We start from the raw sequence: 55,103 nt of genomic DNA on the forward strand, positions 1-55,103 counted from the left end.
GTATGTGTTTTAGCAGGAGTGAAGCAGGATGCATCGCATGAAACTGGCCGGATTGCTGCTGGCCGCCTTCCTCGCCGGCTGCGCGCAAGTCTCGCAGCTCACGAATGGCGGCAGCGCCGGCATACCGCAGGCAGACGCGCAATCGCGCTATGAACAGGGCCTGAAGCACTATCGCGAGAATCGCTACGATGCCGCCCTCGCTGATCTGAACGCAGCAATCGCGGCGGGTCAGCTGTCCGGGGCGGCGCTGGCAACCGCGCGCAAGCACCTGGCATTCATCCATTGCATCAGCGGCCGCGAACTGCAGTGCCGCGAGCAGTTCCAGGCCCTGCTGAAAGAAGACCCGGATTTCGATCTTGCCGCCAACGAGGCCGGGCACCCGCAGTGGGGACCGGTCTGGCGCTCCGCAAAAGGCGCGTCCGAGCAGCAGCGCGCGGTGTCGCGCGCCGGCAGCTTCCTGGCGACGGCGGGCCAGCAGAAGCTGGCGGAAGGCATCAAGGAATATGAAGCCGGTCGCTACAAGGAATCGCTGGCCGCGCTGCAGGCGGCACTCCACGCCGGCCTCCCGGACAAGGCGGACGAAGTGCTGGCACACAAGTATTCCGCTTTCGTCTACTGCCTGACCAGCCGTTCGCGCCAGTGCCGGGCGGAGTTCAGGCAGCTGCTTGCCAAGGACGCCGCATTCGCGTTGCTGCCGTCGGAGGCCGGCCATCCTGCCTGGGCAGGCGTCTACAGGAGCGAGATGGCCAACTCCAGGAAGAAGGCCGCGGGCGCCAACGGCACGGCGCGGCCGGCGCAGGCAAAGAAGTAAGGGTCGCGCCAGCCAGAAAAAAAGCCGCTCGTCCTTCCGGAGAGCGGCTTTTGTCCTTGCATCGCCGGTTCAGCGTTCCGCCACCGCATCCATCACGCACAGCGCGGTCATGTTGACGATGCGGCGCACGGTCGCCGACGGCGTCAGCACATGCACCGGCCGCGAGCAGCCGAGCAGGATCGGCCCGATGGCGATGCCGTTGCCGGCAGCGGTCTTGAGCAGGTTGTAGGAAATGTTGGCGGCATCGATGTTCGGCAGCACCAGCAGGTTGGCTTCCCCCTTGAGGGTCGAGTCCGGCATGATGGATTTCAGCAGGCCGGGATCGAGCGCGGCGTCGCCATGCATTTCGCCGTCAATCTCCAGGTCCGGGGCACGCTCGCGCACGATCTCCAGCGCGGCCCGCACCTTGCGCGCGGAATCGCTGTTGCTGGTGCCGAAATTGGAGTGCGACAGCAGGGCGGCGCGCGGCTGCAGACCGAAGCGGCGCATTTCCTCCGCGGCGAGAATGGTGATCTCGGCCAGCTGCTCCGCCGTCGGGTTCTCGTTCACGTGGGTGTCGACAAGGACCACCTGGCGATCGGGCAGGATCAGGGTGTTCATCGCCGCGTAGACGTTGACCCCTTCGCGCTTGCCCAGTACCTGGTCGATGTAATGCAGGTGCAGCGGCACGGTGCCGAAGGTGCCGCAGATCATGCCGTCGGCGTTGCCCTTGTGGATCATCATCGCGCCGATCAGCGTGTGCCGGCGGCGCATCTCCAGCTTCGCCCACTGCTCGGTGACGCCCTTGCGGCGGGTCATGTTCAGGTATTCCTGCCAGTACTCGCGGTAGCGCTCGTCGTATTCCGGGTTGATGGTTTCGAAGTCGACTTCCGGCCGCATGCGCAGGCCGAATTTCTCGATGCGCTGCGCAAGCACCGCCGGCCGGCCGACCAGGATCGGCTTGGCCAGCTTCTCGTCGATCACGACCTGCACCGCGCGCAGGACGCGCTCTTCTTCGCCCTCGGCGAAGACGATGCGCTTGCGGCTGGCAGGCGCCTTCTTGGCGATCTGGAAGATCGGCTTCATGAAGGTGCCGCTGTGGTAGACGAATTGCTGGAGGCTGGCCGCATAGGCCTGCATGTCGGCGATCGGCCGCGACGCCACGCCGGAGGTCTCCGCCGCGCGCGCGACGGCCGGCGCGATCTTGATCATCAGGCGCGGGTCGAATGGCTTCGGGATCACGTACTCCGGGCCGAAGGACAGGTTGCTGATGCCGTACGCGGTCGCGACGATATCGGACTGTTCGGCCTGCGCCAGGTCGGCAATGGCATGGACCGCCGCGATCTCCATCTCGCGGGTGATCGTGGTGGCGCCGGAATCGAGCGCGCCGCGGAAGATATAGGGGAAGCAGAGCACGTTGTTGACCTGGTTCGGATAGTCCGAACGGCCGGTCGCGATCACCGCGTCGCCACGCACCGCCTTCACGTCCTCGGGCAGGATCTCCGGAGTCGGGTTGGCCAGTGCCAGGATCAGCGGCTTGGCCCGCATCTGCTTGACCATCTCCGGCTTGAGCACGCCGCCGGCGGACAGGCCGAGGAAGATGTCGGCATCGGGGATGACTTCGGCCAGGGTGCGCGCCGGGGTGTCCTGCGCGAAGCGCTCCTTGTCCGGGTCCATCAGCTCGGCGCGCCCCTTGTAGACGACGCCGGCGAGGTCGGTCACGTAGATGTTCTTGATCGGGAAGCCGAGGTCGACGATCAGGTCGAGGCAGGCCAGCGCGGCGGCGCCGGCGCCGGACACCACGAGCTTGCACTCGTCGATCTTCTTGCCGACCACCTTCAGGCCATTGAGGATCGCGGCGCCGACGATGATCGCGGTGCCGTGCTGATCGTCATGGAAGACCGGGATCTTCATCCGCTCGCGCAGCTTGCGCTCGATATAGAAGCACTCGGGCGCCTTGATGTCTTCCAGGTTGACGCCGCCGAAGGTCGGCTCGAGCGCGGCGATGATGTCGCACAGCTTGTCGGGGTCGGTCTCGTTGACTTCGATGTCGAACACGTCGATGCCGGCGAACTTCTTGAATAGCACGCCCTTCCCTTCCATCACCGGCTTGGCGGCGAGGGGCCCGATCGGGCCGAGACCGAGCACGGCGGTGCCATTGGTGATGACCGCCACCAGGTTGCCGCGAGCGGTGTAGCGGAAGGCGTTGGCGGGATCGGCCACGATCTCTTCGCAGGCCGCGGCGACCCCGGGCGAGTACGCCAGCGCCAGGTCGCGCTGGTTGGTCAGCTGCTTGGTGGGGGTGACGCTGATCTTTCCGGGCGTGGGGAACTCATGGTACTCGAGCGCGGCCTGCCGCAACTGCTGGCGAAGTTCTTCTTTAGGATCGTTCTTCGATTCCATGATGTGGCCTTCCTTTTTATCACGCGGAAAACTGGCGATTTTATCAGACGAAACGCACCGAATTGATACGTGATTTATGCAGTTTAGGTCAAACTTAATATGACTTCCGCTGCGGAAAATCCGAATAAACGCGTGCTCGTCCGTTCGCCCGCAGAATCCTGTTGAACATGCCGGATGACGGGTGCCCGCAACCCTTCTGTACAATCCCGCCATGTTGTCCGAATTTGACCTGATCGCACGCTATTTCACCCGCCCGCCGCGCGACGCCGGCGCTGTTCCCCTCGGCGTGGGCGACGACTGCGCGCTGCTCGCGCCACCGCCGGGGATGCAGATCGCGATCTCCTCGGACATGCTGGTCGAGGGCCGGCATTTCTTTCCCGGCGCGGATCCCTCCCAGCTCGGCCACAAATCGCTGGCCGTCAACCTGTCGGACCTGGCGGCGATGGGCGCCCGCCCCCTCGCCTTCACCCTTGCCTTCGCATTGCCTTCTGCCAGACCCGACTGGCTCGAGGCGTTTTCGGCAGGGATGCTGGCGCTTGCGGACGCCCACGGGTGCGCGCTGATTGGCGGCGACACGACGAAAGGCCCGCTGAATATCTGCATCACCGTCTTCGGCGCGGTGGCGCCCGGGCTGGCGCTGCGGCGGGATGCTGCGCAGCCGGGAGACGACATCTGGATCTCGGGCACGCTGGGCGACGCCCGCCTGGCGCTGGCCGGCTACCGAGGCGAAGTGACGCTGAGCGACGATGCGCTGGCAAACGCCGCGTCGCGCATGCACTCGCCCACGCCACGGGTGGCGCTCGGGCAGGCACTGGCAGGCCTGGCACACGCGGCCATCGACGTGTCCGACGGCCTGGCCGGCGACCTCGGCCATATCCTGGCGCGATCGCGCGTCGGCGCGCTGCTCGAGGTGGACGCGCTGCCGGCCGGCCCGGTCCTGGCCGGCCACGACCTCGCACTGCGCCGGAATTTCACGCTGGCCGGAGGCGACGACTATGAACTCTGCTTTACTGCACCGCCGGCGCGGCGCGAGGAAGTCCTGCAAGCGGCGCGGGACGCCGGCACCGTGGTGACACGGGCCGGGACCATTACGCCCGAACCCGGGCTGCGCCTGCTGGATGCCAACGGCCGCTCGCTCGACCTGCAACCCGCCTCCTTCGACCACTTCACCGCACCATGACCCCAGCAGATGCCGGCGACGCCGGCGCCATCAGGCCAAACGCACGCTTCATGCTGTCCGACCCCGCCCATCTGGTCGCCCAGGGTTTCGGCAGCGGCCTCGCGCCCATCATGCCCGGCACCTTCGGCACGCTCTTCGCCTGGCTGACATTCCATGTCCTGAGCACGCGCTGGCCGGCGTTCTTCACGCCGGGAACCTGGACGATGGTGATCGCGGCAGGCTTCCTCGCAGGCGTCTGGGCCTGCGGACGCACCGCGCGGAACATGGGGGTCGCCGACCACGGGAGCATGGTGTGGGACGAGGTGATCGGATTCTGGGCAGTGCTGCTGTTCGTGACGCCGTCCGGCTTCGGCACCCAGCTCTGGGCATTTTTCTGGTTCCGGGTCTTCGACATGCTGAAACCGCCGCCCATCCGGCAAATCGACCGCCATGTGAGCGGCGGACTGGGCGTGATGTGGGACGATCTCGCCGCTGCCTTCTATACGCTGCTGCTGTTCGCGGTCTGGCGTTCCCTGTAAAAAAAAAGTCGCGGCCGGCAGGCCGCGACAAGCTCGAAGAAAAACACCCCTTGGCCGCGTCGCACAACGCATCCAGCCTGATTTTGCGCGTGGTCGGGAAGATCATGCTTGCGCCATGTCAGTCGTCGTTCCGGGGCGGATGCCGGGCAGCGCAAACAGGCGCCGCGATGGTACATTCGAACACTTGGGGCCGCCCGTGGCGGTGCGCCCGGCGACCCGCACTCCGGGTAGACCAAACCGGCAAAGGAGTACAAGGGAAATGAAAGAGATCGTCGACCTGGCGGCGCGCGCCGGCCGTGCCTTGCAGGAAAAAGGCTGGCTGCTGGCGACGGCGGAGTCATGCACCGGCGGCGGGGTGGCCCAGGCCGTCACCGAGGTCGCCGGCTCGTCCGCATGGTTCGACTGCGGCTTCGTCACCTATTCCAATGCATCCAAGACCGGGCTGCTGAACGTTCCCCCCGCGCTGATTGCGCAATTCGGCGCGGTGAGCGAGGAAGTGGCGGGCGCGATGGCCGAGGGTGCCGTGGCCGGCAGCAATGCACACATCGGCGTGTCGACGACCGGCATTGCCGGACCGGGAGGGGCTGTGCCGGGCAAGCCCGTCGGCACGGTCTGCTTCGGCTGGGCCATCGCAGACCGGACCTTCACCGAGCGCCGGATCTTTGCCGGTGACCGCCAGGCGGTGCGGGAGCAGGCCGTCGCCCATGCGCTGCAAGGGCTGCTGCGCTTCCTCGACCAGGCCTGATACCGGTCAGGCGCGGAAGCGGTTGATCGCGTCGCGCGTCTCCTGTGCGACGCGCCGGGACGCCGCCGCGAAATCCTCGCCCTTCTGCGCATCCGGCTGCGCGTACAGGATGGCGCGCGACGAGTTGATCATCATCCCGGCGCCCGCTGCGCTCTTTCCCGCCTTTACGGTGGCGGCAATGTCGCCTCCCTGGGCGCCGATGCCGGGCACCAGCAAGGGCATGTCGCCGACGACCGCGCGTACCTCGGCCAGCTCGTCCGGGAAGGTGGCGCCGACCACTAGCGCGCACTGGCCGCCGGCGTTCCATTTCTCCGCCACCATCTGCGCCACATGCCGGTACAGCGGCTGGCCGCCGACATCGAGGAACTGCAGGTCCGAGCCGCCGGGGTTGGAGGTGCGGCAGAGGATGATCACGCCGCGGTCGGTCCACTCCAGGTAGGGCGCGACCGAATCGAAACCCATGTACGGATTCACCGTCACCGCGTCCGCGCGGTAGCGCTCGAAGGCTTCGCGCGCGTACTGCTCTGCCGTCGCGCCGATGTCGCCGCGCTTGGCGTCCAGCACCACGGGGATGTGCGGATAGGCGCTGCGCAGGTAAGCGCACAGCGCCTCCAGCTGGTCTTCGGCCCGCAATGCGGCGAAGTAGGCGATCTGCGGCTTGAAGGCGCAGGCGGTGTCCGCCGTGGCGTCGGCGACTGCCTTGCAGAAGGCATAGACGGCATCCGGCTGGGCCTGGAATTCCGCGGGCATTTTTGCGATGTCGGGGTCGAGCCCCACGCACAGGAGGGAGTTGTTTGCCGTCCAGGCGGCGGCGAGTTTTTCGGTGAAAGTCACGAGAAGGCCAGTCTTGATTCGAACAGAACGCATTGTAACTTGCCGTGCTATCGTTTCGGCCATGACAAGTCTTTCACGAAAGCACTGGATTCTTCTCGTTCTCCTGACGCTGTGCTGGGGCGTGAACTGGCCGGTCATGAAGATCGGCGTCAGCGATTTCCCGCCGCTCAGCTTCCGTCTGCTGAGCATGCTTGGCGGCCTGCCCGCCATCTGGCTGGCCGCCAGGCTGCAAGATGTTCCGCTGACGATTCCGCGCGGCGGCGCAGCCGCGCTGCTGCGACTGGCCATTCCCAATATGCTGCTGTGGCATGTGTTCATGATTCTCGGGGTCAAGATGCTCTCATCCGGCCGCGCGGCCATCCTCGGCTACACCATGCCGGTATGGGCGGCGCTGTTCGGCGTGCTGGTGTTCCGCGAGAAGCTCGGCCGCGCCGCCTGGTTCGGCATCGCCTGCGCACTCGGCGGCGCCTTGCTGCTGCTGTCGAGCGAGTTCGGCAAGCTGGCGGGCAATCCGATGGGCAGCATCTTCGCGCTGATTGCCGCCGCCGGCTGGGGGTACGGCACGGTCATGATGCGGCGCTCGACGCTGGCCATGCCCACCATCGCGATCACTTTCTGGATGCTCGTCATGGCGACGGCCGGGCTTGCTGTCGCCGCGGTGGCGCTGGAACACGCACAGTGGCGGATGCCGGGGGCGGCGGCATGGGCGGCGATCGGGTACAACGCAGTCGTCATCTTCGGCTTCGCCCACGTGGTCTGGTTCATGCTTGCACGCAGTCTGCCGCCGGTCGCTTCCAGCCTGTCGGTCATGATGATCCCGGTGCTCGGTGTGTTTTCCGGTGCCTGGATCCTCGGCGAGACGCCGCACTGGCAGGACTACGCCGCGATGCTGCTGATCCTGGCGGCCATGAGTGCCGTCCTGTTGAAACGCGGCGGCAACGCCCATAAGTAAGCGACGGGCGGAAGTTTTCAAATTGACAGCAAAAAAGGAAAAACCCGATGAAAACCTGGTTCAGATGGCTGGCCGTCGGCTTGATCGCATCGCTGCTCAGCGCCTGCGGCTACAACGAATTCCAGAACAAGGATGAGCAGGTCAAGGCCGCCTGGGGCGAGGTCGTCAACCAGTACCAGCGCCGCGCCGACCTGATCCCCAACCTCGTCAACACCGTCAAGGGCTACGCTTCGCACGAGAAGGAAACGCTGGAGTCGGTGACCCGGGCGCGGGCGGCGGCCACCAGTTTCCAGATCACTCCGGAAGTGCTCAACGATCCGCAGGCTTTCCAGAAATTCCAGGCGATCCAGGGCGAACTGTCCAGCGCCCTGTCGCGGCTGATGGCGGTCTCCGAGAACTACCCGAACCTGAAGGCGGACACGAGCTTCCGCGACCTGCAGTCTCAGCTCGAAGGCACGGAGAACCGGATCACCGTCGCCCGCCAGCGGTACATACAGTCGGTGCGCGAGTATAACGTGCTGGCGCGCAGCTTCCCGACCAACCTGACGGCAATGGCGTTCAACTACGAGGTCAAGCCCTCGTTCACGGTCGAGAACGAGCGCGCGATCTCCAACGCGCCCGCCGTCAATTTCGGCAAGTAGGGCTGCGCGCATGACAGTCCTCCGCGCCTGCCTTGCCCTGTTGCTCGGACTGCTGCTGTTCGGCCAGGCCGCGGCGCAGGGCTTCGTTCCCGTGCCGCCGCTGCAGACCCGGGTCACCGACACCATCGGCATGCTGAGCCAGGAGCAGCGCGCGACGCTGGAGAGCGTGCTCAAGGAATACGAGACCCGTACCGGCAGCCAGATCGCGGTCCTGCTGATCGCGAAGACCGAGCCGGAGTCGATCGAGCAGTACAGCATCCGCGTGCTGGACGAATGGAAGCTCGGACGCAAGGGCGTGGACGACGGCGTGTTGCTGGTGGTCGCGCGGGACAACCCGCCTGCGCTGCGGCGCCTGCGGATAGAGGCCGGCCGCGGGGTGCAGGGTTCACTCACCGATGCGCAGTCGAAGCGCATCCTGCAGGACGTGATCGCACCGCATTTCCGGCAGAACGATTACTACGGCGGCCTCGCAGCCGGACTGTCGTCGATCACCAGCCTGCTCGACAAGGAGCAGCTGCCGGCGCCTGCACAGCGGGAGCCAGCCGCGGAGGACGGCTTTGATCCCTCGTTCGGTCTGTTCCTGTTTTTCATGTTCCTTTTCCTGATGCTGTCGCGCCGGCGCTCGGCTCGCTATGCGCGTCACCGTCGCGGCTGGGGCGGAACGGTGCCGGGCGTGATCCTGGGTGGCGGACTCGGAAGCGGCGGCTTTGGCGGCGGCGGCTTCGGCGGGGGATTTGGCGGTAGCGGTGGTTTTGGCGGCGGCTTCTCCGGTGGTGGCGGCACCGGCGACGGCGGCGGCGCCTCGGGGAACTGGTAATGTCGACGCTTGCACGCATGTGGCGCCACCTGTGGATGACCAGCGCGGCCGGCCGCCGCGCATTTCCGGAGGAGACGCTGAAGGCCATCGAAGCCGCGATCGCCGAGGGCGAGACCCGGCACCGCGCGGAGCTGCGACTCGTGATCGAGCCCGGCCTCGACCTGCAGGCGGTCCTCAATGGCATGACCGCCCGGGACCGCGCGCGCGAGCTCTTCGCGCAGTACGGCGTCTGGGATACCGAGGAAAACTGCGGGGTGCTGGTCTACATCAACCTGGCCGACCACCAGGTGGAGATCGTGGCCGACCGCGGCGTCGGCAAGACGGTTCCGGCCGCAGACTGGCAGCACGCCTGCCGCACCATGACGCAGGGCTTCGCACGCGGCGACTACCACCACAGCACCCTGGCGGCGCTGGCCGAGCTCAACGCGCTGCTGCAGCGGCACTACCCCGACGACGGGTCGCTGCGCAACCAGCTGTCCGACCGGCCGGTCATGCTCTGAACCTGCCGCTTTTCAGCGACCACGGTCCGCCGCGCGGAAGCGGGCGATACGCTCGGCGTCGGCCGGATGAGAACTGAGGTAGGCAAGGTCTTCATCGCTCGCTCCGTCGCCTGCCTCGTCCCCCCCCAGCCGCTCGAACAAGTCGGCCATCGGCGACAGCGGCAGGCGGTTCGCCTGCATCATGGCGATTGCATACAGGTCGGCCTCGCGCTCGAAGTCGCGCGAATATTTCTGGTCGAGCAGGAACGTCGGCGCCGCCGCCAGCGCGGTCGAAACATCCCCGACCAGCAGGTTGATCACCACACCGAGCCCAAGGGTTTGCAGCAGCCCGCGCAAGGAGTGCCGGCGCTCGATATGACCAAGTTCATGCGCAAGCACCCCCAGCACCGCTTCGTCGTTCGCCGCCTCGGCAACCAGCTGGTCGGTCATCACGATCACGCCATTCGGCAAGGCGAATGCATTCGGTCCCAGCTTGCTGGACCGGAATTCGACGCGGAAAGGCGCGTTGCCGCCCGCCGGGCGTTTCATCGCGGCGAAGCGTTCCAGCAGGCGTGCACGGTGTTTCTCGCCCAGGCGGGACGGCTCCATGTACATGCCGTCGATCAGCTCCAGCTGCTCATCGCCGATCTTCGTTGCCAGCGAGGCCGGCAAGCCGCGGGCAATCTTGTCGGCCGCCGCGGGAAGGCCCCACTGGTAGCCCGCGACCAGCAATGCCAGCAGCGAGACCAGCGCCAGCAGCGATAACGGCCAGTTGCGCTGCCAGCGCACGATGCGCGGCTCGCGATAGCCGTTCTTTCGCAACAAACGCGGCAGGCCCGGGTCGGCGCACTCGATGCGGGCGCCGCCGGGCAGCGCCAGCAGTCGCGGCGCATGGTCGAGCGGCTCGGACACGGCGACCTGGGACAGCCGGACCGAGCGGCGCACGCCATCGCCGTCCACCGCCATCACGCCGCGGTGGAAAAGCAGGTGCACCGCGCTGCGGCGGCTGGTTTCTCCATCATAGTAGTGGGCAGCGATCATAGGCCGATGTCGAGGTCGAACAAGTCCCCTGCCTCCTGGCCGGCTGCGCCGGCGCGGTCGACGCCGTGGTCGGACTGGAAGTCGTCCAGGCTTTCCGCCGCGACCAGCGCCATGCTGCCCACCCGGTAGCGCAGCAGGCGGATCGTCGCGAACGGCTTGTAGAGCCCGAAGCTCAGGGTGATGAATACGAGGTTGCTGGCGTGGATCCAGAACAGCCGGCGAGCGCTGGCATTGCTTTCAAAACGGTGCAGGCCCAGCTCGGTGTTGTTCCAGACCAGGTTCTGGATCCGCGCTTCCAGGTAGGGGCGCACGAAAAGGTAGAACGCGTACGCGCTCAGCAGGCCGTATAGCAGGGCAAACAGCCAGCCGAGCGCGGTCGTCAGCAGCAATGCATAGACTTTCCCGGTGAGCAGGCCGAATATGCCGGCCGGGATCGCCCCGAGGAAGAAGCAGCCGACGGCTTTCCCGTAGATGGCAAAGAAGCTGGCCGCCCTGGCATGAAAGAAGAACGCGGTCTGACCGAAATCCGACTGCTCGTGCTGGTAGCGCTTCAGCGAGTAGTGAGCGAGCGGGACGGTCCCTGCCAGCACCGCCAACGGCAGGATGCCGGCCAGCAGGATCACGCCGACGCCCGGATTCGACTGGAAGGAGGCAATCAGGCTCCATGCGAGCAGGCCCGTCACCGCCAGGATCACCGGGAACAGGATGAGACGCGCGTAGGCCTGGCCGGCGGTACCCCGGAAACGGAAGCGCACCCCGCGATAGCTGGAGTTGGCCAGCCGGAAGCGAAAGGCGCGCGCAAGGAGCCAGGGCGTGACCGCCGCCAGCAGCAGCGCGACCACCACCGCGGCGGGCATGGAAATGTCATAGGCGATCTTGTAGGCGGCGACCAGCGCCAGCGCCAGGATGCGACCGCGCAGGATGGCCCCCGGGCTGCCATGGAAGTCGAAGACGGCGCCGTCGAGCCGGGTATTGCGGTAGAAATACTGCAACCGCCGCACCTTGGCCCAGGCCGAATAGACGCCGAAGGTCAGCAGCGTCAGCAGCAGGTTGACCACCCAGATCCGGAAGTACTCGCTGCCGCTGCCGGTGAATTCGAAGCGCAGCGTGCGGGGGCCGGCCTCCGGGTCCTCGACAGCCGGCGCGGGTACGCGCACGCCCGCCGGCAATGCCCTGCCCTTCGGGGCCGCGGCTGCCTGCTCGGCCGCTTCCGCCACCACGTCTGCCATTTCGCCCCCTGCTTTTGTTTTGCGCCGGAACCCGACTTGCACGAAGGATACAACAACCGGTGACGGCACGGAGGACCGAAGGCGGGAAAAACGGCTTCGCCACAGTGTGAGGCTTGCTGCAGTCGCGTGCGCGAGCAAGGCTGCACGGGGCCCCACGGGCGGCGCAGGAAGCGGGTCCTACCTGCGCCTGCCCGCGCTCCTGCCTAGCCCTGTTCGTACACCCACTGCAGCAGCGCGTCCTGTGCCTCGCTCCCCCGCGGCGCATTGGCATGATTGATCATGAAGACAACCAGGTAGCGGCGTCCGGACGCGGCCAGCACATAGCCGGCAATATTGCGCGCATCGGCCAGCAGCCCGGTCTTCACATGCGCCCGTCCCGCCACCGTGTGGTTGGTCAGCCGCTTGCGCATGGTGCCGTCGGTGCCGGCCAGCGGCAGCGACGCGATGAACTCGGGCATGGTCGGCCCATGGAAAGCCGCATTCAGCATCTCCGCCATGCTGAGGGCGGAGATGCGTTCGGTGCGCGACAGCCCGGAGCCGTTCTCGATGCTGAGTTCCGGCGCCGCGACGCCGCGTGCAGTGAGCCAGTTGCGGACCGCGGCTGCACCCGCAGCGGTATTGGCAGGCAGCCCGGTGCTGGCCTGGCCAAGCGTCAGCAGCACCTGCCGGGCCATGACGTTGTTGGAGAACTTGTTGATGTCGCGGACGATCTCGGCAAGGGTGGGAGACTCCCATTCGGCGAGCAGGCGCGCGTCCGGCGGCAGCGGCGCAAGCTTTGCCCCGCCCCGCAAGGTGCCGCCGAGATCCGTCCACAGGCGGCGGAACGCGAGATGAAAATACTCGGGATGACTGAGCGGGTAGGGATGCAGGTACCAGTTCCGTTCGCCGCAACTCAATGGATAGCTGCCGCTGAACCAGGCGCCGAGCAGGCCGATCGTCGGCTGCAGGCTCGCGCGCCAGTCGTTGCATTCGCCCCCGTCGAGCCGCGGCGCGACGGCCGGGTAGCCCGCGAGCGGCGGATCGACGACGACATTCACGGTTCCTGCAGCCGGATCGGGCACGAAGCGGAAGTTGAGTGCCTTATAGTTGAGCAGCAGCGCATCCGGCCCCACGTTGTACGGCTTGAGCGGATCGCCGTCGAACAGCGCGGCATCGAAAGCGACTTCCTCGAATGCGGTGCGGTCGAGCACGAGATCGCCCTGGATCTCCCGGATGCCCCGTTCGCGGATGCGGCGCAGGAACATCCACAGGTCTTCATAGCGCAATTTGGGATCGCCGCTGCCCTTGATGACGAGGTCCCCGCCCAGTACGTCGCCCTCCTGCGTGCCGGTTGCATAGGCGCGGGTCTTCCAGGTGTAGGCGGGGCCCAGGGTCTCCAGTGCCGCATTGGTCGTGACGAGCTTCATCGTCGACGCCGGATTGAACGGCACGGTTTCGTTCGATGCGAGCATGGCACGTGGACTGCCGAGCTGTTGCACGTAGACCGCGGTCGCTTCCCGCGGAATCTGGGCGCGCCGGAGCGCATCGGCGACAGACGGCGGCAGGAGCGCCTGCGCGGACGCGAAGCCGCATGCAGCCGCCACGGCGCAGGCGGCGAGAAGGTTCTTCAGCATTCGGGATATAGCGAATAATATGTGGGGTGCAACCGATTATCCCATGATCCCCAGCGCGGCCAGACCACCATGTCCAAACCCAATTCCCCCGACAACGCCGGCGCCTTCGATCCGCTGGCGCTCGAGAACCAGTTCTGTTTCGCGCTGTATTCGGCATCGCTGGCGATGACCAAGACATACAAGCCCTTCCTCGATCAGCTCGGCCTGACCTATCCGCAGTACCTGGTGATGCTGGTCCTCTGGCAGCAGGACGATGTGCTGGTCAAGTCGATCGGCGAAAAACTGTTCCTCGATTCCGGCACCCTCACGCCGCTGCTCAAGCGGCTCGAAACATCGGGCCTTGTCGCCCGCAACCGGGACGAGGCGGACGAACGCCAGGTACGCATCACGCTGACCCGCGAAGGCCGCGCGCTGAAAAGGAAGGCACAGGCCATACCGCACCAGGTGCTATGCGCCAGCGGCCAGCCCGCCGAGTCACTGGGCGCACTTCGCGAGCAGCTGACCCGTATCCGCGCCGATCTCGCCAGGTCATTCTCCTGAAAGCCGTGCGCCGAGCGCCTTACATCCGCTGCGTTTTTAAATTGCACACAATTTAATTGGATGCTATATTCTTGTCCCATGCGGTGGCTGCACCGCTGATCACCGAAACTTCAGAGGAGAATTCCATGCAGATCCTGTACACCGCGCAATCCGCCGCAACCGGCGGCCGTGACGGCCGCGCCGCCAGCAACGACGGCAAGCTCGATGTCAAACTCAGCACGCCGAAGGAACTGGGTGGCGCGGGCGGGGAAGGCACCAATCCCGAGCAGCTCTTTGCCGCCGGGTATTCCGCCTGCTTCCTGTCCGCCCTGAAGTTTGTCGCAATGCATGCGAAAACCGCCCTGCCGGCCGATGCCGCGGTAACGGCCGAGGTAGGCATCGGCCCGAACGGCGAAGGCGGCTTCGCGCTTGCCGCGAGCCTCACGGTCGCCCTTCCCGGCCTGCCGCGCGACGCGGCCCAGGCGCTGGTCGACAAGGCCCACCAGGTCTGCCCGTATTCGAACGCCACGCGCGGCAACATCGAGGTCAAGGTCGCACTGGCCTGATCGCTTCATCCGGCGCGCAGAAGGTTCCCGCCAACGCGGGAGCCTTCCCGCCGGCGATCCTGCGTTCCGCCTTCCTCTCGCCCATACCCTGCCCGCGTCCTGCCCCCTTCTGCGCACTTTCCTTCCCGGCTGCCGAATCCGGCCGTTCTTCCCCGATTCGCATTTGCCGCGGTCGGCCTTCTTGAAAAAACAAAATGCCGCCCATATACTTAGCACTCGCCAGGGGAGAGTGCTAACAATTTCCTCTGGTCACCAATTTTCCCGATGCGGACAAGCGCGGCGGCGGAAAACCGGATTGCAGCGCGTGCGCCGCAAAAACTACTATAACTTATTGTATTTAAAGGAGTTTGTATGAACCTTCGTCCATTGCACGATCGCGTCATCGTCAAGCGCCTCGACCAGGAAACCAAGACTGCGTCCGGCATCGTTCTCCCGGATGCGGCCGCTGAAAAGCCGGACCAGGGCAAGATCCTGGCCGTCGGCAACGGCAAGATCCTGGAAGACGGCAAGGTCCGTCAGCTTGAAGTGAAGGTCGGCGACACCGTGCTGTTTGGCAAGTACTCCGGCCAGACCGTCAAGGTCGACGGCGAAGAGCTGCTCGTGATGCGCGAAGAAGACATCATGGCAGTGGTGCAGAAGTAATACGAATATCCATCGAACAGACAAGGAGTATCGAACATGGCAGCTAAAGAAGTCGTATTCGGCGACGCCGCCCGGGCCAAGATGGTCGAAGGCGTGAACATCCTCGCCAACGCAGTCAAGGTTACCCTGGGCCCGAAAGGCCGCAATGTCGTGCTGGAGCGTTCCTTCGGCGCCCCGACCGTCACCAAGGACGGCGTTTCCGTGGCCAAGGAAATCGAACTGAAAGACAAGCTCATGAACATGGGCGCGCAGATGGTGAAGGAAGTCGCTTCCAAGACCTCCGACAACGCCGGTGACGGCACCACCACCGCGACCGTGCTGGCCCAGGCCATCGTCCGCGAAGGCATGAAGTTCGTTGCCGCCGGCATGAACCCGATGGACCTGAAGCGCGGCATCGACAAGGCTGTCGCCACCACTGTCGAAGAGCTGAAGAAGATCGCCAAGCCCTGCACCACCTCCAAGGAAATCGCCCAGGTCGGCTCGATCTCCGCAAACTCCGACACCTCGATCGGCGAGCGCATCGCCGAGGCAATGGAAAAAGTCGGCAAGGAAGGCGTGATCACCGTTGAAGACGGCAAGTCCCTGAACGACGAACTCGACATCGTCGAAGGCATGCAGTTCGACCGTGGCTACCTGTCGCCCTACTTCATCAACAACCCGGACAAGCAAGTCGCGGTTCTCGAGAACCCGTTCGTGCTGCTGTTCGACAAGAAGATCTCCAACATCCGCGACCTGCTGCCGGTGCTCGAGCAAGTTGCCAAGGCCGGCCGTCCGCTGCTGATCATTGCTGAAGACATCGAAGGCGAAGCGCTGGCTACCCTGGTGGTCAACAACATCCGCGGCATCCTGAAGACCTGCGCCGTCAAGGCACCGGGCTTCGGCGACCGTCGCAAGGCCATGCTGGAAGACATCGCCATCCTGACCGGTGGCCAGGTGATCGCCGAGGAAGTCGGCCTGACCCTCGAGAAGGCAACCCTGAACGACCTCGGCCAGGCAAAGCGCGTCGAGATCGGCAAGGAAAACACCACGCTGATCGACGGCGCCGGCCAGGCAGCTGCGATCGAGGCACGCGTCAAGCAGATCCGTGTCCAGATCGAGGAAGCCACCTCCGACTACGACCGCGAGAAGCTGCAGGAGCGCGTTGCCAAGCTGGCAGGCGGCGTTGCAGTGATCAAGGTTGGCGCAGCCACCGAAGTCGAGATGAAAGAGAAGAAGGCACGTGTCGAAGACGCGCTGCACGCCACCCGTGCCGCCGTTGAAGAAGGCATCGTTCCCGGCGGCGGCGTCGCACTGCTGCGTGCTCGCGCCAACGTGAAGAACCTGAAGGGCGACAACGCCGACCAGGACGCAGGCATCAAGATCGTCCTGCGCGCAATGGAAGAGCCGCTGCGCATGATCGTGACCAACGCCGGCGAAGAAGCGTCCGTCGTCGTCAACAAGGTCATCGAAGGTTCCGGCAACTACGGCTACAACGCCGCCAACGGCACCTACGGCGACATGGTCGAGATGGGCGTGCTGGATCCGGCCAAGGTCACCCGCTCGGCACTGCAGAACGCAGCGTCGATCGCCGGCCTGATGCTGACCACCGACTGCACCGTTGCCGAGCTGGTCGAAGACAAGCCGGCTGCTGCTCCGGCAGGCATGGGCGGCATGGGTGGCATGGGCGGCATGGACATGATGTAAGTCCGGCCGCCGGAAGGCAGCAATGCCTTCCGCTGCCCTGCAAGCAGAAAGCCCGCTTCGGCGGGCTTTCTGCTTTCTGCTTTCTGCGTCCGCGGGGGTTATTTATACGGTGTCAGCACGTCGGCCTTCAGCCGGTATCCGGCGGCGCCGAACTCGGTCTCGCTGCGTACCGTTTCCAGCGTGCCGCTCACCCACACCGCCGACATCACCTGCTCCGCCTTGAGCGGCCTGGTGGCAACCGCATGGATGATCTGGTTTGCCGGCGGCGGCGGCGTATGGATGCAGGCGCCGAAGTACGGCACCAGCAAGAATTCCTTCACCTGGCCGCGCTCGGCGTCGAGCGGCACCAGAAATCCGGCGATGCGCACTTTCGCGCCATTCAGCCCGGGATCGACGGGCGCTTCGCTCCATGCCTTGCGCATCTTCTGCAGCGCCTCCATCGCGCGCGGATCGTTGTCGCTCATCTGACCCAGGTCGATACCCTTCATCAGGACGGAAGGATCCCAGTTTTTGGGCACCAGGGCATCCCAGCCGACCTCGCGGTAGGCCTGGCTCGCGGCGCCCGGCTTCGACTGCGGAAGGCGCTCTCCCAGCTTGTAGTCGGACTTGCCCTGCTGGGCGTGCAGCAGCGGCGCGGCGGCGAGCGCGGCGACGAGGGCGATGGCGTGCATGGATTTCATGGTGATTCCTCCTCAGAGACGTGGCGTGAGCCCGTCGGCAAGCGACAGGCGATAGGCGCGGTAACCCGGCACCAGGCTGGCCAGGACGGCGGTGGCCAGAACCGCGGCGAGCAACGGCAGTTCCTGCGCTGACAGCAGGGCCAGCGGCAGCGACAGACCGAAGTGCGCTTCTGCGAACGGCGCGATTGCAGCGCCGCCCAGCGACAGCAGCAACAGGCCGAGAGCGCATCCGGCGCAAGCCAGGGCGAAACCCTCGATCACCAGCATCAGGAAGATGTCTGCCGGCTGCGCGCCCACCGAGCGCAGGATGGCAAGCTCGCGTCGCCGTTCATTGAGGCCGGCCAGCACGACCGCCACCAGTCCGCACAGTCCGACCAGCACCACCAGCGCCGACACCAGGAGCAGGCTTTGCTCGACCACGCCGACAACCTGCCACAGCTGCCCGAGCGCGACGCCGGGCAGGATCGCAAGCAGGGCCTCCCCTTCGTATTCGATCACATGCCGCTGCATCCGGAATACCGCCGCGCGCGACTTCAGTCCGACCAGCATGCCGCTGATCTGCTTGGGCGAGAGGTCGAACTTGCGCACGAATTCCGACGGAATCTGCATCCCCGGCAGGCGCGCGCCGCCCTGCCAGTCGAGGTGAATGGCCTCGATCGCCTCCAGGCTGACATGCACGGTGCGGTCGACCGGCGTACCGGTGCGCTTGAGCACGCCGGCGACGGTGAATGGCTTGTCGTCATGCGCGGTCAATGCGCCTTCCTGCATGCCGTGGCTGAGTGAAATCCGGTCGCCGGCACGATAGCCGAGCCGTTCGGCCACCTCGGCGCCGAGCACGGCCTCGAAAAGCCGCGTGAAGGGACGGCCGGAGGAGAATTCCAGCGCCCGGGCGTCGCCATGGCGGTAGTGCAGGAAATAGTCGCCGTTGGTGCCCAGCACGGGATAGCCGCGGTGGGAGTCGCCGAGCGACAACGGTATGGTCCAGGCAACCGCAGGATGGGCGGCGATGTGCATGGCGCTGTCCCACCGCATGCTGCCGGTCGGCTCGCCGACATGGAACACCGAGAACAGGAGCAGCTGCACCGGGCTGCTCCGCGCGCCGACGATCAGGTCGGTGCCGGCCACGGATTGCGCGAACCCCTCCTGCGCATGATGACGCAGGCGCTCGACGCCGAGCAGCATGGTCACGCTCAACGCGATGGTCAGCACCACCAGTCCCAGCGTGAGGCGCCGGTTCCAGGCACTGCGCAGGGCGAGAAGGACGAGATGGCTCATGCCCGGTCCTCCGTTTCCGTTGCCCGGTTGATCGCGGCAAGTCCGATCTCCCGCGTAAAGTGGCCGGCGAGCCGATGATCATGGCTGACGAACAGGACGGCGGTGCCGGCAGCGACCGCTTCCTGCAGCAGCAAGCGCAGGAAGGCGGCCTGCCGGTCGGCGTCGAGCGCCGAGGTCGGTTCGTCGGCCACCAGGAGTTCCGGACAACCGATCAGCGCACGCGCCGCCGCCGCGCGCTGCTGCTGGCCGACGCTCAGCGTGGCGACCGGCCGCGCCGCCAGCGCGGCATCGATGCCCAGCGCGGACAGCAGGCGCCCGGCCTCCTCGCGCAGGCTGTTGCCCGACGCGCAGGCACGCGCGCGGCGCCGTGCGGAGAATCGGCACGGCAGCAGCACGTTGTCGACCACCGGCAGGTGCGGGATCAGATTGAACTGCTGAAAGATGAAGCCGATATGGTCGGCCCGGAAGCGGTCGCGCGCCCGGCCCTTGAGCGCCGCGAGATCCTGGCCGAGCACCCGCACGGTGCCGCGCTGTGGCAGCAGCACGCCGCCCAGCAGGCCGAGCAGCGTGCTCTTGCCGCTGCCGCTCGGACCGTGCAGAAAGACGCGCTCGCCGACGCCCAGGCTGAAATCGGCCAGGTCCAGGCAGGGCGCTGCGGCGTCCCGCCACGCGAACAGCAGGTCCTCGACTGCGACGACTGGCCCTGCGTTCATGGCGACGCCTGCCAGGTGATCCTGCGCCGCTGCCGGTCCAGCCGGGCCGCCGACTGCCGACCAGGCACGGCGATTTCGGCATCCAGCCGTCGCAGCCGGGGGAAGGCATCGAACAGGCCGACTTCGATGTCCTGCAATGCCCGTGGCTGCAGGCATTGAAACACGATCAGCGCACGCAGCTCGGCATGCCCGCCCGCCGACGACTGCTGCACTTCCGCCGGCCCGGGGCTGCAACCGGCGGCCGCCGTCGGCGTGAGCAGGTCCGCCGGGTTGCGGAAGCGGGCCTGCACCGCCTCCAGCGCCTTGCGCTCCTTCTCGTTGCGCGGCGCATGTTCGAAACCGACGAGGCTGTCGAGCGGGGCCACCAGCTCGGCCTCCAGGTTTTTGCCGTCCACCGCCACCAGCAGGCGAGCCCCGCCATGATGATGATGGCCGCCGGCCGCACCGGCGGCGTGGGCGGCCGACGGTGCCGCGACGGCCAGCGCGAGCGCCAGCATGGGAATCATCCTTGTCATCGTCTCTCCTTCAAAATGCGGTGCGCACGCCGACCACCAGGCTGCGCCCGGGCAGCGGCGCGCTGTCCTTGAGCAGCGAGGTCGACAGGCGGATATCCTCGTCGAGCAGGTTCTTCAGCAGCGCAAACCAGGTCAACTGCATCGGACCGCTGCGCTGCGTCCAGGACAGGCTGGCATCGACGCGCGTATAGCCGGGCGTCGCCGTCTCGTTGGCCGCGAGCCGTTCCTGGCGCTGTGCGCGGATAACGCTGGCGCCGGCGCGCCACGCACCCTGGCGGTAGCCGACTTCGGCGCCGACCCGGGTCGCGGGCTGCAGCGGCAGCCAGCCGCCGCTGCCGTCGAGCCTGCCGCGCGAGGTGTCGGCGAAGGCGCGCAGCGACAAGCCCTGCCCGCGCAGGTTATGGCTGATCTCGGCCTCCGCGCCGCGCAGCTTCGCGCCGGCCTGGCGGTAGACCCGTTCATCCAGTTCGTCGCCCGGGTTGCCCTCATGGTCGAGCGTCACGCCGGTCAGCTGGCCATAGACAAAATTGCGGATGCGGTTCTGGAACAGATTGACGCGCCAGCGCAGCAGTCCTTCCGTCTTCTGCAGCGTCAGTTCGAGGTTGCGCGAGGTCTCCTTGTCGAGCGTGCTGTCGCCGCGGTCGAACGTTTCGGTCGCATGGTGCGGACCGCCCGAGTAAAGCTCTTCCGCGGATGGCGCCCGTTGTGCAACGGAGAACGTCGGCCCGAAGCTGTAGCCGGGAATGCCGGTCCACGCGACGCCGGCCGACCAGGATGCGAGATCGAAGGATCGGCGCTGCCCGCCTTCCGGGTCGCGCACGGCGTTCTCGATGCGGGCGCCGGCATTGACACGGGCGGGGCCGAAATCGCGCTCCTCCACGAGGAAGGCCGCATAGGCGCGCGAACGGGTCTCCGGAACCGTGGACGGGTGGCCCGGCTCGCGCGACACGGCCGCGAAGTCCGCGCTTTCCGCGTGCAATCCGAACACCCCGCGCCAGCCGGCGACCGGCTTGTGTGCGAGTTCCCAGCGCATCTCCAGGGTGTCGTTGGAAAAGTCCGTTCTTTCCTCTGCTTCGCTGCCGGATTCCCCTTCCTCTTCCGACGCGATCTCCGTATGGGCGTAGTCGGTGTACCCCAGCCTGAACCGCATCTGCTCCGCCCCCGCGAATGGCTGCTTCAGCAAGGCGTCGATGTCATAGCGACGCTTCTCGAGGTCGATGGTGGCCTGCTCGTCCGTCGGAATACCGTAGCGGTTGTCCAGCACGGCGACCGAGGCGCCGATGTGGCCCCAGCTGTCGACGATCGAGGCGCCAAACCCGAGACTGTGCGCACGCGTGGCCGACGACGGCAGGCGGCCGGCAGGGGACTCGGGATCGTCGCGCACTGCCCTGCTCGCCAGGCGGTAGTCGTTCGTGTCGCGAAAGCTGCCGTCGACGTGCAGCCCGATACGGCCCGCGGCGCCGTCGGCCGACAGGGACAGCGCCCTGCCGTTGTCGGCGGTGCCGTAGCGGACTTCGAGTTCGCCGGTCGGCTGTGCTTCCAGCGTTTCGGGGATGCGCCCGTTGACCAGGTTCACCAGGCCGCCGGCGGCGCCCGACCCGTACAGCAGGGCTGCCGGACCGCGCAGGATTTCGATCCTGCGCGCGCTGTAGGGATCGACCCCAGCGGCGTGATCCTCGGAAATGGCCGAGACGTCCGCGCTTCCCATCCCGTTCTGCATCACCCGTACCCGCGGCCCGCCGAGGCCGCGTATCACCGGCCGCGAGGCGCCAGCGCCGAATGCAGAGGCGCTGATACCCGGTTCATTGGCCAGCGTATCGCCGATGCTGCCTTCCAGCTTGTTGCGCAACGCGTCGCCCGCGAGCACGCGCGCCGGGACCAGTATCTGGGCGCTTTCACCCGCGTTGAACGGTGTGGCGGTCACGACGACTTCGGGGAGCGCTGGCAGCGCTTCCTGGGCATGGGCGGCGGACGCCGCGGCAAGGATGGCGATGGCGGCGCGCGTGGAATGGCTCGCGGCCTTCGCCAGGAAACGATGGTCCTGCATGGGATATTCCTTCGACTGAAATGCAATGCGGACCGGCGGCGTCAGCGGACGCGGCCGGCATGATGTGCGGTGCAGGTCAGGCGAAAGGGGGTGCGCGCGGGGAGAAATGGGCAAGGAAGCGCGGTCGCCAGGACGGGCGCTGCTCCATATCCCCTGCCCGCGCCGCCGCCGGCGCCGGCGGCAGTGAGACGATGGCCGCATGCAGACCCGTGCCAAGGGCGGCGGCGTCGAGCAGCAGGCAGGAGTGGTCGCCGTGGGCGAGCGTGTCGTCAGGCGCGGCATCGGGCGTGCCGATCGCCGCGAAGGCATGCGCCGCGACCTGGGCGCGTTCGAAGCCGGCGTGCGCAATGCGGTGTTGCCACCCGGTCCACTGTGCCGCCAGCAGCGCCAGCAGCAGCAACGCGGCAAGCGCGCAGTCGGCAAGGCGACGGTGGGTGCGGAGACGGTGCATGACGCGGGAGCGGGCTAGATGCAACAAAGTTGCAGAATAATAGCATGACGGCGGTACGGGCCGGGAAGCGCAGCGCGTCGCTGGCAGGTCGACGGCACCTGGCGGTCCGCCGGCGTCAGGGTTTCCAGCCGGGGGCGCGCTTTTCGATGAATGCCTGCACGCCTTCGAGCGCGTCGGCGTCCATCATGTTGCAGGCCATGGTCTGCCCGGCCAGCTGGTAGGCTGCGCCGATTCCCATGTCGAGCTGCCGGTAGAACAACTGCTTGCCCATGGCGATAGCGACCGCTGGCTTGGCGAGAATGCTTGCGGCAAGACGGCCGATCTCCTCGTCCAGTTGCGCCGGCGGAACGACCCGATTGACCAGGCCGCGCTCGCGGGCGGTCTCGGCGTCGATGAATTCGCCGGTCAGCAGCATTTCCATTGCCTGCTTGCGCGAAACGTTGCGGCTGAGCGCCACCGATGGTGTCGAGCAGAACAGGCCGTAGTTGACCCCCGAGACGGCAAACGTCGCTTCGGTGGAGGCGACGGCAAGGTCGCACATGGCGACCAGCTGGCAACCGGCGGCGGTGGCCAGCCCCTGCACCCTTGCCACCACCGGCTGCGGCAGCTGCTGCACCGACAGCATCAGCTTGCTGCACTGGTTGAACAGCTTCCTGTAATACGCTTCCGACGGCGCGGCCCGCATCTGCTTCAGGTCGTGGCCTGCGCAGAAAGCCTTGCCGGCCGCGGCCAGCACCACCAGGCGTATGCCTGCATCGTCGCGGACCGCATCGATCTCGGCCTGCAGGGCGCCAAGCATCTCTTCCGACAGCGGATTGAACCTGTCGCCGCGGTTCAGCGTGAGGGTGGCGACGCCGTTCTCCACGCGTTTCAGTACGAACGGGCCGTGCTCAGTCATCATCGGTCTCCACGTCGGGTTCCGGCCGCTCGCCGAGGGACGGCGGCGGATTGTAGGTCGCCAACAGTTCCGCCCGGCTCTGCGGTGTCTCCAGGCTGATCCGGCCGAGCGCACCGCTGCGGTAGTCCAGCAGCAGCGCATGCGCGGCCTTCTCGAAATCCAGCTCGCCGCCCTTGACCCGATAGGCCCGCCGCTGCGCGACACCTTCGATCACGCCGACCGGGTCGCGGCCTTCCGTGACGAAACCGTAGCGGGCGGTGAGCAGCTTCGGATAGCGGGCAAGCAGCATGCTGGCGAGGAAGGTCGCGACCTCTTCCTCGATGATCGCATTGACACCCACTGCATGGCTGGCGGCCAGCATCAGGCCGTCGGTCGGATGCTCGATCTTCGGCCACAGCATGCCGGGCGTGTCGATCAGCACCATGTTGTTGCCGAGGTAGAGCCGCTGCTGCGACTTGGTCACGGCAGGCTCGTCGCCTACCGCGGCCACCCGCTTCTTCAGCAGCGCGTTCATCAGCGTCGACTTGCCGACGTTCGGTATGCCCATGATCATCATGCGCAGCGGCTTGAGCGCGGTACCGCGGTGCGGCGCGAGCTTCAGCGCCAGGCCCGGCACCTTGGCGACGTCCGCCGGCTTCTTGCAGCTCAGCGCCACCGCGTGCACATCTTTCTGCGCATTGAAGTGCGCCAGCCAGGCGCGGGTGGCGTCGGGGTCGGCGAGATCGGTCTTGTTGAGGATCTTCAGGCAGGGGCGCTGGCGCTGCTTGCGCAGCTGCTCGATCATCGGATTGCTGCTGGCCAGCGGAAGCCGGGCGTCCAGCACTTCGATGACGAGGTCGGTCTTTTCCATGGACTCCGCCGCCTTCTTGCGGGCGGCGTTCATGTGACCGGGAAACCATTGGATAGACATGCTGAAGGTGTTGATGGCGGGGAATCCGCTATTTTACCCGCCCGCCCCGCGGCAGGCGGCGTCAGTCGAGGCCGGCCAGCGCTTTCAGGTGGGCGGCGACGCTGCGGCCGAGCGCCGACAGGTTGTAGCCGCCTTCCAGGCAGCTGACGATGCGGCCCTGCGCATGTTCGCCGGCGACCTCCATGATGCGCCGGGTGATCCAGGCATAGTCGTCTTCCACCAGCGTCATCTGCCCGAGGTCGTCCTCGCGGTGCGCATCGAAGCCGGCGGAGATGAAGATCATTTGCGGGCGGTGCGCGTGCAGCGCGGGGAGCCAGTGCTGCTCGACCAGCGCGCGCACTTCCTGGCCGCCGGCATAGGCGGCGACCGGCAGGTTCACCATGTGCGGCAGGTTCTCCGGGCCGGAGTACGGATAGAACGGATGCTGGAAGAAGCTCGTCATCAGCACCCGGGGGTCGTCGAGGAAGGCTTCGGCGGTGCCGTTGCCATGATGGACATCGAAATCCACGATTGCCACCCGCTCCAGTCCGCGCACGTCCAGCGCATGGCGCGCGGCAATGGCGACGTTGCCGAACAGGCAAAAGCCCATGGCCTCGGACGGCCGCGCATGATGTCCCGGCGGCCGGATCGAACAGAAGGCGTTGCCGACCTCGCCCGCCAGCACGGCGTCGGTGGCGGCCACCGCGGCGCCGGCCGCGCGCAGCGCCGCCTGCCAGCTGTGCGCATTGAGCATGGTATCGGCATCCAGCGGATAGTAGTCGCCTTCCGCCAGCGCCCCGGCGTGTTCCCGGACCCGCGCCACCGCGTCCGCGCTGTGCACGCGCAGGATCGCATCCACGTCCGCCAGCGGGGCTTCGCGACGGTCGAGGAAGTCAGCAATGCGGCTGGCGACCAGCTGGTCTTCGATCGCCTGCAGGCGGGCCGGGCATTCCGGGTGCCAGGAACCCATCTCGTGGCGTTGGCAGTCGGCGTGGGTATAGAAGGCGGTGGTCATCGTCGGGGAGGTGCGCAAGGACAAACTCGAATAGAATCATATGCCGCTTCGCCGAACGTGCGGGCGGCGCCATAGAGTGTAACGAAGAAAGGCCGGGCGCACAGGACGAGGCGGCAGATTGCCCTCCGGCGCCACGGTCGCCGACCAGCTTCATCCGGGGATCCATGTTCACCAAAATTCACGCCGTAGCAAGACAGGTCAGCCAGGTCATCGTCGGCAAGGACCTCCAGATCCGCCAGTCCCTCGCCTGCATCCTCGCCGGCGGCCACCTGCTGATCGAGGACGTGCCGGGCGTTGGCAAGACGACGCTGGCCCATGCGCTCGCGATCTCGCTCGGCCTCAAGTTCAACCGGCTGCAGTTCACCAGCGACATGCTGCCGGCCGACGTGCTCGGCATTTCGGTGTTCAACCGCGAGACCGGCGGGTTCGTGTTCCATCCCGGTCCGGTGTTCACGCAGGTGCTGCTGGCCGACGAAATCAACCGCGCGACGCCGAAGACCCAGTCCGCGCTGCTGGAAGTGATGGAGGAACGCCAGGTGACTGCGGACGGCGTGACCCGTTCGCTGCCGGAACCCTATTTCGTGATCGCGACGCAGAACCCCGCCCACCAGGTGGGCACCTTCCAGCTGCCCGAATCGCAGCTCGACCGTTTCCTGATGTGCCTGTCGCTCGGCTATCCGGACGCCTCGGCCGAACGCGCGCTGCTGATGGGAGAGGACCGACGCAGCATGCTGAAGTCGCTGCCGACCGCAATGCATCCGGAAGAGCTGCAGGCCGCGCAGGCCGCGCTCAAGGGCATACACGCCTCGCCGGCCCTGATCGACTACGTCCAGGCGCTGGCGCAGGCATCGCGCCAGAGCGGACTGTTCGCCGAAGGACTCAGCCCGCGGGCCAGCATCGCGCTGCTGCATGCGGCGCGGGCCTGGGCAGCGCTGGAAGGCCGCGACCATGTGATCCCGGAGGACGTGCAGGCGCTGCTGGTGCCGGTCGCCGCGCACCGGTTGCGGCCGCTGAAGGCTGCCGGCAGCTCCGCCCTCGGCAGCCGGGACCTGGTGCTGCAGCTCATGAAATCCGTGCCCGTGTGAACGCCCGGCTATCCCTCTACAGCCGCATCGAGCACAGCCTGCGCAGGCGCGCCGGCAAATGGCTGTTCCGCAGCAAGGGGCCGGAAGCGGGTGAAGTATTCCTCGACCAGCGCCGCGTGTACATCATGCCCAGCCATCCCGGCCTGCTGTTCGGCGCGATGCTGCTGACGCTGTTCGTCGGCTCGATCAACTACAACCTCAGTCTCGGCTTCGGGTTCACCTTCCTGCTTGCCGCCTGCGGCCTGATCGACATGCACCTGACCTTCCGCAACCTGGCCCACCTGCACCTGGCGCCCGGGCGCGCCGGCCCGGTTTTCGCCGGCGAGGAAGCGCAGTTCGAGCTGCACCTGGTCAACCGCCGCAAGCATGACCGCTATGCGATCTGGCTCGATTTCGTGGCGGACGACCGGCCGGACCTGGCGCAGGCGGTCGATGTCGGCGCCGGCAGCACCGCTCGCGCGGTACTGGCGACGCCGGCGCGCGCACGCGGATGGCTGCAGGCGCCGAGGGTGCGGCTGCAGACCCGCTTCCCGCTCGGCCTGCTGCGCGCCTGGAGCTACTGGCAGCCCGACCTGCGCGCGCTGGTCTATCCGCGTCCGGAAGACGGTGCGCCGGCGCTGCCCCAGGCGGCTGCCGGACGGGATGACGGTCGCGGTGCCGCGGGGAGCGACGATTTCGCCGGGGTGCGCGGCTACCAGGCCGGCGACTCGCTGAAGCGCCTCGCATGGCGGCAGATCGCGCGCAGCGACCCGGACGCGTCGGGCGGGCTGGTGACCAAGCATTTCGAAGGCGGGGCCGTCAGCGAAATCAACCTCGACTATGACCTGCTGCCTGCAGGACTCGACACCGAGGCGCGGCTGTCGCGCATGACGCGCTGGGTGATCGAGGCCGAGGCGCGCGGCGTGCCCTATGCATTCCGCCTGGCCGGCACGCGGTTCGATGCGGCGCTCGGTCCCGCGCATCGCGACGCCTGCCTCCGTGCGCTGGCGCTGTTCGGGATCGATGCATGAGTGCCGGCGCAACCGCCCGCGTCTTCGCCCCCCTGGCGCGCATGCGCACCCTGTCGCGGGAGAAGGCGGACACGCTGCTGCTGCTCGCGTCCTGCACCCTGGTGCTGGTGCCGCACCTGCTGCGGCTGCCGGCCTGGATCGTGCCGGCCTGTACGCTGCTGCTTGCGGCGCGCGCCTGGCTTACCTTCAGCGGCAGGCGCATGCCCTCGCGCTGGCTGCTGGTCACGCTGGCGGTACTGGCAATGGCCGGCGTCTACGGCAGCTACCGCACGCTGTTCGGCCGGGACGCCGGGGTCGCGATGCTGACCCTGCTGCTGACCTTCAAGCTGCTGGAAATGCATGCGAAGCGCGACCTGTTCGTGGCGCTGTTCCTGAGCCTGTTCCTGATCCTCGCCGGCTTCTTCTACTCGCAGTCGATCGGCAGCGCGCTGCTGACGGTCGCCGCGGTCGTGCTGATCCTGACCACCCTGGTGTCCTTCCAGTACACCGGCGCGGTGCCCCCTTTCCGCAAGCGGCTGCGGCTGGGCGCCACCATTCTCGGCCTGGCGGCACCGCTGACGCTGGTGCTGTTCCTGCTGTTCCCGCGCGTGCAGGGTCCGCTGTGGGGACTGCCCGCCGATGCGCACTCCGGCCGTACCGGCATGTCCGACACGATGAGTCCGGGGAATATCTCGCGACTCGCGCAGTCCGACGAGATCGCCTTTCGCGTCCGCTTCGAACAGAAGCCGCCGGCCCAGCGGCAGCTGTACTGGCGCGGCATCGTGCTCGGCGCTTTCGATGGCCGCACCTGGCGCGAAATGCCGGCGTCGTCGCGCGACCCGGAGCTGTCCGTGCGGCCCAACGGCAAGCCGCTGCGCTACCAGGTGACGCTCGAACCGCACAACCGCCACTGGCTGTTCCTGCTGGAGACGCCGGCCGCCCTGCCCAGCGTTTCCTCCCGCGTCACGCACGACCTGCAATTGCTCTCGCTCGCGCCGGTGCGCGAGCGCCTGCGCTACGACGCGGCCTCCTACACGGATGCACGGGTACAGGACGACGTCGACCCGCGCCAGTTGCGGCGCTGGCTGCAATTGCCGGGCGGCGCCAACCCGCGCGCGCTTGCCTTCGCCGCCGAGCTGCGCGGGCGCCATCCACAACCGGAGATGCAGGTTGCCAACGTCCTGCGCTACTTCCGGGCCGAAAAATTCCAGTACACGCTGGAGCCGCCGCCGCTGGGACGCCATGTCATCGATGAATTCCTGTTCGATACCCGCGCCGGATTCTGCGAGCACTATTCGGGCAGCTTTGTCTTCCTCATGCGCGCGCTCGGCGTACCGGCTCGGGTGGTTACCGGCTACCAGGGCGGGGAGATCAACCCGGCCGACGGTTTCATGACCGTGCGGCAGTCGGACGCGCACGCCTGGGCCGAGGTCTGGCTCGAGCAGTCCGGCTGGGTGCGGGTCGACCCGACCGCCGCCGTCGCGCCCGACCGGGTCCAGCGCAATCTTTCCAGCGTCATCCCGCGCCAGGCATTCGGCGGCCTGATCACGCTCGACCCGGATCGCAACCCGTTTGCCGCGCAATGGCTGCGCCTGCGCCATCAATGGGAGGCCATCGGCAACGGCTGGAACCAGTGGGTGCTGAACTACACGCCGGAGCGCCAGCTCGACCTGGTGCGCGCGCTGGGCTTCAGCAATGTCGACTGGCGCACGCTGCTGGCGCTGATGATGGTGCTGGGCAGCGCCGCCGTCGCGGCAGTCGTGCTGCCATTGCTGCTGCGGCAGAAGAAGCGCGATCCGCTCGAGATCATCTACGTCCGCTTCTGCGCGCTGATGGCGCGCCGGGGCATCCCGCGTGCTCCCTACGAAGGGCCGCGCGCGTATGCGGCGCGCCTGGCTGCGGCGGATTCGCCACTTCCGCCGGAAAAAAGGGCGGCGCTGGCGCGTTTTCTGGAAGTTTACGAGGCGATGCGGTATGGTGCTGCTGCAACTTCAGGATCCCCTGTACCGCACCTGTCCCAACTCAAATCCCTGTTAGCAGAATGTCGATGATTTCCTGCAAACGGCCTGCCTGCGCGGCACTGGCCCTTGCCCTTATTGCATGGGCCGCGCCCACGTCCTCCCTGGCCGCATCGGCGGCGGCCGCCAAGCTGCGCAAGGTCGCCATTGCCGAGGACGGCAACGAATTCGCCAACTTCACGCAATGGAAGGACGTCTCGGCCTTCCTCGACCGCATGGCCGCCGAGCATCAGTTCGACCGTGCGGCGCTGGAGTCGCTGTTCAACCAGGTGCGCTACGTCGAGTCCACCGTCCGCCTGATCAAGCCCGCGCCTCCGGGCAAGCCGAAGAACTGGAAGGCCTACCGGGCGCGCTTCATCGACCCGGTGCGCATCCGCGCCGGCGTGGAGTTCTGGGAGACGCATGCCCAGGCGCTGGCGCAGGCGGAAGAGAAATACGGCGTCCCGGCCGAGATCATCGTCGGCATCATCGGCGTGGAGACGGTGTACGGCCGCAACACCGGCAATTTCCGCGTGGTCGACGCGCTCACCACGCTTGCCTTCGACTACCCGCAGACCCCCAACCGGGACGCCCGGATGCACTTCTTCCGCGGCGAGCTGGAGAACACGCTGCTGTATGCGCGGGATGCCGGCATAGACCCGTTCTCGCTGTTCGGCTCCTACGCCGGCGCGATCGGCTGGCCGCAGTTCATGCCGGGCAGCATCCGGCGATACGCGGTCGATTTCGACGGCGACGGCCGCATCGACCTGCGCAATTCGCCGGTCGACGCCATCGGCAGCGTCGCCAATTTTCTTGTCGAACACGGCTGGAAGAGCGGCGAGCCGGTGGTCTTCCCGGCCACGATCGCCGCGACCGAAAGCACCCGTGCCTGGGAAATGTTCCTCGGCCAGGGACTCGAGGCAAAGTACCGGCTCGAGGAATTGCAGGCGGCCGGCGTGCAGTCGAATCCCGGCACGCCTCCCGAGATCCTGTTCGGACTGGTCGACCTGCAGAACGGCGACGCCCCCACCGAATACTGGCTTGGCGCCGGCAACTTCTTCGCCATCACCAAGTACAACCGCAGCTTCTTTTACGCCATGTCGGTGATCGACCTCGGGCGCGAGGTGCGCCGGGCGCGGGGGCGCTGAAGCCTTCCCCACGGTTTCCGGACGCGACGCGCGCAAGGGGCAAGGAGCCGGCCGGTTCGGTGACGTTTCGTGCCGATGCCAGCAATCCGGCGCGCGCGTCATCCCCGGCCTCTGCTTGCCATGTGAGGCAATTCCTTCTTGACCTTGCCATCATGGGAAGGCCTACACTGCAAAAAGTGTGGCAGTGCACTGCCGGCATCACTCCCGCGGCACCGGCCGCGGCAGGGATTCCGGCATGAACAATCCAAAGCATGGGAAGGTAAGGGAAATGCGCAAACAGCCGGCAACTCGAACAATCACCGCATCAGTGCTGTCGCTTGTCCTCGGCGCTGTCGCGGGCCTCGCAGGCGCACACGGGAGCGGCGGCCACCCGGTCGCGAGTCCCACGGCAGCCGCTGCCGCGCATGCCTACGCATTCGGCAAGCAAGGCACAGCGCGAAAGGCAACGCGGACGATCACCATCGACATGCATGACAGCATGCGTTTCGGACCGGCCGACATCGCCGTCAGGGAGGGGGACACGGTTCGCTTCGTGGTCGTCAACCAGGGGGCGATGATGCACGAGATGGTTCTCGGCACGATGGAAGAATTGAAAAGCCACGGCGAGACGATGAGGAAGCATCCCGGCATGGCGCACGACGCGCCGTATATGGCCCATGTTTCGCCAGGCAAGAAGGCGGAGCTGGTCTGGCAGTTCACCAAGGCCGGCGAGTACTACTACGCCTGCCTGATTCCGGGGCACTTCGAGGCCGGGATGGTGGGCAGGATCAGGGTGACCAAGGGGTAGAAACGGCAACCGCTGCGCTGCTTCTGCCGGCATCGAACGGCAGAGCAACGCGTCCTGTCACCACGGTTTCTCCATCCTGCGGACGCACGGTCGCAGGTTCTCTCAATCATGCGCGCTTCCCGCGGGTGCGGCGCCGCACATCCCTCGGCGCCGCCGATACCCGCGTTCGTCGATTCCCGCGAGCCTCAAGCCGGCGGTAGCGTGCCATCCCCGTTGAGGTCCTGCCCGCCGACACCGAAATTGCGGCGGGTATCGCCGGTCTGCCCTGGCGTTCCGCCGGTCGCGGCAGTGCCCCGGCTGTCCGACGTGGCCGGATCGCCCGACGCGCCGGCTGCACCGATCCCGCTTTCACCCGCGCGCGGGATATCGAGCCCGGCCATCCCCGCGCTGCCGCTACCGGCGGACGCGCCGCCCGCCCCGCCTTCGAACTGCTGTCCTGCAGGCGGCGTGGTGCCGGAAGTACGCACGGTGTTGGGCGTGGACACCATCTCGACGACGTCTTCGACTTCATTCTTCTGCGCGCCGTCCAGCGGCGCCGTCGCGACGTCGCCAAGCGCGACGATACCGACCAGCCTGCGCTGCTCGTCATGCGAAACGACAGGGATACGACGGATCTGGCTGTCGGCCATCTGTATCATCACGTCGTCGAGCGGCTGATCCTCGAAACACCAGCGCACATCCGTGCTCATCACCTCGTCCACGTGCGCCGACTGCGGCGCCTTGCCCGCCGCGGTCGACCGTATGGTGATGTCGCGATCGGTGACCATGCCGACCAGCCTCTCGCCGTCGCAGACCGGAAGCACCCCGACATCCAGCTCCTCCATCATCTGCGCGGCCCGCTGCACGCTCTCCTGCGGTGATACAACGCGGACATTGCGTGTCATTACTTCGGATACCATTTGCATCGCTGACTCCTCAAGTACATGCCTTTGACAACCGGCCCCTGCCGCGAGGCGAAAGCCGGACAGGCCGTGTGATATGAAAAGCGCAAGCGTGGTTCCGCGGCGGCGGGGCATGGCGAAGCGAAATGTCTGCTGCCCCGTGCCGCGGGCCGGCGTGCGTCCGGTCCTTGGCCCGCACGGTTTTCAAGCTCAGGAGTCGATCAGCCGCCGGATCTCGGCATCGACCGGCATGCGGCGGAACATGCCGACATCGGTTCCTCCGGTATTTCCCGTCGGGACAATGCCGGCCGCCGATCCGAGGGCGCCGAGCACAATGCGCAGGCCCTGCCCTGTCACCTCGCCGAGCACACGCCGGCGCAGACCGATCCGTAACATCCACCAGTGCGTTATGACATGCGGCAGTACATGTCGCTGGCCCAGCACGTGTGCCAGTTCCAGGTGGCGCATGGCGAGGTCGAGCTGGCCCCGTTCAAAACGTCGTGCCGCGGCAGCCATTTCCGCCGCATATGCCCGCCGCAGTGCCGGTTTCATTTCCCGCCCCTTTTCACGCCGATGCCGGCGTGGCCGGCACGCCCGGCCTGCTTCGCCGCGACCGGGCCGGTCTGCAATTCCTGGCGCGCCTGCGTTACGACGCTGTATGCCGCAGACAGCCCGAGCACCCCCATGACGGCGGCCACGGCGACATCCGGCCAGCCTCTGCCGGTGCCGAACACCCCGAGTGCGGCCAGCATGACGGCAACGTTGCCGATCGCATCGTTGCGGGTGCACAACCACACCGACCGCATGTTCGCATCGCCGTTGCGGCGGCTGTACAGCAGCACCGCCACCAGCAGGTTCGCTGCCAGCGCGGCAAGGCCGACCGCTCCCATCGTCGCCGGTGCAGGCACTTTCCCGGACAACAGACTCAGGCCCGCCGCGACCAGCACGAAGATGCCGTAGCCCCCCATCGTCAGCCCCTTGGCGAGCGCGGTGCGCGAGCGCCAAACCGGCGCCATGCCGAGCACGAACAGCGAGACCGCGTAGTTGGCGGCATCGCCAAAAAAATCCACCGCATCGGCCAGCAGCGCGACCGAGCCGGATATCCAGCCGCTGAACAATTCGACGCCGAACATGCCCGCATTGACCGCGAGGGCGAGCCAGAGGATGCGGCGGTAGCCGGGATCGACCGGAGGCTTGCCGTCAGCGCATCCACCGGAACAGTTGTGTGCCATGTCGTTCTCCTTCATCAATGCCCGTGATTACATTCCCTGTAGCCGCTACAGGGTCAAGCACTTTTGAAAGAGGGTGGTTGCCCCGCTTACCGGTCCAATCCCAGCACCGCCGGCCGGGTACCGATGCCCGACTTCTCCAGCCAGGAAAACACCGACTCGACCGTCACGGTCTCGATCCTGTCGGAGAACCGCTTTGCATCCGGATGGTCGTCGAAGGCAACGTTGGCGGCGCCGACCCGTGCGCCGAGGCGCGTCAGCGGGCCTATCGTCAGCACGGCCGGCCGGTAGTCGCGCAGCGACAGCCAGGCCTGCGCATGGCCGCGCGAGGCGCCGTCGGCGATCATTGCCGACGCCAGGGTTTCCGCTACCCACTGGTTGGATTGCTGGTACTTCCGTCCCCAGGCGTAGCTGACGATGCTGTAGGGCTTGTGATGCATGGCGAGCGCACGTCGCAGGTCCAGCAGCACGGCCAGCAGGTGTTCCTGCACTTCCGCCGTCGGTGCCGACCATGCTGCCTGGTAGCGCCACAGGTCGTCGAGAAAGAACTCGGCCAGTCCCTGCCGGTAGATTGCCGCCTCCGCGGTGCCGCAGTGGTTGAGCTTGTGCAGCACCCGCCACACGTGCCCGCCCTCGCCGTCCGGCTGGCGGTAGGCGAAACCGAGATGGGAATACGTCAGGCCATAACGGCTGAGATCCTGTCCGGCCCGCGCCAGCAGCACCACCTTGTGGCCGCTGGCATCGAGCGCGCGCATCGTCCGCTCGGCCAGCATGAAGCCGCGCTCGATGGTCGCCAGGTCAGGCTTTTTTTGTTCGCAGGAGCGGCCGGCCTGCGCCGCCGCGGCAACCAGCAGAAAGGCGGCAGCGACGGCGCAACGCATTGGAAAAGTGAACCTTGTCATGACTGTTCAGGGGCTCAGGCGCTCGTTGTGGACCAGTGCCCGGCCCAGCGCATTGGGCAGGAAGGCGATTGCCTCGCCTGCCGCCGACAGCACGACGCCGGCGCCGATGACGCTGACCACCACGGTGCTGCCGACGGCAAGCGTGGACGCCGCGATTCCCTTGCCCGTCACTTCCACGCTGGCGCGTGCGCCGTCCGAGACGCGTTCCAGCACCAGGACGCTGCCGCGTGCAGTGCTGTCGACTGCCTTCACGATCAGCACCGCGCCGGCCACGGACAGCGCCGCCGGCAGCGTGGCCACGGCAGCGGACGCACCGGAAGCAGCGCTGGCGCCCATCGCGACAGAAGCCAGCGGCAGGGCCGAGAGCGCGCTGAGGGCCGATGCATCCGTTTGTGCGCGGGCAGTGCCGCATAACAGCAACTGCAGGGCGAGCAGCACTGCGAACACAGGCTTCAATACGGAATCAACTGTCGTCTTCATCATGATGCGGTCCATGGTCGGGAATCGGGAAAGTGTCACAGCGCGTCATGCGCGGCGCGCGCTTCGGCGCGGTCGGCTTCGTGCTTGTCGCGCAGGGTCTTCGCCAGCGTGAATGCGGAGCTGATCAGGTACAGCCAGCCGACCCCGAGGAATGCCTTGTAGGTCTCGTTGATCTCCATGCGCACGAGGCCCCAGCCGGTCAGCCCCATCGCCAGGAAGAAGCCGGTCCACACCACGTACTTGAACATCGGGGTGTCGGGACCGCGGCCCTCCAGCCGCGCCTGCTCGCCGTCCCTGACCAGCTTTGCGAGCACGAAGGCATTCGTGAGGCAGAAGAAGTAGCCCATGATCATGAACACCCGGTCGAGATCCCGGCCGGGAAGCCAGGCGAGTCCGGTGGCGCACAGCAGCGCGGCGATTCCGAAGGAAATCCAGACCTGCAGCTGCCATGCCCGGATGTCACGCTGGATACTTGCTCTCATGTTTCTCCTCACTGTTGGTTAACGAGCTTCCATTGTGAGGAGAACGCGAAGAGATTCGATTGAAAAACTGATCTCGTCCGAGAATACGCGCCCCAAGGTATCAAAATTCGATACTTAATTGCGTTTCAGCAATTCTTCGACATGGCGCCGAAGCGCCTCCGGCTGTGCGTCGGCCCCCGCTACCGGCGCACCGATGTTCAGGCCCACCCGGCTGAATGCGCCGCGCCGGAACGGGCGGACCATGGCGACGCGCTCGCCGTTGACCTGTTCGATCCGGCTGAAAAAGGATCCCCACAGGTTGGTCAGTGCCATCGGAATCACGGGCGGCGCGATGCCTTCCTCGCGCGCGCGCTCCAGGATCTTCACCACCCCTCCCTTGAAAGGCTGCAGCGACCCGTCGCGGGTGATGCCTCCCTCCGGGAAGATCGCGAGCAGGTCGCCCTCGCGCAGCACCTTCACCGCGGCGTCGAAGGCCTGCTCGTAGGCCGCCGGGTCTTCGCTGCGGGGCGCCACCGGGATGGCCCTGGCGAGGCGGAACAGCGCGCCGAGCACCGGGATCCGGAAGATGCGGTGATCCATCACGAAATAAATCGGCCGGGGGCTGGCGGCCTTCAGCAGGATGGCATCGACAAAGCTGACGTGGTTGCAGACCAGTACGGCCGGGCCGGTCAGCGGGATATGCTCGTCGCCCGTCACGCGGAAGCGATACATGAAGTGCGACATGACCCAGGCAATGAAACGCAGCAGGTACTCCGGCACCAGCATGAAGATGTAGCCGGCCACCACCGCGTTCGCGAGCGCGACGCACAGGAAGACCTCGGGAATGCTCATGCCCCCCTTCAGCAAGGCGCCGACGATCACCGAACTGGCAACCATGAACAGCGCGTTGACGATGTTGTTGGCGGCGATGATGCGCGCCCGGTGCGTCGGCTGCGAGCGAAGCTGGATCAGCGCATACATCGGAACGCTGTACAGGCCGGCCGACAGGCTCAGCATGGCAAGGTCGGCCATCACGCGCCAGTGCCGCGGCTCGGCAAGGAACGGCGCCAGGCCCATCACCTCGGACGGCGGCAGGCTGCGCGACGCGAAATACAGGTCGACGCCGAAGACGCTCATGCCGATCGCGCCGAGCGGCACCAGGCCGATCTCGACATGACGGCGGCCCAGACTCTCGCACAGCAGCGACCCGGTTGCGATACCGATGGAGAACACCACCAGCAGCAGCGATGCCACCTGCTCGTCGCCGTGCAGCACCTCCTTGGCGAAACTCGGGAACTGGCTCAGGAAGACGGCGCCGAAGAACCACATCCAGCTGATACCCATCACCGACCGGAACACCACCAGGTTCTGCCGCGCCATCTGCAGGTTGCGCCAGGTCTCGCTGACAGGGTTCCAGTTGATCTTCAGCGCCGGATCGGTCGCCGGCGCCGGCGGGATGAACTGCGCGGCGACGCGGCCGGCGAACGCCATCAGTACGCACGCCACCGCCACCTGCACGTGACCGATTTCCGGCACGGCGATCAGCAAGCCGCCGGCGATGTTCCCGAGCAGGATCGCGACAAAGGTGCCCATCTCCACCATGCCGTTGCCGCCGGTGAGCTCGCGTTCATTCAGGGCCTGCGGCAGGTAGGCGAACTTCACCGGGCCGAAAACCGTCGAGTGCAGCCCCATCAGGAAAACGCAGGCCAGCAGTACCGGCACGTTGGCAGCCAGGAAACCGTAGGCGGCCAGCGCCATGATCGCGATCTCGACATTTTTCACCAGCCGGATGATCGCGGTCTTCTCGAACTTGTCGGTGATCTGTCCACTGGTCGCCGAGAAAAGCAGGAACGGCAGGATGAACAGCGCCCCGATCACCAGGCCGGCCATCGCCGGGGGCAGCCAGCTTACCTGCAACTGGTAGGTGACCATGACGGTAAAGGCAAACTTGAACAGGTTGTCGTTCGCCGCGTTCGAGAACTGTGTCCAGAAGAACGGCGCAAACCGGCGCTGCTTCAACAGGGCGAACTGGTTCGGATGGATGTTGGCGTCATGGCCGCCGGCCTCTGCGCGTGCGGGTGCTTGGGTCTCATTGTCGGACATGGAGTCGTTCATGTTCTTCTCGTGCGTGCTTGGAATTGGACGCAATATACCTTCAGTTATCCCGACTGGAAACATTTTCTGTACCATTGGCAGCCGGCGCTACCTGTAGTAGCGGGAAACGATACCAATGACGACAACCGCCAACCTGATCGCCGTCCTCAAGGAAGAACTGAAGGCGGCGCGCATCACCTATGCGGGCCTCGCCCGGAAGCTGGGACTTGCGGAGTCCAGCGTCAAGCGCATGTTCGCCAAGGGCGACATGCCGCTGTCGCGCATCGACGAGATCTGCGGCGCGATCAAGATCGACTTCGCGGAACTGGCGCAGCGCGTCGCCGACACGCAGCCGCTGTTGTCAGAGCTGACACTTGCGCAGGAAAAGGCCGTGGTGGGTGACAAGAAGCTGCTGCTGGTCGCGATCTGCGTGTTGAGCCAGTGGACGCTCGAGCAGATCACCACGAGCTACCGGCTGGACGAAGCGGAGGCGATCAAGTATCTCGCGCAGCTGGACCGCATCGGCATCATCGAGCTGCGGCCCCTGAATCGCTACCGGCTCAAGCTGGCCAAGACCTTCAACTGGCGCCCGCATGGCCCGGTGATGAACTTCTTCCGCGAGAACGCGTTGCAGGATTATTTTTCAGGCGGATTCGACCGGGACGACGAGGCGCTGGTACTGGTGCACGGCTCTATCGGCAAGAGCCTCGCGCCGGCCTTCGTCGAGCGGCTGCAGCGGGTCGCGCAGGACTTTGCGCAGCAGCACCAGACCGACCAGAAGCTGCCGATGCAGCACCGGGAAGGCTACACGCTGCTGCTGGCGATGCGCTCCTGGGAGTTTGGCGCTTTCACGCTGTTACGGCGTTGATGGCGCCTTGAGTACGGTCGGTTCCAGCTGCACGCTCTGTGCGCCGTCGCCCAGCCAGACCTGTCCGTCCTGTATCGTGCATTGCAGCTGCATGCTTCGCTGCGCCAGTCCCGCCAGCGCCTGCGTCGATGCCGACGGCAGGTTGTGCACCGACAGGTTGCGGGCCCGCTCGAGCCGGGTTCCGGCCTGGCTCCACCAGACATGGCTGGCGCTGCCATAGCTGTAGACCACGACCCTGTCGGCGCGGCCGCATGCCTTGAGTATGCGCTTTTCGTCCGGTTGCCCGACATCGATCCACAGCGAGATGGCGCCGGTCAGATCCTTCTGCCACAGGTCAGGTTCGTCGTCGGCGCTCAGTCCCTTGCCGAACCCGAGGGCTTCGTGCGCATGCAGCGCGAAGCACAGCAGGCGCACCATCATCCGCTCGTCGGTCTCGGACGGATGCCGCGCGATGGTCAACGTGTGATCGCCGTAGTAGTGGCGGTCCATGTCGGCGACCTGCAGGTCTGCCTTGAAGATAGTCGCTTTCAGTGCCATCGAGGTCTGTACGGATTTGCGGGAGGGGCAAATGTACAGCAAAGCGCGGCGAACGGGGCGATAATCCCGCTTTTCCCTGCAGGCAGACCATGGCCATCCTCACCGACAGCAACGATACCGGCGCGTGCCGTCCCCCGCCCGCGGATGCCATCGCCGCCACCCGGCACTGGCTGGAAGCGGCCGTCATCGGCCTCAACCTGTGCCCGTTCGCAAAGGCGGTGCACGTCAGGCAGCAGGTGCGCTTCGTGGTGAGCGACGCCCGGGACGCCGCCGAGCTGCGGCGCGACCTGGCGGCAGAGTTGCGGCGTCTGCGGGACACGCCGGCGCAGGAGGTCGACACCACCCTGCTGATTCATCCCTGGGTGCTGCAGGACTTCCTCGAGTACAACGACTTCCTCGACGAGGCCGATGCGGTCGTGGAAGAGCACGATCTGGCCGGCATCATCCAGGTGGCCAGCTTCCACCCGGACTACCAGTTCGCCGACGCTGGCCCTGACGACATCACCAACTACACCAACCGCTCCCCTTATCCGATCCTGCACCTGCTGCGCGAAGACAGCATCGACCGGGCCGTGGAAGCTTTTCCGGACGCGGAGGAAATCTACGGCCGCAACATGGCGACGATGGCGCGGCTGGGCCTGAAGGGCTGGCACGCGCTTGGGGTGAAGCCTGCGGCGGACAAGGAACGGGGCGAAGACTGAAGCATCCGGATCCGGTTGCGGGGGGTCAAAACTGGACCGGAACGGGGGACTAGAATCGCGTGGACGTCGTTCGGTACGACCGATGCAAGCGTGTCCGCGCGAAGGCAAGAAAAATATTGCCTAGTTGGAATTTTTTAACTATATTGCAGTTGTGCTATTTACTATTGTCAAGCAGACACACCACGTTACATTATTGAAACGTGAGCGGTCTTGAAATAGTTTAAGCTGTACAACATACTTGCAATATGGAATTATTAAGACTCTGACTACTCTTTCAGGCAACCCCGACATCATGGACCAAAACGAGACTACCCCACGCAGCAGCACCCGCCTTGCCGACCAGGTCAACTACGATCCGAACAACCTGCTCGACGCGCTGATCGAAAAGCTCAACCTGAAGAACGATGCGGCACTGTCTCGCGCGCTCGAAGTCGCGCCACCGGTCATCAGCAAGATCCGCCATCGCCGCCTGCCGGTCGGGGCGTCGCTGCTGATCCGCATGCATGAAGTCAGTGACCTGAGCATCAAGGAACTCCGCATCCTCATGGGCGACCGCCGCGACAAGTTCCGCATCAGCGACAAGCAGTTCAAGCCCAAGGACGCCCCTGCCGGCGCCGGCGGCATGGACATGGAGTAATACTGGTCAGCGTCTTCCCCGCCTCAGGCGGGAAAGACACCGGTCGACAGGTAGCGATCGCCCCGGTCGCACACGATGAAAACGATGGTGGCGTTCTCGACGGTCCTCGAAATGCGCAGCGCCACCTCGCAAGCCCCGGCGGCAGAAATGCCGCAGAAAATCCCCTCTTCCACCGCCATCCTGCGCGCCATGTGCTCGGCCGCCGCCTGGCTCACGTACTCGAGCTGGTCAACCGCTCCCTTGTCATAAATTCTCGGCAGATAGGCTTCGGGCCATTTCCGGATGCCCGGAATCTGCGAGCCTTCCTCCGGCTGGGCGCCGATGATGCGCACCTCGGGGTTCTTCTCACGCAGGAACCGCGATACGCCCATGATGGTGCCGGTGGTCCCCATCGCGCTGACGAAATGGGTCACGCGACCCTCGGTGTCCCGCCAGATCTCCGGACCCGTACCCTCGTAGTGCGCGCGCGGATTGTCAGGATTCGCGAACTGGTCGAGGATGATGCCCTTGCCCTCACGCTGCATCTGCTCCGCCAGGTCGCGTGCGTATTCCATCCCACCCGTCTTCGGCGTCAGGACGATCTGCGCGCCATAGGCCGCCATGCTCTGCCGCCGTTCCTCGCTCAGGTTCTCGGGCATCAGCAGGACCATCTTGTAGCCGCGCATGGACGCCGCCATCGCAAGCGCAATGCCCGTATTCCCGCTGGTCGCCTCGATCAGCGTGTCGCCGGGCTTGATTTCGCCCCGCGCTTCGGCGTGCTTGATCATCGACAGCGCCGGCCGGTCCTTCACCGAACCTGCCGGGTTGTTCCCTTCGAGCTTGCCAAGGATGACGTTGTTGCGGCGCGCGGCGTCCTCGCCCGGCAGCCGCTTCAGTTGCACGAGAGGCGTGTTGCCGATGGTGTCTTCGATAGTCAGGTAAGGCATGGCGCGATGGGCTGCTTCAGAAAAAACATCATTCTAATCGCAGACGCGCCGGCACGTTCGGCCGCGGCGGCCGTGCCGCTCAGCCGGCGAGCTCTTCCCGGGTGACTGTCGCCGTGCCCAGCTTGCCCACCACGATGCCGCCCGCGCGATTGGCGGTTTCGACGGCGTGCGCCAGCGGCATGCCGGCGCCGAGCATGACTGCCAGCGTCGCGATCACGGTATCGCCGGCGCCGGAGACATCGAACACCTCGCGCGCAAGCGTCGGAAAATGCAGCACGTCGCCCGCGGTATAAAGCGACATGCCCTCCTCCGACCGCGTCAGCAGCAGGGCCTCCAGCCCGAGTTCGGCGCGCAGTGCCTGGGCCTTGCGGGTGAGCTGGGCCTCGTCCTTCCAGCCGCCCACGGCCTGGCGCAGCTCAGACTTGTTCGGCGTCAGTATGCTGGCGCCCTTGTAGCGGCTGAAGTCATCGCCCTTCGGATCAACCAGCACCGGTTTGCCGAGGGCACGGGCCGCCTCTACCATCTGCGCGACGTTGACGAGGCTGCCCTTCGCGTAGTCGGACAGCACAATCAGGTCGTAGTCCGGCAGCATGGCGTTGTACTGCGTCAGCTTGTCGCGCAGCACGAGGTCGGTGGGCGGCTCCTCGAAGTCGACGCGCAGCAATTGCTGCTGCCGGCCGATCACGCGCAGCTTGACGATGGTGGAGATGGACGGGTCGCGGTTCAGGCAGCTGCCGATGCGCAGCGCGTCGAGCAGACGCTGCAGCGCGTCGCCCGCCTCGTCCTGGCCCACCACGCCGAGCAGTCCGACTTCGGCGCCGAGCGCGACCGCATTGCGGGCGACGTTCGCCGCGCCGCCCAGCCGTTCCTCCCGCCGCTCCACGCGCACCACCGGGACGGGCGCCTCGGGCGATATCCGGTTGACCTCACCGAACCAGTAACGATCCAGCATCACGTCGCCAGCGATCAGCAGGCGCGGGGCATGTTGCGGCAGATTTATGGTTGTCATGTCGTTCCGGTCGTTGCCGCCGCCGCGGCGGCATCAGTTCATTACGTTCAGTTCTTCGGTGCGGCGCGGGGGATAGCTTTCCCACTGGCTGCAGCCGGGGCATTGCCAGTAGAACTGGCGCGCCTTGAAGCCGCACTGGCTACACTGGTACCGTGCAAGCTTCTGCGCATAGCCGTGCACCAGGTTCTGCACCATCGACAGCTCCCGCCGCATTTCCGGCGGCGCCTCCATCATGCGCGCCTCCAGCAGCTTGTCGAGCCCGAGCAGCGTCGGCGTGCGGCGCAGTTCATCGCTCACCAGTTGGTTCGCCGCCTCCACGCCATCGAGTTCGAGCACGGCCTTGAAGACCACTTCCAGCAGGTCGATCGACGGCGCCTCCGCGAGGTAGTTCTTCAGCAGGTTCACGCCCTCCTGCGGTCGGCCGACCGACCGGTAGCCGTCCATCAGCCGCTGCGCCACCAGCGCAGCATGCGGGACGCTCTGTTGCTCCACCTTGCGCCAGGCCATCAGGGCCGCCTCGGTGTCGCCCTTTGCCAGGCAGGCATCGCCGATCAGCATTGCCGCGCGAACGTTGCTGCGGTCCGTCGCCAGCGCTTTCTCGAGCAGCGCAAGTGCGGCGTCGGGATGGGTGTGAACCAGCTCGTCCTGGGCCAGCTCGCAATAGAACTGCGCAATCTCCTTCTGCCGTGCGCCTGCACCGGATTCCTGCAGGCCCCGCGCCGCCTCGATCGCACGCATCCATTCCTTCTCGCGTTGGTAGATCTCCAGCAGCGCGCGCCGGGCCTGGGCACCGTACTGGGTGTCGACCAACAGGTTGAAGGTCTCCTCCGCCCGGTCCAGCAGCCCGGCCTTCAGGTAGTCCTGGCCAAGCTCATAGCGCGATTGCAGCTTGTATTCATCCGGCAGGTCGGGCCGGGCGAGCAGATTCTGGTGGACCCGTACGGCCCGCTCGATCTCGCCGCGCCTGCGGAACAGGTTGCCCAGCGCGAAATGCAGCTCGATGGTCTCGGGATCGAGGGTGACGATCTCGATGAAGGCATCGATCGCCTTGTCCGGCTGCTCGTTGAGCAGGAAATTGAGGCCGCGGAAGTACCCGCGCGGCAGGCTGCGCGACTCGGACACCAATTGCTTGATGTCCACGCGCGCCGCCACCCAGCCCAGGCCGAAAAAGACGGGAATGGCAAGCAGCCACCAGGTTTCGAATTCCATGCGGTTTGATTGTCGACGATGTTATTTGTTGGTGACGCTGTCCGGCTGCGGGGGCTGTACCCTGGCCTGCATCTGCGCTGCCCTGTCCCGTTCGAGGCCGGCAATCTGCTTCTGCTGCCTGGCGAGCTCGCGCCGGTGGCGCAGCAGCGTCGGCAACATGGCAAGTATGCCCAGCGCCGCACCCCCGCAGAAGAAACCCAGCAGCAGCAGCACGAGGGGCCCGCGCATCTCGTAGTCGAAGAAGTAGCGTAGCGCAACTACCTGGGTATTCTTTAGCGCAAATCCAAAAAAGAGGATGAAGAGGATGATCGCGGCTATCCGCAAGACGATTTTCATTGCGCCGCTCCCTTGCTCGTTGTTCTCATCGATTGCCGGCGCCGCCGGCGAAGGCGGCCTGATGCACAAAACGAAATTGTACGTGAAAAGAAACAGCTTCCGATCGGGCAAAAAAAAACGGCATCCGAGGATGCCGTTTTTGTTCCCGCAAACAAGCTAGTCTTCCTTGATCGGTTGTCCGACCGTGGCGTCGACCCGCTCCCGCAGCTCCTTGCCAGGCTTGAAGTGCGGCACCCGTTTTTCGGGAACCATCACCTTGTCGCCGGACTTTGGATTACGGCCGATGCGCGGCGGGCGGCTGTTCAGCGCAAAACTGCCGAAGCCGCGGATCTCGATGCGCTGGCCGTTGGACAGGGCATCCGCCATTGCATCGAGGATCGTCTTGACGGCGAAATCCGCATCCTTTGCTACCAGTTGCGGATAACGCTCGGCGAGACGGGCAATCAGCTCCGACTTGGTCATTTACGGTGCCGACCCTTATTGCTTGTTGTCGAGCTTGGCCTTCAGCAGTGCGCCCAGGCTGGTGGTGCCGGATGCTGCGCTGGAGTCGGACGACATCTTCTGCATTGCTTCCTGGGTGTCGGCATTGTCCTTCGCCTTGATCGACAGCTGGATGCTGCGCGACTTGCGGTCGATGTTGATGATCATTGCCTCGACCTTGTCGCCGACCTTCAGGTGGGTACCGGCATCTTCCACGCGGTCGCGGGAGAGTTCGGATGCACGCAGGTAGCCTTCGACTTCATCGGACAGCTGGATCACGCCGCCCTTCGGCTCGACCGACTTGACGGTGCCGGTGACAATCGCACCCTTGTCGTTCATCGCAACGAAGTTGTTGAACGGGTCGCCTTCGAGCTGCTTGACGCCCAGCGATACACGCTCGCGCTCGACGTCGATCGCCAGCACGACGGCTTCCAGTTCGTCGCCCTTCTTGAACTTGCGGACGGCTTCTTCGCCGGCTTCGGTCCAGGACAGGTCGGACAGGTGCACCAGGCCGTCGATATTGCCGGACAGGCCGATGAATACGCCGAAGTCGGTGATCGACTTGATCGCGCCGCGAACCTTGTCGCCCTTCTTGTGGTTCATTGCGAAGTCTTCCCACGGATTCGGCTTGCACTGCTTCATGCCGAGGGAGATACGACGACGCTCTTCGTCGATTTCCAGGACCATGACTTCGACTTCGTCGCCCAGCTGAACAACCTTGTTCGGGGCCACGTTCTTGTTGGTCCAGTCCATCTCGGACACGTGCACCAGGCCTTCGATACCCTGCTCGACTTCCACGAATGCGCCGTAGTCGGTCAGGTTGGTGACCTTGCCGAACAGGCGGGTGCCTTGCGGGTAGCGACGGGACAGGCCGGTCCACGGATCGTCGCCGAGCTGCTTGACGCCGAGCGAGACGCGGTTCTTTTCCTGATCGTACTTGAGGACCTTGGCGGTGATCTCCTGACCGACGGACAGCACTTCGGACGGGTGACGCACACGACGCCATGCGAGGTCGGTGATGTGCAGCAGGCCGTCGATGCCACCGAGGTCGACGAACGCACCGTAATCGGTGATGTTCTTGACGATACCGGTGACGATGGTGCCTTCCTTCAGGGTTTCCATCAGCTTCGCACGCTCTTCGCCCATCGATGCCTCGATGACGGCGCGACGCGACAGCACGACGTTGTTACGCTTGCGGTCGAGCTTGATGACCTTGAATTCCAGGGTCTTGCCTTCGTACGGGGTGGTGTCCTTGACCGGACGGGTGTCGACCAGCGAACCTGGCAGGAACGCGCGGATGCCGTTGGTAAGAACGGTCAGGCCGCCCTTGACCTTGCCGTTGACGGTGCCGGTAACCAGCTCGCCCGACTCCATCGCCTTTTCCAGCGAGAGCCAGGATGCGAGACGCTTGGCCTTGTCGCGCGACAGGATGGTGTCGCCAAAACCGTTTTCCAGCGACTCGATCGCAACGGAGACGAAGTCGCCAACCTGGACTTCGACTTCACCGTTGTCGTTCTTGAATTCTTCGATGGGGATGAATGCTTCGGACTTCAGGCCGGCGTTCACGACGACAAAGTTGTAGTCGACACGGACGACTTCAGCCGAAATCACTTCACCGGAACGCATGTCCTGGCGGGAGAGCGACTCCTCGAACAGGGCTGCAAAGCTTTCCATTCCGGTTGATTGTTGTTGCGCAATAGACATAAGTAAGAGAAGGTTTGGCCAGCAAAGACCGTGTCTGTTCTGGTCCTGTACTGGGTTAGGTTCATCAACACCTGCACCGGCATTGCGCCAGGGCGGGCACCAATCGCACTACGGGAACACGCAACCGCTCACGCGTGTTTTCTCACTGCCGCATACCATTTGAGCACCTGCTCGACAGCTTCATCCGCAGTCATCCGCGAAGTATCCAAAGTGTGTGCGCCCTCGGCTGGTTTCAACGGAGCGACGGCTCGGTTCGAATCCCTTTCGTCGCGCTCCTTCAAATCCTTGAGAAGGTTGGTCATATTAGCAGGAAAACCCTTGTCAATCAATTGCTTATACCGTCTTTCGGCGCGGGCCTCGACGCTTGCGGTAAGGAACACCTTGAGGCTGGCGTGAGGAAAGATCACGGTGCCCATGTCACGGCCGTCAGCCACCAGGCCGGGAGGCTGCCGGAAACCGAGCTGCAGCCCGACGAGCGCGTGCCGGACGTTTGGCAAAGAGGCAATTTTCGACGCGGTATTGCCGACTTCCTCGGCACGGATCGCGGCAGTCACATTCTCGTTCGCCAACCAGACCTGGTCCCCGGCAAAGCGGCAGGGCAGGCGCTCTGCCAGCTTCGACAGGGCATGTTCGTCATTCAGGGCGACCTGGTGGCGCAAGGCGCTCAGCGCGGTCAGGCGGTACAGCGCGCCCGAGTCGAGATAGTGGAATCCGAGCTTGAGCGCGACACGATGCGCGACCGTCCCTTTGCCGGAAGCAGTGGGACCGTCGATGGCGATTACGGGAATGGTGTTCGTCTGGGTCATGGCGTCTTCGGCGGCGGCATGGCCGGCAATGCCGCACGGCCTGTTCAGATCAGTTCGTTGCGGGTGATGCGGGCGAATGCCTCGAAATAGTCGGGGAAGGTCTTGGCGACGCACTTCGGATCGTTGATCCGGAGCGCCGCGCCGGCCCGCAACGCACCGCTGAGCGTCGCAAGGGAGAAGCACATCGCCATCCTGTGGTCGTCATAGGTATCGATTGCGGCTGGGCGGATTTGTTCTGGCGGCGTGATGCGAAGGAAGTCCGCCCCCTCTTCCACCGTGGCGCCGAGCTTGCGCAGTTCGGTTGCCATCGCCGCGATCCGGTCCGTTTCCTTTACCCGCCAGCTGCCGATATTGCGCAGCGTGCTGACGCCGTCGGCGTGCAGCGCGGCAACGGCGATCGTCATTGCCGCGTCCGGTATATGGTTGAAGTCGGCATCGATTGCACGCAAGGCGCCACCGGCCCGTGCCTCGATCCAGTTCTCGCCCATGGAAATGGTCGCCCCCATCCCCTCGAGTGCCTCGACGAAGCGCACGTCGCCCTGGATGCTGCCGCGCCCGACACCCTCGACCCGCACGGGGCCGCCGGCGATCGCGCCTGCAGCAAGGAAATACGAGGCCGAGGACGCATCACCTTCGACATGGATGGCGCCCGGGCTGCGGTATTTCTGGCCTGCGCCGATGGTGAACGACTGCCAGCCGTGCCGCTCGGCGCGCACGCCGAAGCGCTCCATCAGGTTGAGCGTGATGTCGATGTAGGGCTTGGAAATCAGCTCGCCTTCCACGTCGATCGTGACCGGCCTGTCTGCCGCGATCAGCGGCGCTGCCATCAGCAAAGCGGTCAGGAATTGGCTCGACACATTGCCGCGTACCTGCAACCTGTCGGCGCGGATGCGGCCCCGCTGGATATGTAGCGGCGGGTAGCCGGCCTCGCCGGTATACGTGATCTGGGCGCCGATGCCGTTCAGGGCATCCACCAGGTCGCCGATCGGACGTTCATGCATGCGCGCCACGCCATGCAGCGTGAAATCGCCGCCGAGCACCGCAAGCACCGCCGTCAGCGGGCGGATCGCCGTGCCCGCGTTGCCCATGAACAGGTCCGCGTGATGCACCGGCAGGGACCCGTCGATGCCGTGCACCAGGAACTCCTGGGTCTCCCCCACCTGTTCCCATTGCACACCCAGCTTCTGCAGGGCCATCAGCATCACATGCGTGTCGTCCGATGCAAGCAGGTCGTGGATACGCGTCGCGCCGCCGGCCAGCGCGGCCAGCAGCAAGGTCCTGTTGGATATGCTTTTCGAGCCGGGCAGCCGCACCGCGCCTTCCACGCGCATAGCCGGCTGCAGGTCGAGATGATGGGGATAGTGTTTCATTGGCCTCGCAGCGTTCAGTCGCCGCCCTGTCTGTTCTGTTGTTCCGCGGCCTCGATCGTCCTGATCCAGCCCTGGCGTGCGCGCTGCGCATTCGCATATACCGTTTCCAGTGCCGCGCCGTCCGCCGCAGCCAACCGCTCGCGGACCTCGCCGAGCCGGGCGATGTAGGCGTCGAGCTCCGACAGCAGCGCCGGGCGGTTCGCCAGCGAAATGTCGCGCCACATTTCGGGCGACGAGCCGGCGATCCGGGTGAAATCGCGGAAGCCGCTCGCTGCATACTGGAACAGCAGGTCGGCATGCGGCTTGCGGGCGATGTCGTCGACCAACGCGTAGGCGAGCAGGTGCGGCAGGTGACTCACCGCCGCGAACACCCGGTCGTGGTCTTCCGCGCTCAGCTGGTGAATGATGGCGCCGCACCGCCGCCAGGCGCCGGCCACCCGCTCCACGTCGATAGGAAAATTCTCGGGCAAGGGGGTCAGCACCGCCTTCTTGCCGGCATAGAGGTCGGCAATCGCCGCCTCGGGCCCGTTCTGCTCTCGCCCGGCGATGGGATGCCCTGGCACGAACTGCCCGATCTTGCTGCCGAGGGCGGCGCGCGCGGCAGCGACCACGTCGGACTTGGTGCTGCCGGCGTCGGTCACCACGACGCCCGGTCGCAAGTGCGGGGCGATGGAAGAAAGGATGGCGCCGGTCTGCGCAACCGGCGCCGCGATCAGCACCAGGTCGGCGTCCTCTAGCGCCTCGGCAGCGTTCGCGCATGTCCGGTCGACGATGCCCAGTGCCTTGGCGCGCGCCAGGACCTCCGGACTACGGCCCACTCCCGCGACCTGCCCGACTGCGCCAGCCGACTTGAGGGCGAGCGAAAAAGACCCGCCGATCAGGCCAACGCCAAAGATTGCAATCTTGTTGAACACGATGGGCAGCCCCGGGAGGTTGAAATTCAGGCCAGGACGTTCTTCAAGGCGGCGATGAATGCGGCATTTTCTTCCGGCAGGCCGATCGAGATGCGCAGCCACTGCGGAAGGCCGTAGTTGCCGACCGGGCGAACGATGATGCCCTGCTTCAGCAATGCGAGATTCACGCGTGCGCCGGCACCCTCGTCCTCGCCGACCTTGACCAGCACGAAATTTCCGCAGGATGGCACATACTGCAGGCCGAGTGCATCGAATGCCGCCGTCAGCTGCTGGTAGCCATCCGCATTCAGCCTGGCGCTGCGGGCGAGAAATGCGGTGTCGCCGAGCGCAGCAACCGCGGCCGCCTGCGCCAGGGAGTTGACGTTGAACGGCTGGCGGATGCGGTTCAGCAGGTCGGTCAGGCCCGGCTGCGCAATGCCGAAGCCCACGCGCAACCCGGCCAGCCCATACGCCTTGGACAGCGTGCGCGAGACCAGCAGGTTCGGATACTCGCGCACCCAGGCGATCGAGTCATACTGGCGGTCCGGCGAAAGATATTCGTTGTAGGCCTCATCGAGCACCACGACGACGTTGCGCGGCACCCGCGCCAGGAAGGCCGCAATCTTCTCGGCGGGGATGAAAGTCCCGGTCGGATTGTTGGGATTGGCAATGAACACCAGCCGGGTATCGGCCGTGATCGCGGCCGCCATCGCGTCGAGGTCATGACCGAATTCCACGGCCGGCACCACGATGGCCCGCCCGCCTACCGCCTGCGTGGCGAGCGGGTAGACGGCGAACGAGTACTGCGCATAGACCACGGCCTGCCCCGGCTGCACCAGCGCATGCGCCGCGAGTTCGAGGATATCGTTGCTGCCGTTGCCCAGCGTGATCCAGTCCTGAGGCACACCGTACTTCGCCTTGATCGCCTGCTTCAGCTCGAAACCGTTGGAATCCGGGTAGCGCGCGGTGTCGGCGAGCGCCGCGAGCATGGCTTCCCTTGCCGACGCCGGCATGCCGAGCGGGTTCTCATTGGACGCCAGCTTGACGATCTTGGCTTCGTCCAGGCCGAATTCGCGCGCCACCTCGGCGATTGGTTTGCCGCCCTGGTAAGGCGCGATTGCACGGACATAGTCGGGGCCGAATTGATTTGACATGGCGGGTTCCATAAAAAACGGGGCAGGCGCGGCTTCCTGGGCCGCGCCGGCACAGGGTCAAGACAGGCTGAAAGGATACGATCCGAGGACCTTGAAGAACGCCGAATTTTGCCGCAACTCGCTGAACGCGGTCTCGACCTTCGTGTCCTGGACATGCCCTTCGACGTCCACGTAAAAGTAGTAATCCCAGGTCCCGGTGCGGGCCGGGCGCGACTCGAAACGCGTCATCGACACGCCATGCCTTGCCAGCGGGGCCAGCAGGCCGTAGACGGCACCTGCCTTGTTCGGCACCGCCAGCGCGAGCGAGGTCTTGTCCTTGCCGCTGGGGCCGGGCTGCATGCGGCCGATCACCACGAAGCGGGTCCGGTTGTGCGGGTCATCCTGCACATGGGCCTTGACCACGCCGAGGTTGTAGCGCTCCCCGGCAATCTCGCCCGCAATTGCCGCGGTGGTGGGATCGTCGGCAGCGATGCGCGCCGCTTCGCCGTTGGACGCGACGGCGATCCGCTCGATGCCGGGACAGTTCAGGTTGAGCCAGACCTGGCACTGGGCCAGCGTCTGCGAATGCGCGCAGATCCGCCGCACGCCATCCATGGTGCCGGTCTTGGTCATCAGGCTGTGATGCACCGGTATCGATACCTCGCCGCTGATCGACAAGGTGGTTTGCAGCAGCAGGTCCAGGGTGCGGTTGATCGCTCCCTCGCTCGAGTTTTCGACCGGGACGACGCCGAAATCGGCCGTGCCCGCCTCGGTCGCCCGAAATACCTCGTCGATGGAAGCGCAGGGCAGCCCCTCGACCGCATGCCCGAACTGCTGGTACACGGCCTGTTCGCTGAAGGTGCCGGGAGGGCCGAGATAGGCGACGGCGACGCGGCGCTCCAGCGCCCGGCAGGATGACATGATCTCGCGGAAGATCGTCTGGACATCAATGTTCGCCAGCGGCCCGGGGTTCACGTCCGCAACCTTGCGCAAGACCTGCGCCTCGCGCTCGGGCCGGAATACCGGCGCGTTCGTCTCTGCCTTCACATGGCCGACCTGCTCCGCCACCTGCGCGCGCCGGTTGAGGAGGTCAAGGATCTGCGCATCGATGGCATCGATCTGTTCACGCAGGGGTTTGAGTTTGTCGTCGCTCATATTCTTCAATGCCTTCGGCGCCTGCCCGCCGCGCGGCGCATTGCCGCCGGCCGGGCCGGCCGGACTGCTAGCCGTGCTGCTTCTCAAAATCCTTCAGGTAGTCGACCAGCGCCTGCACGCCTTCCGGCGGCATCGCGTTGTAGATCGACGCGCGCATCCCGCCGACCGACTTGTGTCCCTTGAGCTGCAGCAGCCCGCGCGCCTTTGCGCCCGCCAGGAAGGCGTCGTTCAGTCGATCGTCGTGCAGGAAAAAGGGGACGTTCATGCGGGAACGGCAGGTCTTGTCCACCTTGTTGCTGTAGAAGCCGGTGGAATCCAGGAAGTCGTACAGGAGCGCAGCTTTCGCAATATTGCGCTGCTCGATCGCCGCCACGCCCCCCTGCCGCTTCAGCCACTGAAAAACCAGACCGGCAATGTAGATGGAATAGGTCGGCGGCGTGTTGTACATCGAGTTGTTTTCGGCGACCACCTTCCAGTCGAACGCCGACGGACAGATCGCCAACGCGTGGCCGACAAGATCCTCGCGTACGATGACCAGCGTCAGTCCGGCAGGTCCGATGTTCTTCTGTGCGCCGCCGAAGATCACGCCGTAGCGGGACACGTCGATCTGGCGCGACAGGATGTGCGAAGACATGTCCGCAACGAGCGGTGCCCCCCCGGTGTCGGCATCGACATCCGGCGAAAACTGGAATTCGACGCCGTCGATGGTTTCGTTCGTGCATACATGCACATACGCGGCATCACGGCTGAGCTTCCATGTCTCGCGCGGCGGAATTGTCCGGAACTTGCCATCCTCCTCGGCGGAGGCGGCGACGTTCACCGTGCAATACTTCTTTGCTTCCTTGATCGATTTGCCCGACCACGCGCCGGTATGGATGAAGTCGACCGTCGCCGGTTGGGCTTTTCGGCCGACGAGGTTCATCGGCACGATGGCGTTTTCACCGATACCGCCGCCTTGCAGGAACAGGATGCGGTAGTTTGCCGGCACGGCGAGCAGATCCCGCAGGTCGCGTTCTGCCGCCTCGAAGATCGCGCCGAATTCCTTGCCGCGGTGGCTCATCTCCATCACCGACATGCCGCTGCCCTGCCAGTCCAGCATTTCCGCGGCTGCCTGCTGCAGCACTTCCTGCGGCAGCATCGCCGGGCCAGCCGAAAAGTTGAAGACGCGCGTCATTCTTCCTCCGTGGCTCCGCCTTCGACAGCACCCATCTCGTCCTCGACGTCCGATTCGACGATGCGTTGCAAGCCGCTGAGGCGGGTACCGTCCTCGACCGCGATCAGCGTCACGCCCTGCGTCGCGCGCCCCATCTCCCGGATCTCCGCGACCCGGGTGCGAATCAGCACGCCGCCGGTCGTGATCAGCATGATCTCGTCGCTGGCCTCGACCAGCGTTGCCGCCACCACCTTGCCGTTGCGTTCGCTCGTCTGGATCGCAATCATGCCCTTGGTGCCACGACCATGGCGCGTGTATTCCGTGATCGGCGTACGCTTGCCGAAACCGTTCTCGGTCGCGGTCAGCACCGACTGCTGCTCGTTCTCCGCGACCAGCAGCGCGATCACCTGCTGGCCTTCGTCCAGGTTCATGCCGCGGACACCGCGCGCAAGCCGTCCCATCGGCCGCACGTCGTTCTCGTCGAAGCGGACCGCCTTGCCGGAGTCCGAGAACAGCATGACGTCGTGCTTGCCGTCGGTCAGCGCGGCGCCAATCAGGAAGTCGCCGTCGTCAAGGTCGACCGCAATGATGCCCGCCTTGCGGGGGTTGCTGAACTCCGGAAGCGGCGTCTTCTTGACGGTACCCAGGCTGGTGGCCATGAAGACGTAGCGGTCCTCGGGGAAGGTGCGGTTTTCACCCGACAGCGGCAGCACCACGGTAATTTTTTCCCCATCCTGCAGCGGGAACATGTTCACGATGGGCTTTCCGCGCGAAGCGCGCGACCCCTGCGGCACTTCCCACACCTTCAGCCAGTACAGGCGACCCCGGTTGGAGAAGCACAGGATGTAATCGTGCGTGTTGGCAATGAACAGCTGGTCGATCCAGTCGTCTTCCTTGGTCGCCATCGCCTGCTTGCCGCGACCGCCGCGCTTCTGCGCGCGGTACTCGGAAACCGGTTGCGATTTCATGTACCCGGTGTGGGACAGCGTCACCACCATGTCCTGCGGGGTGATCAGATCCTCGGTGCCGAGATCCGTGGCGTTCAGCTCGATCTGCGAACGGCGCACGTCCTTGGCGCCCTCTCCGTATTCGTTCTTGGCGCTGTTGAGCTCGTCGGAAATGATCGCGGTCACCCGGGCCGGCTTGGCCAGGATGTCGAGCAGATCGGCGATCTGCGCCATCACTTCCTTGTACTCATTGACGATCTTGTCCTGTTCGAGGCCGGTCAGACGCTGCAGGCGCATCTGCAGGATTTCCTGTGCCTGGTCGTCGGACAGCTTGTACAGGCCATCGGACTGGATGCCGTAATGCTTCGGCAGATTTTCAGGCCGGAATGCCTCGATGCCACCGGCATTGTCGCCGCCGGTCCGGGCAAGCATATCGCGTACCACCGACGAGTCCCACGCCCGCGCCATCAACTCGGATTTTGCGATCGGCGGAGTCGGCGCCGCCTTGATGATCGCAATGAAATCATCGATATTGGCCAGCGCCACCGCCAGGCCTTCCAGCACGTGGCCCCGCTCGCGCGCCTTGCGCAACTCGAACACGGTGCGGCGGGTCACCACTTCGCGACGGTGCGACAGGAAGCACTCGAGCATCTGCTTGAGGTTGAGCAGCTTCGGCTGTCCGTCGACCAGTGCTACCATGTTCATGCCGAACGTATCCTGCAGCTGGGTCTGCTTGTACAGATTGTTGAGGACGACTTCCGGCACTTCGCCGCGCTTGAGTTCGATCACGACGCGCATGCCCGACTTGTCGGACTCGTCGCGGATGTCCGAGATGCCTTCGAGCTTCTTGTCCCGCACCAGCTCCGCAATGCGCTCGAGCAGGGACTTCTTGTTCACCTGGTAGGGCAGCTCGTCCACGATGATCGCGGTCCGGCTGTCCTTGCCGAACTCTTCGAAATGGGTGCGGGCGCGCATCACCACGCGGCCGCGGCCGGTGCGATAACCGTCGCGTACGCCGGACACGCCGTAAATGATGCCAGCCGTGGGGAAGTCGGGCGCCGGGATGATCTCGATCAGCTCGTCCACCGAGCACTCGGGATTGCGCAGGACGTGCAGCGCGCCGTTCACGACTTCGGTCAGGTTGTGCGGTGGGATGTTGGTGGCCATGCCGACCGCAATGCCTGAGGAGCCGTTGATCAGCAGGTTGGGAATCCGCGTCGGCAGTACCGACGGCTCCTTCTCCTTGCCGTCATAGTTCGGCACGAAGTCGACCGTCTCCTTCTCGATGTCCGCCAGCAGCTCGCTCGATATCTTGTCGAGGCGGCACTCCGTGTAGCGCATGGCCGCGGCGTTGTCGCCATCGATCGAACCAAAGTTTCCCTGGCCGTCGACAAGCGTGTAGCGCAGCGAAAAATCCTGCGCCATGCGTACCAGCGTGTCGTAAATTGCCTGGTCACCGTGCGGGTGGTACTTACCCATCACCTCGCCGACGACGCGCGCGCACTTCACATAGGGACGGTTCCAGACGTTGTTCGTCTCGTGCATCGCGAAAAGGACCCGACGGTGCACCGGCTTGAGGCCGTCGCGCACGTCCGGCAGCGCACGACCCACGATCACGCTCATTGCGTAATCGAGATAACTCTTGCGCATCTCCTCTTCAAGCGAAATCGGGATAGTCTCTTTTGCGAATTGATCCATTGCGAGTCGGCTCTTCTATGCTGTCGTTGACAGGAGGGTAAGGAGCGGCTGCTTCAAGGAAGCGGGCGCCGAACATTGGATTCTAGCATGCAGCCCCTGCCGACTCTCCATTGGACACCGGGCAAGGCGCGGTGCGCGAAAGTGGGGCAAGATTTCCGAAATTATGTTTAAATAAATGTTTCGTTGTGACAATTGTTGCAACAGCTTATTGATTCGGGAATGCACAAATATCTCGCCCTGGTGGCGACCCTAGCCCTCGGAACCGGGGCTTCAGCCCAGAATGCGCCAACCGACATCCGTTCGGCTACGCCCCACTCAAGCTATCTTCAGGATGGACGAGGGGTCGTCGTGCG

The 55,103-nt window shown here is 65.6% G+C and carries 57 protein-coding genes (2 of these 57 only partly in view); 22 read left to right on the plus strand and 35 right to left on the minus strand.

The genetic code is table 11. The annotated features are described in order from the left end of the window. Positions 1 to 13: the final stretch of an adenylate/guanylate cyclase domain-containing protein gene (locus VIM12_RS09685; protein ID WP_331941415.1), read on the plus strand. Its footprint begins 1,238 nt before the window's first position; 13 of the gene's 1,251 nt are visible here — the last part of the coding sequence; its start codon lies beyond the left edge, outside the window; its stop codon occupies positions 11 to 13. A gap of 15 nt (positions 14 to 28) precedes the next feature. After that, complete coding sequence (locus VIM12_RS09690; protein WP_331941416.1) at positions 29 to 811, plus strand: TssQ family T6SS-associated lipoprotein; 783 nt, start codon at positions 29 to 31, stop codon at positions 809 to 811. Between the two features lie 69 nt (positions 812 to 880). Here the strand turns inward: VIM12_RS09690 and VIM12_RS09695 are convergent, their stop codons facing one another. Beyond that, on the minus strand, positions 881 to 3,193 hold the full coding sequence (locus VIM12_RS09695) for an NADP-dependent malic enzyme (RefSeq protein ID WP_331941417.1): 2,313 nt from the start codon (positions 3,191 to 3,193) through the stop codon (positions 881 to 883). 211 nt (positions 3,194 to 3,404) lie between these two features. Between VIM12_RS09695 and thiL the strand changes: the two genes are divergently transcribed. The 3 genes from thiL to VIM12_RS09710 all read left to right on the plus strand — a co-directional run bounded on the left by thiL (position 3,405) and on the right by VIM12_RS09710 (position 5,636). After that, positions 3,405 to 4,373, plus strand: coding sequence for a thiamine-phosphate kinase (gene thiL, locus VIM12_RS09700; RefSeq protein WP_331941418.1), 969 nt, complete (start codon positions 3,405 to 3,407; stop codon positions 4,371 to 4,373). Beyond that, the gene (locus tag VIM12_RS09705) at positions 4,370 to 4,891 is read left to right on the plus strand and encodes a phosphatidylglycerophosphatase A (RefSeq protein ID WP_331941419.1); all 522 of its coding nucleotides are present in this window, start codon (positions 4,370 to 4,372) and stop codon (positions 4,889 to 4,891) included. The genes thiL and VIM12_RS09705 overlap by 4 nt, the downstream gene beginning before the upstream one ends. Before the next feature lie 259 nt (positions 4,892 to 5,150). After that, positions 5,151 to 5,636, plus strand: a complete 486-nt coding sequence (locus tag VIM12_RS09710) for a CinA family protein (protein ID WP_331941420.1) — start codon at positions 5,151 to 5,153, stop codon at positions 5,634 to 5,636. Positions 5,637 to 5,642: 6 nt separating this feature from the next. Here the strand turns inward: VIM12_RS09710 and pyrF are convergent, their stop codons facing one another. Then, on the minus strand, positions 5,643 to 6,470 hold the full coding sequence (gene pyrF, locus VIM12_RS09715; RefSeq protein ID WP_331941421.1) for an orotidine-5'-phosphate decarboxylase: 828 nt from the start codon (positions 6,468 to 6,470) through the stop codon (positions 5,643 to 5,645). A gap of 61 nt (positions 6,471 to 6,531) precedes the next feature. On the opposite strand from pyrF, the gene VIM12_RS09720 reads away from it, so the two are divergent. Genes VIM12_RS09720 through VIM12_RS09735 form a run of 4 tightly spaced genes read left to right on the plus strand, consistent with a single transcriptional unit; the run spans position 6,532 to position 9,380 of the window. Further along, positions 6,532 to 7,422 (plus strand): DMT family transporter, encoded by an 891-nt coding sequence (locus VIM12_RS09720; RefSeq protein ID WP_331941422.1) that lies wholly within the window; start codon positions 6,532 to 6,534, stop codon positions 7,420 to 7,422. Between the two features lie 47 nt (positions 7,423 to 7,469). Continuing rightward, positions 7,470 to 8,063 (plus strand): LemA family protein, encoded by a 594-nt coding sequence (locus VIM12_RS09725; protein WP_331941423.1) that lies wholly within the window; start codon positions 7,470 to 7,472, stop codon positions 8,061 to 8,063. A 10-nt stretch (positions 8,064 to 8,073) separates the two neighbouring features. Continuing rightward, positions 8,074 to 8,880 (plus strand): TPM domain-containing protein, encoded by an 807-nt coding sequence (locus tag VIM12_RS09730; protein WP_331941424.1) that lies wholly within the window; start codon positions 8,074 to 8,076, stop codon positions 8,878 to 8,880. Beyond that, complete coding sequence (locus VIM12_RS09735) at positions 8,880 to 9,380, plus strand: TPM domain-containing protein (RefSeq protein WP_331941425.1); 501 nt, start codon at positions 8,880 to 8,882, stop codon at positions 9,378 to 9,380. Before VIM12_RS09730 ends, VIM12_RS09735 begins: the two co-directional genes overlap by 1 nt. 12 nt (positions 9,381 to 9,392) lie before the next feature. Here the strand turns inward: VIM12_RS09735 and VIM12_RS09740 are convergent, their stop codons facing one another. From VIM12_RS09740 to dacB, 3 genes are all read right to left on the minus strand, one after another. Next, positions 9,393 to 10,400, minus strand: coding sequence for a M48 family metallopeptidase (locus VIM12_RS09740; RefSeq protein WP_331941426.1), 1,008 nt, complete (start codon positions 10,398 to 10,400; stop codon positions 9,393 to 9,395). Beyond that, complete coding sequence (locus VIM12_RS09745; protein ID WP_331941427.1) at positions 10,397 to 11,629, minus strand: YjgN family protein; 1,233 nt, start codon at positions 11,627 to 11,629, stop codon at positions 10,397 to 10,399. The genes VIM12_RS09740 and VIM12_RS09745 overlap by 4 nt, the downstream gene beginning before the upstream one ends. 203 nt (positions 11,630 to 11,832) lie before the next feature. After that, entirely contained in the window at positions 11,833 to 13,242 is a 1,410-nt protein-coding gene (gene dacB, locus VIM12_RS09750; RefSeq protein ID WP_331941428.1) for a D-alanyl-D-alanine carboxypeptidase/D-alanyl-D-alanine endopeptidase, read from the minus strand. Between the two features lie 69 nt (positions 13,243 to 13,311). Here dacB and VIM12_RS09755 point away from each other — a divergent pair, with 69 nt between their 5' ends. The 4 genes from VIM12_RS09755 (at position 13,312) to groL (ending at position 16,652) form a co-directional block, all read left to right on the plus strand. Continuing rightward, positions 13,312 to 13,782, plus strand: coding sequence for a MarR family transcriptional regulator (locus VIM12_RS09755; protein WP_331941429.1), 471 nt, complete (start codon positions 13,312 to 13,314; stop codon positions 13,780 to 13,782). 125 nt (positions 13,783 to 13,907) lie between these two features. Continuing rightward, the gene (locus VIM12_RS09760) at positions 13,908 to 14,327 is read left to right on the plus strand and encodes an organic hydroperoxide resistance protein (RefSeq protein ID WP_331941430.1); all 420 of its coding nucleotides are present in this window, start codon (positions 13,908 to 13,910) and stop codon (positions 14,325 to 14,327) included. A 351-nt stretch (positions 14,328 to 14,678) separates the two neighbouring features. Beyond that, positions 14,679 to 14,969 (plus strand): co-chaperone GroES, encoded by a 291-nt coding sequence (groES, locus tag VIM12_RS09765; protein ID WP_331941431.1) that lies wholly within the window; start codon positions 14,679 to 14,681, stop codon positions 14,967 to 14,969. A 36-nt stretch (positions 14,970 to 15,005) separates the two neighbouring features. Then, positions 15,006 to 16,652, plus strand: a complete 1,647-nt coding sequence (gene groL / locus VIM12_RS09770; protein WP_331941432.1) for a chaperonin GroEL — start codon at positions 15,006 to 15,008, stop codon at positions 16,650 to 16,652. Between the two features lie 98 nt (positions 16,653 to 16,750). Here the strand turns inward: groL and VIM12_RS09775 are convergent, their stop codons facing one another. From VIM12_RS09775 to VIM12_RS09815, 9 genes are all read right to left on the minus strand, one after another. Beyond that, complete coding sequence (locus tag VIM12_RS09775; RefSeq protein ID WP_331941433.1) at positions 16,751 to 17,332, minus strand: DUF3299 domain-containing protein; 582 nt, start codon at positions 17,330 to 17,332, stop codon at positions 16,751 to 16,753. Positions 17,333 to 17,344: 12 nt separating this feature from the next. Further along, positions 17,345 to 18,607, minus strand: coding sequence for an ABC transporter permease (locus VIM12_RS09780; RefSeq protein ID WP_331941434.1), 1,263 nt, complete (start codon positions 18,605 to 18,607; stop codon positions 17,345 to 17,347). Beyond that, complete coding sequence (locus VIM12_RS09785; protein WP_331941435.1) at positions 18,604 to 19,320, minus strand: ATP-binding cassette domain-containing protein; 717 nt, start codon at positions 19,318 to 19,320, stop codon at positions 18,604 to 18,606. The genes VIM12_RS09780 and VIM12_RS09785 overlap by 4 nt, the downstream gene beginning before the upstream one ends. Further along, positions 19,317 to 19,835: a ZrgA family zinc uptake protein gene (locus VIM12_RS09790; protein ID WP_331941436.1), complete on the minus strand. Its 519-nt coding sequence runs from the start codon at positions 19,833 to 19,835 to the stop codon at positions 19,317 to 19,319. The genes VIM12_RS09785 and VIM12_RS09790 overlap by 4 nt, the downstream gene beginning before the upstream one ends. Positions 19,836 to 19,845: 10 nt before the next feature. Then, complete coding sequence (locus VIM12_RS09795; protein ID WP_331941437.1) at positions 19,846 to 21,882, minus strand: TonB-dependent receptor; 2,037 nt, start codon at positions 21,880 to 21,882, stop codon at positions 19,846 to 19,848. 76 nt (positions 21,883 to 21,958) lie between these two features. Next, positions 21,959 to 22,333, minus strand: coding sequence for a hypothetical protein (locus tag VIM12_RS09800; protein ID WP_331941438.1), 375 nt, complete (start codon positions 22,331 to 22,333; stop codon positions 21,959 to 21,961). A 115-nt stretch (positions 22,334 to 22,448) separates the two neighbouring features. Further along, positions 22,449 to 23,234, minus strand: a complete 786-nt coding sequence (locus VIM12_RS09805; RefSeq protein ID WP_331941439.1) for an enoyl-CoA hydratase — start codon at positions 23,232 to 23,234, stop codon at positions 22,449 to 22,451. Next, on the minus strand, positions 23,224 to 24,141 hold the full coding sequence (gene ylqF, locus VIM12_RS09810) for a ribosome biogenesis GTPase YlqF (RefSeq protein WP_331941440.1): 918 nt from the start codon (positions 24,139 to 24,141) through the stop codon (positions 23,224 to 23,226). The genes VIM12_RS09805 and ylqF overlap by 11 nt, the downstream gene beginning before the upstream one ends. A 61-nt stretch (positions 24,142 to 24,202) precedes the next feature. After that, positions 24,203 to 25,135 (minus strand): histone deacetylase family protein, encoded by a 933-nt coding sequence (locus VIM12_RS09815; RefSeq protein ID WP_331941563.1) that lies wholly within the window; start codon positions 25,133 to 25,135, stop codon positions 24,203 to 24,205. A gap of 164 nt (positions 25,136 to 25,299) precedes the next feature. On the opposite strand from VIM12_RS09815, the gene VIM12_RS09820 reads away from it, so the two are divergent. The 5 genes from VIM12_RS09820 (at position 25,300) to VIM12_RS09840 (ending at position 31,141) form a co-directional block, all read left to right on the plus strand. Then, the gene (locus tag VIM12_RS09820) at positions 25,300 to 26,220 is read left to right on the plus strand and encodes a MoxR family ATPase (RefSeq protein ID WP_331941441.1); all 921 of its coding nucleotides are present in this window, start codon (positions 25,300 to 25,302) and stop codon (positions 26,218 to 26,220) included. Further along, the gene (locus VIM12_RS09825; protein ID WP_331941443.1) at positions 26,217 to 27,230 is read left to right on the plus strand and encodes a DUF58 domain-containing protein; all 1,014 of its coding nucleotides are present in this window, start codon (positions 26,217 to 26,219) and stop codon (positions 27,228 to 27,230) included. The genes VIM12_RS09820 and VIM12_RS09825 overlap by 4 nt, the downstream gene beginning before the upstream one ends. Beyond that, the gene (locus tag VIM12_RS09830) at positions 27,227 to 29,260 is read left to right on the plus strand and encodes a DUF3488 and transglutaminase-like domain-containing protein (protein WP_331941444.1); all 2,034 of its coding nucleotides are present in this window, start codon (positions 27,227 to 27,229) and stop codon (positions 29,258 to 29,260) included. Before VIM12_RS09825 ends, VIM12_RS09830 begins: the two co-directional genes overlap by 4 nt. After that, the gene (gene mltB / locus VIM12_RS09835) at positions 29,257 to 30,354 is read left to right on the plus strand and encodes a lytic murein transglycosylase B (RefSeq protein ID WP_331941445.1); all 1,098 of its coding nucleotides are present in this window, start codon (positions 29,257 to 29,259) and stop codon (positions 30,352 to 30,354) included. Before VIM12_RS09830 ends, mltB begins: the two co-directional genes overlap by 4 nt. 235 nt (positions 30,355 to 30,589) lie before the next feature. Continuing rightward, positions 30,590 to 31,141, plus strand: a complete 552-nt coding sequence (locus tag VIM12_RS09840; RefSeq protein ID WP_331941446.1) for a cupredoxin family protein — start codon at positions 30,590 to 30,592, stop codon at positions 31,139 to 31,141. Between the two features lie 185 nt (positions 31,142 to 31,326). On the opposite strand, the gene VIM12_RS09845 is transcribed toward VIM12_RS09840, so the two are convergent. From VIM12_RS09845 to VIM12_RS09875, 7 genes are all read right to left on the minus strand, one after another. Then, a complete protein-coding gene (locus tag VIM12_RS09845) occupies positions 31,327 to 32,046 on the minus strand; it encodes a CBS domain-containing protein (RefSeq protein WP_331941447.1) in 720 nt (239 codons plus the stop codon). A gap of 186 nt (positions 32,047 to 32,232) precedes the next feature. Continuing rightward, a complete protein-coding gene (locus tag VIM12_RS09850; protein WP_331941448.1) occupies positions 32,233 to 32,574 on the minus strand; it encodes a DUF3703 domain-containing protein in 342 nt (113 codons plus the stop codon). Further along, positions 32,571 to 33,254 (minus strand): cation transporter, encoded by a 684-nt coding sequence (locus VIM12_RS09855; RefSeq protein WP_331941449.1) that lies wholly within the window; start codon positions 33,252 to 33,254, stop codon positions 32,571 to 32,573. The genes VIM12_RS09850 and VIM12_RS09855 overlap by 4 nt, the downstream gene beginning before the upstream one ends. Positions 33,255 to 33,340: 86 nt before the next feature. Beyond that, the gene (locus VIM12_RS09860) at positions 33,341 to 34,153 is read right to left on the minus strand and encodes a DUF2145 domain-containing protein (RefSeq protein ID WP_331941450.1); all 813 of its coding nucleotides are present in this window, start codon (positions 34,151 to 34,153) and stop codon (positions 33,341 to 33,343) included. A 6-nt stretch (positions 34,154 to 34,159) separates the two neighbouring features. Next, on the minus strand, positions 34,160 to 34,633 hold the full coding sequence (locus tag VIM12_RS09865; protein ID WP_331941564.1) for a hypothetical protein: 474 nt from the start codon (positions 34,631 to 34,633) through the stop codon (positions 34,160 to 34,162). Between the two features lie 35 nt (positions 34,634 to 34,668). Continuing rightward, complete coding sequence (locus tag VIM12_RS09870; RefSeq protein WP_331941451.1) at positions 34,669 to 35,115, minus strand: YiaA/YiaB family inner membrane protein; 447 nt, start codon at positions 35,113 to 35,115, stop codon at positions 34,669 to 34,671. A 114-nt stretch (positions 35,116 to 35,229) separates the two neighbouring features. Next, positions 35,230 to 37,209 (minus strand): MFS transporter, encoded by a 1,980-nt coding sequence (locus VIM12_RS09875; protein WP_414691773.1) that lies wholly within the window; start codon positions 37,207 to 37,209, stop codon positions 35,230 to 35,232. Between the two features lie 115 nt (positions 37,210 to 37,324). Between VIM12_RS09875 and VIM12_RS09880 the strand changes: the two genes are divergently transcribed. Beyond that, positions 37,325 to 38,056 (plus strand): helix-turn-helix transcriptional regulator, encoded by a 732-nt coding sequence (locus VIM12_RS09880; RefSeq protein ID WP_331941452.1) that lies wholly within the window; start codon positions 37,325 to 37,327, stop codon positions 38,054 to 38,056. On the opposite strand, the gene VIM12_RS09885 is transcribed toward VIM12_RS09880, so the two are convergent. After that, a complete protein-coding gene (locus VIM12_RS09885; protein ID WP_331941453.1) occupies positions 38,045 to 38,593 on the minus strand; it encodes a YaeQ family protein in 549 nt (182 codons plus the stop codon). The two genes, VIM12_RS09880 and VIM12_RS09885, sit on opposite strands and share 12 nt — an antisense overlap. Before the next feature lie 89 nt (positions 38,594 to 38,682). On the opposite strand from VIM12_RS09885, the gene VIM12_RS09890 reads away from it, so the two are divergent. After that, on the plus strand, positions 38,683 to 39,294 hold the full coding sequence (locus tag VIM12_RS09890) for a DUF1415 domain-containing protein (RefSeq protein ID WP_331941454.1): 612 nt from the start codon (positions 38,683 to 38,685) through the stop codon (positions 39,292 to 39,294). Between the two features lie 292 nt (positions 39,295 to 39,586). Continuing rightward, positions 39,587 to 39,931: a hypothetical protein gene (locus VIM12_RS09895; protein ID WP_331941455.1), complete on the plus strand. Its 345-nt coding sequence runs from the start codon at positions 39,587 to 39,589 to the stop codon at positions 39,929 to 39,931. A 23-nt stretch (positions 39,932 to 39,954) separates the two neighbouring features. Here the strand turns inward: VIM12_RS09895 and cysM are convergent, their stop codons facing one another. From cysM to gyrA, 13 genes are all read right to left on the minus strand, one after another. Beyond that, complete coding sequence (gene cysM, locus VIM12_RS09900; protein ID WP_331941456.1) at positions 39,955 to 40,857, minus strand: cysteine synthase CysM; 903 nt, start codon at positions 40,855 to 40,857, stop codon at positions 39,955 to 39,957. Between the two features lie 79 nt (positions 40,858 to 40,936). Then, positions 40,937 to 41,866 (minus strand): D-glycero-beta-D-manno-heptose-7-phosphate kinase, encoded by a 930-nt coding sequence (gene rfaE1, locus VIM12_RS09905; protein ID WP_331941457.1) that lies wholly within the window; start codon positions 41,864 to 41,866, stop codon positions 40,937 to 40,939. 33 nt (positions 41,867 to 41,899) lie between these two features. After that, a complete protein-coding gene (lapB, locus tag VIM12_RS09910) occupies positions 41,900 to 43,075 on the minus strand; it encodes a lipopolysaccharide assembly protein LapB (protein WP_331941458.1) in 1,176 nt (391 codons plus the stop codon). 21 nt (positions 43,076 to 43,096) lie between these two features. Beyond that, complete coding sequence (locus VIM12_RS09915; protein WP_331941459.1) at positions 43,097 to 43,411, minus strand: LapA family protein; 315 nt, start codon at positions 43,409 to 43,411, stop codon at positions 43,097 to 43,099. Between the two features lie 156 nt (positions 43,412 to 43,567). After that, positions 43,568 to 43,873, minus strand: coding sequence for an integration host factor subunit beta (locus VIM12_RS09920; protein ID WP_331941460.1), 306 nt, complete (start codon positions 43,871 to 43,873; stop codon positions 43,568 to 43,570). Between the two features lie 15 nt (positions 43,874 to 43,888). Continuing rightward, positions 43,889 to 45,595 (minus strand): 30S ribosomal protein S1, encoded by a 1,707-nt coding sequence (gene rpsA, locus VIM12_RS09925; protein ID WP_331941461.1) that lies wholly within the window; start codon positions 45,593 to 45,595, stop codon positions 43,889 to 43,891. A 128-nt stretch (positions 45,596 to 45,723) separates the two neighbouring features. Further along, positions 45,724 to 46,401 (minus strand): (d)CMP kinase, encoded by a 678-nt coding sequence (gene cmk / locus VIM12_RS09930; RefSeq protein WP_331941462.1) that lies wholly within the window; start codon positions 46,399 to 46,401, stop codon positions 45,724 to 45,726. A gap of 44 nt (positions 46,402 to 46,445) precedes the next feature. Beyond that, the gene (gene aroA, locus VIM12_RS09935; protein WP_331941463.1) at positions 46,446 to 47,771 is read right to left on the minus strand and encodes a 3-phosphoshikimate 1-carboxyvinyltransferase; all 1,326 of its coding nucleotides are present in this window, start codon (positions 47,769 to 47,771) and stop codon (positions 46,446 to 46,448) included. Between the two features lie 14 nt (positions 47,772 to 47,785). Continuing rightward, a complete protein-coding gene (locus VIM12_RS09940) occupies positions 47,786 to 48,685 on the minus strand; it encodes a prephenate dehydrogenase (RefSeq protein ID WP_331941464.1) in 900 nt (299 codons plus the stop codon). Positions 48,686 to 48,711: 26 nt separating this feature from the next. Next, positions 48,712 to 49,818, minus strand: a complete 1,107-nt coding sequence (hisC, locus tag VIM12_RS09945; RefSeq protein WP_331941465.1) for a histidinol-phosphate transaminase — start codon at positions 49,816 to 49,818, stop codon at positions 48,712 to 48,714. Between the two features lie 57 nt (positions 49,819 to 49,875). Continuing rightward, positions 49,876 to 50,952: a prephenate dehydratase gene (gene pheA, locus VIM12_RS09950; protein WP_331941466.1), complete on the minus strand. Its 1,077-nt coding sequence runs from the start codon at positions 50,950 to 50,952 to the stop codon at positions 49,876 to 49,878. A 67-nt stretch (positions 50,953 to 51,019) separates the two neighbouring features. Continuing rightward, a complete protein-coding gene (gene serC / locus VIM12_RS09955; RefSeq protein ID WP_331941467.1) occupies positions 51,020 to 52,126 on the minus strand; it encodes a 3-phosphoserine/phosphohydroxythreonine transaminase in 1,107 nt (368 codons plus the stop codon). Then, positions 52,123 to 54,750 (minus strand): DNA gyrase subunit A, encoded by a 2,628-nt coding sequence (gyrA, locus tag VIM12_RS09960; protein WP_331941468.1) that lies wholly within the window; start codon positions 54,748 to 54,750, stop codon positions 52,123 to 52,125. Before gyrA ends, serC begins: the two co-directional genes overlap by 4 nt. A 219-nt stretch (positions 54,751 to 54,969) precedes the next feature. On the opposite strand from gyrA, the gene VIM12_RS09965 reads away from it, so the two are divergent. Further along, positions 54,970 to 55,103, plus strand: partial view of an OmpA family protein gene (locus VIM12_RS09965; protein WP_331941469.1) — the start only. Its footprint extends 544 nt past the window's final position; the window shows 134 of its 678 coding nt (coding positions 1-134); its start codon is at positions 54,970 to 54,972; the stop codon falls past the right edge of the window.

This window comes from Noviherbaspirillum sp. (assembly GCF_036563305.1).
Classification (GTDB): domain Bacteria; phylum Pseudomonadota; class Gammaproteobacteria; order Burkholderiales; family Burkholderiaceae_D; genus Noviherbaspirillum.

Coding starts and splice junctions, on each gene's coding strand:
- gyrA (WP_331941468.1), bottom strand. CDS start 54,750: ATGGATCAATTCGCAAAAGAGACTATCCCGATTTCGCTTGAAGAGGAG.
- VIM12_RS09740 (WP_331941426.1), bottom strand. CDS start 10,400: ATGATCGCTGCCCACTACTATGATGGAGAAACCAGCCGCCGCAGCGCG.
- rfaE1 (WP_331941457.1), bottom strand. CDS start 41,866: ATGACAACCATAAATCTGCCGCAACATGCCCCGCGCCTGCTGATCGCT.
- hisC (WP_331941465.1), bottom strand. CDS start 49,818: ATGTCAAATCAATTCGGCCCCGACTATGTCCGTGCAATCGCGCCTTAC.
- serC (WP_331941467.1), bottom strand. CDS start 52,126: ATGACGCGCGTCTTCAACTTTTCGGCTGGCCCGGCGATGCTGCCGCAG.
- VIM12_RS09815 (WP_331941563.1), bottom strand. CDS start 25,135: ATGACCACCGCCTTCTATACCCACGCCGACTGCCAACGCCACGAGATG.
- mltB (WP_331941445.1), top strand. CDS start 29,257: ATGATTTCCTGCAAACGGCCTGCCTGCGCGGCACTGGCCCTTGCCCTT.
- VIM12_RS09830 (WP_331941444.1), top strand. CDS start 27,227: ATGAGTGCCGGCGCAACCGCCCGCGTCTTCGCCCCCCTGGCGCGCATG.
- groL (WP_331941432.1), top strand. CDS start 15,006: ATGGCAGCTAAAGAAGTCGTATTCGGCGACGCCGCCCGGGCCAAGATG.
- VIM12_RS09880 (WP_331941452.1), top strand. CDS start 37,325: ATGACGACAACCGCCAACCTGATCGCCGTCCTCAAGGAAGAACTGAAG.
- VIM12_RS09755 (WP_331941429.1), top strand. CDS start 13,312: ATGTCCAAACCCAATTCCCCCGACAACGCCGGCGCCTTCGATCCGCTG.
- thiL (WP_331941418.1), top strand. CDS start 3,405: ATGTTGTCCGAATTTGACCTGATCGCACGCTATTTCACCCGCCCGCCG.
- VIM12_RS09840 (WP_331941446.1), top strand. CDS start 30,590: ATGAACAATCCAAAGCATGGGAAGGTAAGGGAAATGCGCAAACAGCCG.
- VIM12_RS09800 (WP_331941438.1), bottom strand. CDS start 22,333: ATGCACCGTCTCCGCACCCACCGTCGCCTTGCCGACTGCGCGCTTGCC.
- VIM12_RS09865 (WP_331941564.1), bottom strand. CDS start 34,633: ATGAAGACGACAGTTGATTCCGTATTGAAGCCTGTGTTCGCAGTGCTG.
- VIM12_RS09775 (WP_331941433.1), bottom strand. CDS start 17,332: ATGAAATCCATGCACGCCATCGCCCTCGTCGCCGCGCTCGCCGCCGCG.
- lapB (WP_331941458.1), bottom strand. CDS start 43,075: ATGGAATTCGAAACCTGGTGGCTGCTTGCCATTCCCGTCTTTTTCGGC.
- VIM12_RS09730 (WP_331941424.1), top strand. CDS start 8,074: ATGACAGTCCTCCGCGCCTGCCTTGCCCTGTTGCTCGGACTGCTGCTG.
- VIM12_RS09745 (WP_331941427.1), bottom strand. CDS start 11,629: ATGGCAGACGTGGTGGCGGAAGCGGCCGAGCAGGCAGCCGCGGCCCCG.
- VIM12_RS09885 (WP_331941453.1), bottom strand. CDS start 38,593: ATGGCACTGAAAGCGACTATCTTCAAGGCAGACCTGCAGGTCGCCGAC.
- pheA (WP_331941466.1), bottom strand. CDS start 50,952: ATGAGCGACGACAAACTCAAACCCCTGCGTGAACAGATCGATGCCATC.
- rpsA (WP_331941461.1), bottom strand. CDS start 45,595: ATGTCTATTGCGCAACAACAATCAACCGGAATGGAAAGCTTTGCAGCC.
- groES (WP_331941431.1), top strand. CDS start 14,679: ATGAACCTTCGTCCATTGCACGATCGCGTCATCGTCAAGCGCCTCGAC.
- cysM (WP_331941456.1), bottom strand. CDS start 40,857: ATGCCTTACCTGACTATCGAAGACACCATCGGCAACACGCCTCTCGTG.
- VIM12_RS09780 (WP_331941434.1), bottom strand. CDS start 18,607: ATGAGCCATCTCGTCCTTCTCGCCCTGCGCAGTGCCTGGAACCGGCGC.
- VIM12_RS09820 (WP_331941441.1), top strand. CDS start 25,300: ATGTTCACCAAAATTCACGCCGTAGCAAGACAGGTCAGCCAGGTCATC.
- VIM12_RS09855 (WP_331941449.1), bottom strand. CDS start 33,254: ATGGCACACAACTGTTCCGGTGGATGCGCTGACGGCAAGCCTCCGGTC.
- VIM12_RS09920 (WP_331941460.1), bottom strand. CDS start 43,873: ATGACCAAGTCGGAGCTGATTGCCCGTCTCGCCGAGCGTTATCCGCAA.
- VIM12_RS09690 (WP_331941416.1), top strand. CDS start 29: ATGCATCGCATGAAACTGGCCGGATTGCTGCTGGCCGCCTTCCTCGCC.
- VIM12_RS09890 (WP_331941454.1), top strand. CDS start 38,683: ATGGCCATCCTCACCGACAGCAACGATACCGGCGCGTGCCGTCCCCCG.
- VIM12_RS09695 (WP_331941417.1), bottom strand. CDS start 3,193: ATGGAATCGAAGAACGATCCTAAAGAAGAACTTCGCCAGCAGTTGCGG.
- VIM12_RS09785 (WP_331941435.1), bottom strand. CDS start 19,320: ATGAACGCAGGGCCAGTCGTCGCAGTCGAGGACCTGCTGTTCGCGTGG.
- VIM12_RS09705 (WP_331941419.1), top strand. CDS start 4,370: ATGACCCCAGCAGATGCCGGCGACGCCGGCGCCATCAGGCCAAACGCA.
- VIM12_RS09735 (WP_331941425.1), top strand. CDS start 8,880: ATGTCGACGCTTGCACGCATGTGGCGCCACCTGTGGATGACCAGCGCG.
- VIM12_RS09850 (WP_331941448.1), bottom strand. CDS start 32,574: ATGAAACCGGCACTGCGGCGGGCATATGCGGCGGAAATGGCTGCCGCG.
- VIM12_RS09725 (WP_331941423.1), top strand. CDS start 7,470: ATGAAAACCTGGTTCAGATGGCTGGCCGTCGGCTTGATCGCATCGCTG.
- VIM12_RS09795 (WP_331941437.1), bottom strand. CDS start 21,882: ATGCAGGACCATCGTTTCCTGGCGAAGGCCGCGAGCCATTCCACGCGC.
- VIM12_RS09845 (WP_331941447.1), bottom strand. CDS start 32,046: ATGCAAATGGTATCCGAAGTAATGACACGCAATGTCCGCGTTGTATCA.
- VIM12_RS09760 (WP_331941430.1), top strand. CDS start 13,908: ATGCAGATCCTGTACACCGCGCAATCCGCCGCAACCGGCGGCCGTGAC.
- ylqF (WP_331941440.1), bottom strand. CDS start 24,141: ATGTCTATCCAATGGTTTCCCGGTCACATGAACGCCGCCCGCAAGAAG.
- VIM12_RS09805 (WP_331941439.1), bottom strand. CDS start 23,234: ATGATGACTGAGCACGGCCCGTTCGTACTGAAACGCGTGGAGAACGGC.
- VIM12_RS09875 (WP_414691773.1), bottom strand. CDS start 37,209: ATGAACGACTCCATGTCCGACAATGAGACCCAAGCACCCGCACGCGCA.
- aroA (WP_331941463.1), bottom strand. CDS start 47,771: ATGAAACACTATCCCCATCATCTCGACCTGCAGCCGGCTATGCGCGTG.
- VIM12_RS09860 (WP_331941450.1), bottom strand. CDS start 34,153: ATGACAAGGTTCACTTTTCCAATGCGTTGCGCCGTCGCTGCCGCCTTT.
- VIM12_RS09790 (WP_331941436.1), bottom strand. CDS start 19,835: ATGACAAGGATGATTCCCATGCTGGCGCTCGCGCTGGCCGTCGCGGCA.
- VIM12_RS09895 (WP_331941455.1), top strand. CDS start 39,587: ATGGACCAAAACGAGACTACCCCACGCAGCAGCACCCGCCTTGCCGAC.
- VIM12_RS09870 (WP_331941451.1), bottom strand. CDS start 35,115: ATGAGAGCAAGTATCCAGCGTGACATCCGGGCATGGCAGCTGCAGGTC.
- VIM12_RS09720 (WP_331941422.1), top strand. CDS start 6,532: ATGACAAGTCTTTCACGAAAGCACTGGATTCTTCTCGTTCTCCTGACG.
- VIM12_RS09710 (WP_331941420.1), top strand. CDS start 5,151: ATGAAAGAGATCGTCGACCTGGCGGCGCGCGCCGGCCGTGCCTTGCAG.
- dacB (WP_331941428.1), bottom strand. CDS start 13,242: ATGCTGAAGAACCTTCTCGCCGCCTGCGCCGTGGCGGCTGCATGCGGC.
- VIM12_RS09915 (WP_331941459.1), bottom strand. CDS start 43,411: ATGAAAATCGTCTTGCGGATAGCCGCGATCATCCTCTTCATCCTCTTT.
- cmk (WP_331941462.1), bottom strand. CDS start 46,401: ATGACCCAGACGAACACCATTCCCGTAATCGCCATCGACGGTCCCACT.